The organism is Agrobacterium rosae (assembly GCF_002915175.1).
Classification (GTDB): Bacteria; Pseudomonadota; Alphaproteobacteria; order Rhizobiales; family Rhizobiaceae; genus Agrobacterium; species Agrobacterium rosae.
In genome coordinates this window covers 153969-211639 of record NZ_NXEJ01000009.1, presented here as the reverse complement: position 1 = coordinate 211639, position 57671 = coordinate 153969, and the positions used below count along the sequence as shown (strand labels likewise).

Below are 57671 nucleotides of genomic sequence, written 5' to 3'. Positions count from 1 at the left end.
GACGGACGAACGGCAGATTCCCACCGGCGAAATCCGACCGGTGGATGGCACCGTATTCGACCTGCGTAAATCCACCCCGATGCGGCGCGAAGAAAACGGCCAGCAGGTCGGTTACGATCATAATTTCTGCCTCTCGCCCCAGCGTGTGGCAAAGCGCAAAGTCGCGCGCGTCTATGCCCCTGCCTCAAACATCACAATGGATGTCCACACCACCGAGCCGGGCGTGCAATTCTACTCTGCCTTCAAGCTCAACGTCGCCGTACCGGGCCTTGATGGGCGCCACTACGGCCCAGTCGCAGGCTTTTGCCTGGAAACCCAGATCTGGCCGGATGCCGTCAATCACGAAGGCTTCCCCGACGCCATCCTGCGCCCCGGCGAAACCCTGCGACAGGAAACCGACTACATCTTCACCAAAGGCTGATCGTCAGTCCAGCACGCAACCGACATAAGCGCCTGAACCCCGGGCTCGTCTTTCGATGAGTCCGGCCAGACGCTGCATGCCACGACCAGGCTTGCCAGCCACGCGGTCGATCGGGTTTGGCAGGGCCACCGCCAAAAGCGCCGCCTGCCGAGAACTCAACTTCGAGGCAGATACCTTGAAATGATATTGCGAGGCCGCTTCGATGCCGTAGATTCCCGGCCCCCATTCGGCGACGTTCAGATAAATCTCCATCATTCGCTTTTTCGACCAGATGAAGTCGGACACGACGGCCAGCGGTAACTCCAGACCTTTGCGGATGAAAGATCGTCCATTCCATAGAAACAGGTTCTTGGCCGTCTGCATGGGAATGGTGCTGGCACCACGGGTGGATTCACCCTCCAGCGCGCTGCTCACGACCGTCTGCATCTGGTTCCAGTCCACGCCGCCATGGGAACAGAATTGACCGTCCTCCGACATCATCACCGATTGAATGAGGCGCGGTGAAATGTCTTCGAGCGGTACCCAGCGGCGATCATAACCCTGAAACGTCACCAGCTCGGCCAGCATCAGCGTCGAGACCGGACGCATGAAGGGCAGCGCATAAATCGGGATCAACAGGTAAGGCAAAACCAGCAGAGCCAGAATGATCAGGAGGGCACGTCTCACGAGGCTTCGAACATCCACTTTCGGTTTGCTCCCGCTCTCGGCAAGCGTTTCATAGTCCGTCTCGCTGTCCGGCGTGCTGCTCAAATCCTGTCCCCACTCGCTCCAGATCGGAGCCTTTCATATTCCGCGCGAACCATCAAGGCGAGTCCCGATAACGAAGTTCCCCAACCGCGTCACAAAAACCATTGCCAGCCCTTTTTCCCCATGCCAAACAGCGCTCATTACAAGGAACGGGCCCTATGACATTCGAAACGCAGCTCCGTGACAACGCCGCGCGGACGGAAGCCTTGCTTGCCAAGCTTCTGTCCAGCGAAACGCGTGCCGACGAGATCACCCGGCCCGAAAACCTGGCCGAGGCCATGCGCCATGGTGTCCTGAACGGTGGGAAACGTCTGCGTCCCTTTCTGGTCATCGAAACCGCAGCTCTTTTGAACGGCGATGCCGATGTCGCGCTTCGCGTCGGCGCGGCCCTGGAATGCCTACATTGTTACTCCTTGGTCCATGATGACCTGCCCGCCATGGACAATGACGACCTGCGCCGCGGCCAGCCCACGGTTCACAGGAAATTCGATGAGGCCACGGCCATTCTGGCTGGCGACAGCCTGCTAACGCTCGCCTTCGACATCATTGCCGCACCGGAAACACATCTGCCCGATGACCGCAAGGCAGCGCTCGTTCTGGCCTTGGCAAGGGCCGCAGGCATCGGCGGCATGGCCGGTGGCCAGGCGCTGGATCTGGCAGCAGAAAAGAATGCCCCGGACGAATCAGGTATCATCACCTTACAGGCCATGAAAACCGGCGCGTTGATCCGGTTCGCCTGCGAAGCCGGCGCAATCATTGCCGGAAGCGACGACGTGGAAAGGCAACGCCTGCGCAGCTTCGGCGAAAAGATCGGCCTCGCCTTCCAGCTCGCCGACGATCTTCTCGACCTCACCTCCGACGCCGCCACCATGGGCAAGGCAACCGGCAAGGATGCGGGACGCGGCAAAGGCACGCTGGTTGCCCTGCGCGGCGCGGATTGGGCAACCGCCCGCCTGCGTGAACTGGTGAAAGAAGCAACGGATTTGCTGGCACCCTATGGTGACCATGCGGATATTCTGATCGAGACGGCAAAGTTCGTTGCAGAACGGAAGAACTAAAGCCTGCTCCCAGCATCACGGTTCTTAATCCTGCGATTTCCGCTTGAGAAAACAATTGCGCCGGGTTATGCGTGTTTGTGCACGATTTCTCCGATTGATTCATTATGTCCAAAACCGATCACTTCGTCAGCGAGCGACAGGCTCTGATTTACGCGCAACTGCACCGGCATGGCCGTGTGCTGGCGCAGGAGCTTGCGCAGAGCTTCGACGTATCGGAAGACACGGTGCGGCGCGATTTGCGCGAAATGGCGGCCCGAGGCGAATGCGAACGCGTCTACGGCGGCGCGTTGCTGGCAGCAGGCACCACCGTTCCGCTGAAAACCCGCATGGGCGAAATGCCGGATCGCAAGGCGACACTCGGACAAGCTGCAGCGTCATTCGTGCAGAACGGCATGATCGTTTTTCTCGATGCCGGTTCCACCAATTTGGCCATCGCAAAAAATCTGGCTGTTGGCCTGAAACTCACCATCGTCACCAACACACCAGCGATTGCCGCAGAACTTGCCGGTAACGCCGACATCGAACTCATTCTGATTGGCGGCAGGGTCGATCCGGCCGTGGGCGCCGCCATCGATACGACCGCGATCCGTCAGCTGGAGCAAATTCGCCCCGATCTCTGCATCGTCGGCGTCTGCGGCCTGACACTGGATCGGGGTCTCTGCGCCGATATCTATGAGGATGCCGTATTCAAACGGCTGGCCTGCGAGACCAGCGCAAAAACACTCGCAGCCGTTACCTCAGAAAAGCTCGGTGCCATTGCCGCTTTTCAGGTCGCATCACTTTCCTCCACGCTCACACTCGTTCTGGAAGAGGATGCTAATAGCGATATGATCGACACTCTGGCGGACACCGGCATCAATATTCATCAGGCTGGATCGTCGTCCGGCATCTCATCTCACATGCAATTATCGAAGGACCAGTCCCGATGACCGGCACTGCCACGCCAACGCCCACAACCGCCCGTTTACCTTATATGACGCGAACACGCCTCGGCGTTTCCTTGCTGTTCCTGATGAACGGTTTCATGATGGGCTCCTGGGCACCGATGATCCCGGAATTCGCCAAGCGCTTTGCGCTCAGCGAAAGCACGTTGGGCCTCGTCATTCTCGTTTACGGCCTCGGTTCGCTGTCCTTCATGCCCATTGCCGGTTCGCAGATTGGTCGCCTCGGTTCGAGAACCGTCACATTGACGGTGGCTCTCATCATGGTGCCGACGCTGCTCTTGATCACACTGGCAAATTCCCTCTGGGCCGGCGTTATCGCCGTCTTCCTCTTCGGCGGACTGACCGGTGCCATGGATGTGGCCATGAACGCCAATGCCGTCGTGGTGGAACGCAGCATGCGCCGCGCCATCATGTCGTCTTGCCACGCATTCTGGAGCTTGGGCGGCTTGCTCGGCGCAGGTCTTGGCGGTCTGCTGATCACCAAAACCGGCATCTACGGACATGCCATTACGCTGACGATCATTGCCGCAGCCCTGCTTGCTGTCGCATGGCCACGGGTGCAGGTGGATCGCCCTCACCCGGAAGAAGAGCGCCCCAAGGGTGGCTTGCCCATGACACCGCTGCCGTGGATCATCGGCATCATGGCGCTGTTTTCGATGATTCCGGAGGGTGCCATTCTCGATTGGGGCGCGCTTTATCTGCGCAATGAACTTAGCGCATCCGTCACGCTGTCCGGTTTCGGTTTTGCCGCCTTTTCGATGACCATGGCCATCATGCGTTTTGCGGGAGATCTGGTGCGTGACCGTTTCGGAGCCGTCCGCACGCTGCAATTCTGTTCAGCCATATCGATCGTGGGTCTGCTGATTGCCGGTTTCGCCCCCAATGCCTTTATCGCCATTGCAGGCTTTGCGATTGCCGGCATCGGCATTTCCAACATGGTCCCAATTGCCTTTTCGGCCGCTGGCAACATGCCGGGCATGGCACCAGGCATTGCACTTTCAGTGGTTACGACGATGGGTTATTCCGGCATTCTCGTCGCGCCATCGGCCATCGGCTTCATTGCAGAGCATACGGGGCTTGCCGCCGTGTTCATCGGTCTGCCGCTTTTGCATGTGGTGGTTCTCATGCTGTCGAAACTTGCCCGTCATGCGGATGGCGCAAGCGGGCATTGATATCCCAATTTCGCAAAAGTGAGATGCCTGCCATCGACAAGTCTCGAATTTCGCCATGATTGCGGTAAAATAGGAGTTGATCGCTTCGATGTTGACAAGGCGCGCGCCTTGTTCCACCTGAATGATCAGATTTACCGCAATTGTTCGAGAACACCATGACGTCACACGCCGATTTTGATCCCAAGCCGCGCCGGTCCTCGGTTGCTGTCGATGTCGGTGGCGTTATCGTCGGTGGCGGGGCGCCGGTCGTGGTGCAATCCATGACCAATACGGATACGGCCGATATCGATGCCACCGTGCAGCAGGTGGCGGCCCTGTTCCGCGCCGGTTCCGAAATCGTGCGCATTACCGTAGACCGCGATGAAAGCGCCGCTGCCGTTCCGAAAATTCGTGACCGACTGCTGCGTCTGGGCATGGATGTACCGCTGGTCGGCGACTTCCATTATATCGGCCACAAGCTGCTGGCAGATCACCCTGCCTGCGCCGAAGCGCTGGCGAAGTATCGCATCAATCCCGGCAATGTCGGCTTCAAGGACAAGAAAGACAAACAGTTCGGCGATATCGTCGAAATGGCGATCCGCTATGACAAGCCGGTGCGAATCGGCGTCAACTGGGGCTCGCTGGATCAGGAATTGCTGACGACCCTGATGGACAAGAACAAGGACCAAGGCTTTCCCCTGTCTGCCCGTCAGGTCACGCGCGAAGCCATCGTCCAGTCCGCCTTGATTTCCGCTGAGCTTGCCGAAGAGATCGGCCTGCCGCGCAACCGCATCATTCTATCGGCCAAGGTCAGCCAGGTGCAGGATCTGATCGCCGTTTATTCCATGCTGTCAGAGCGTTCCGACCACGCGCTGCATCTTGGCCTCACCGAGGCGGGCATGGGATCGAAAGGCATCGTCGCCTCATCCGCTGCCATGGGCTACGTCCTGCAACACGGCATTGGCGATACGATCCGCGTGTCCTTGACGCCCGAGCCGAATGGCGACCGCACCCGCGAAGTGCAGGTGGCGCAGGAAATTCTTCAGGTCATGGGCTTTCGCCAGTTCGTTCCCGTCGTTGCGGCCTGTCCCGGCTGCGGACGCACGACATCCACCGTGTTTCAGGAACTGGCGCAGAACATCCAGAATGACCTTCGCAAGAACATGCCGATCTGGCGCGAAAAATATCCGGGTGTAGAAGCGCTCAACGTCGCGGTCATGGGCTGCATCGTCAACGGTCCCGGCGAAAGCAAACATGCCGATATCGGCATTTCACTGCCCGGCACCGGCGAAAACCCGGCTGCTCCCGTCTTCATCGATGGGGAAAAGGCGCTGACCCTGCGCGGCCCCGATATCGCCAAGGATTTCGAGGCACTGGTCATCGACTATATCGAGAAACGTTTCGGCCAAAAGGACGCGGCGGAGTAGGTTTCGACCGTGAAAATGCCAAAATTCATCTGTCTTACGTTACGTGAACTCACGGAGCACTGGAATTCATGATCAAGAAGTTTGTCGTTCTTGCGCTGGCCGCAACTTACCTTTCTGCCTGCACCACCACCGACCCCTACACGGGTGAGCAGAAGGTTTCCAACATGGCGGGCGGCGCTGGCATCGGTGCGCTTGCCGGTGCTGTCGGTGGTCTGGCCATCGGTGGCGGCAACAAGGGGCGCAATGCCTTGATCGGTGCCGGTATCGGCGCTCTGGCCGGTGGTGCTATCGGCGGCTACATGGACAATCAGGAAGCTGAACTTCGCCAGCAGCTCCAGGGCACCGGTGTTTCCGTGACGCGTCGCGGTGATAGCATCGTTCTCAACATGCCGTCCAACGTCACCTTCGCCACGGATCAGGATCAGGTCATTCCGCCGTTCTACCCAACGCTGAACTCGGTCGCCATCGTGCTGAACAAGTTCAACAAGACCTACATCGACATCAACGGCCATACCGATTCGACCGGCAGCCTTGCCCATAACCAGGGTCTGTCCGAACGTCGCGCCGCATCCGTTGCCAACTATCTCGGCGAACGTGGCGGTGTCGATCAGCGCCGTATTTCCACGATGGGCTTCGGTCCATCGCAGCCGATTGCATCCAACGCGACAGCCGATGGCCGCGCTCAGAACCGCCGCGTCGAAGTGCTGATTTCACCGCTGACGCAGAACGGATGAACTGACAGCGCATCCGCGCTACAGGCAAAATAATAGTCGCGTAAAAAAGCCCACCTTTCGGTGGGCTTTTCGTTTCTACTCTATCGCTTCACTCGCCATAGGCGATCAGCAAATCCTTGGCATCGATCTGGTCGCCGGGTTTGACCAGCACTTCGGCCACCTTGCCGTCGCGCTCCGCGTGAAGCGCCGTTTCCATCTTCATGGCTTCGATGGAAACCAGCACGTCGCCCGCCTTCACATCCTGCCCCTGATTGACGAAGACACGGGAGATGACGCCCGGCATCGGCGCGCCAACATGGGCGGCATTGCCGGGTTCGGACTTGCGGCGCACGGCAGAGCCGGACGCGCCATGAGCACGGTCCGGCACCTTGATGCGTCGTGGCTGGCCGTTGATCTCGAAGAAGACCGTCACCATACCCTTGTCGTCAATGCCGGATGAGGCCTGATTGACGATGACAAGCGTCTTGCCACGCTCGATATCGGCAAACAACTCCTCGCCATCTTCCATGCCATAGAAATAAGCATGCGTCGGCAGAACCGAGACCGGGCCATAGGTTTCTGATGTCAGCGCAAAATCGGTAAAGACCTTCGGATACATCAGATAAGACGCAAACTCGAAGTCATCGACCGGGCGCTCCAGCTTCGTTTCGATCTCCTTGCGCTCTGCATCCAGATCAGCATCGTCAAGCAGCGAGCCGGGACGGACCGTATAGGGCTTGTCACCCTTCAGTGCCTTCTTCTGCAAGGCTTCCGGCCATCCGCCCGGCGACTGGCCAAGATCGCCCTTGAGCATGGAGACGACCGAATCCGGGAAGGAGACTTCCTTATCCGGGTTTTCGACATCGGCCACCGTCAAGTCCTGGCTCACCATCATCAGCGCCATATCGCCGACAACCTTGGAAGACGGTGTCACCTTGACGATATCGCCAAACATCTGGTTGACGTCCGCATAGGTCTGCGCCACCTCGTGCCAGCGGCTTTCGAGGCCCAGCGAACGGGCCTGTTCCTTGAGGTTGGTGAACTGGCCGCCGGGCATTTCGTGGAGATAGACTTCCGAGGCCGGTCCCTTGAGATCGCTCTCAAACGCCGCATACTGGCCACGCACCGCTTCCCAATAAAACGAGATGCGGCGGATCCATTCCGTATCAAGGCCCGTATCGCGGTCCGTGCCCTTCAGCGCTTCGACGATGGAGCCAAGGCATGGCTGCGAGGTGTTGCCTGAAAGCGCATCCATAGCCGCATCTACGGCATCCACACCCGCCTCAACCGCCGCAAGCACGGTGGCGGCAGAAATACCGGAAGTATCATGCGTGTGGAAATGGATCGGCAGGCTGGTCGCTTCACGCAAAGCCTTGAACAAAACCCGCGCGGCAGCAGGCTTCAACAGGCCCGCCATGTCCTTGACGGCAATGATATGCGCGCCCGCCTTTTCAAGTTCAGCGGCCAGATTGGTGTAATATTTGAGGTCGTATTTCGGACGGGCGGAGTTCAGAAGATCGCCCGTATAGCAAATGGTTGCTTCGCAGAGCTTGTTCTCTTCCGCGATCGCATCCATCGATACGCGCATGTTTTCGACCCAGTTCAGGCAGTCGAACACGCGGAACAGATCGATCCCGCCCTTTGCCGCCTGACGGACGAAATATTTGACGACATTATCAGGATAGTTCTTGTAGCCGACGCCGTTTGCACCACGCAGCAGCATCTGCAGCAGCAGGTTCGGCGCGCCTTCACGCACCAGCGCCAGACGCTCCCACGGGTCTTCGGTCAGGAAGCGCATCGACACATCGAAGGTAGCACCGCCCCAGCACTCCAGCGACAGAAGCTGCGGCAGGGCCTTCGCATATACGCTGGAAACGCGGGCGATGTCATGGGTGCGGACGCGGGTGGCCAGCAGCGACTGGTGGCCGTCGCGCATGGTCGTATCGGTTACGAGAACGCGCTTCTCGTTGCGCATCCACTCGGCAAAACCCTTTGGACCGAGCTTGTCGAGAAGCTGTTTGGTGCCGTCAGGTGTCGGTTTGTCGATATAGGGCACAATCGGCACAGGTGCGGTGGCGGCAGGCTGAACGCGACCCTTCGTTTCGGGATGACCGTTGACGGTAACGTCGGCCAGATAGGTCAAAAGCTTGGTCGCGCGGTCCTGTCGCTTGACCTGCTCGAACAATTCAGGCGTCGAATCGATGAAGCGCGTCGTGTAGGTGTTTCCGACGAAGCTCGGATGGCTGATAATCGCTTCCAGAAAGGTCAGGTTTGTCGCCACGCCACGAATACGGAATTCGCGCAGCGCACGGTGCATGCGGGCGATGGCTTCATCGGCCTGCGGAGCCCAGGCAGTCACCTTGACCAGCAGCGGATCGTAATAGCGCGTGATGATCGCGCCCGAATAGGACGTTCCGCCATCCAGACGGATGCCGAAGCCCGATGCCGAGCGGTACGCGGTGATGCGGCCGTAATCGGGAATGAAGTTATGCTCGGGATCCTCAGTGGTGATGCGGCACTGAAGCGCGTGGCCGTTGAGGCGAATGTCCTTTTGCGCCGGCACACCCGATTCCGGAGTGCCGATGGTTTCGCCTTCGAGAATATGAATCTGCGCCTTGACGATATCGATGCCGGTGACGACTTCGGTCACCGTATGCTCCACCTGAATGCGCGGATTGACCTCGATGAAGTAGAATTTGCCGGTATCGGCATCCATCAGATACTCGACCGTGCCAGCGCCGACATAATTGGTGGCACCGGCAATTTTCAGCGAGTAATTGGCCAGTTCCTGACGGCGCTCATCAGACAGATACGGCGCTGGCGCGCGTTCGACCACCTTCTGGTTACGGCGTTGGATGGAGCAGTCGCGCTCGAACAGATGCACGACATTGCCGTGCGTATCGCCCAATATCTGGCTTTCGACGTGGCGGGCGCGCTCCAGAAGTTTTTCCAGATAGACTTCGTCCTTGCCAAAAGCAGCCTTCGCCTCACGCTTGGCTTCCGTCACCTCGCGGGCAAGGTCTTCCTTTTTACGGATGGCGCGCATGCCGCGGCCACCGCCACCCCAGGAAGCCTTAAGCATCACCGGGTAGCCGATCTCCTCGGCCATCCGCTCGACTTCCGCCATATCATCAGGCAGCGGTTCTGTAGCCGGAACGACGGGTACGCCGACGGAAATCGCCAGATTGCGTGCCGCGACCTTGTTGCCCAAGCGGCGCATAGTATCAGCGGTCGGTCCTATAAAGATCAGACCTGCCTCGTTGCAGGCTTCCACGAATTCCGGGCTTTCCGACAGAAGGCCGTAGCCGGGGTGGATGGCATCGGCCCCTGAGAGCTTGGCAACCCGGATCACTTCCTCAATCGACAGATAGCTCTCGATTGGCCCCATATCCTTGGCCAGATGCGGGCCACGGCCGACCTGATAACTCTCGTCCGCCTTGAACCGATGCAGCGAAAGCTTGTCCTCTTCTGCCCAGATCGCGACCGTTTTTATGCCAAGCTCATTGGCGGCACGGAACACACGGATCGCAATCTCAGAACGATTGGCGACAAGGATTTTCGATATTTTCAAGACGGCCTCCCAAACCTCGCAAGCAAACATATATGCTGCAGCGCGAAATTAAGCAGTAAACGCCCCTGTTGGAAAGGGCGTTTTTGTCGATGGCTGTCCTGTAGAACGCGGAATGTTTTACGAGATAATTCCGTGACGGAGCGCAAGCGCTACCACATGCTGGCGGTTTCTGGCGTCCAGCTTGCGTTGAATGCCGTTTATATACCAGTCGACCGTGTGACTGGAAATCGAAAGGCTCTTGCCGATTTCCGGCGACGTCCTGCCTTGGGCAAGCAGCGTCAACACATCCAGCTCGCGCCGGGTGAACTGCGTGACGGACATATCGGGGATGGAAAGAACGGTTTCCGATTGACCGGCGAAGTCCAGCAGACGCCAGAACGCCACACGCATAGCCGTATCGATGATGAACAGTTCCGACGTGGAAAGAAGCCGTCCGTCTCCGAAGATGTAAACACCGCCGAGCAAGCCGCTTCGACCGTGAATGGGAAACGCATACCCTTCGCGCAGGCCAAACCGCGCCGCATCCTGAAACATCTTTGCGGCACGTTTACGCTGCGTCGTTTGCGGCAACATGGCCACCACGTCGCGACATCGAAAAGGCTGATGCAAAAGGCCGAGCGTCCGCTTGACCGGATCGCTGTTGCCGTATTTCTTGGCGTGATAAACGTCCTTCCAGCCGCTGGGCAGATGTTCAGACAGCACCGTCCCCGTAAAGGTCAGATCCTCCGCGTCACGGCGCACGATGCGATAAAATTCAAATCCGAGGCGACGCGTCAGCTCATGAAATGCCGAGACAAACCGCTCCTCGGTTCTTGCCTCGTTGCACAGAGTCAAAAACTGGAAAACATTGTGCATTGAAGCGAATACCCTGGAAGAAATGAAACGATATCGATGTTTGGAAGACCCATACGTCCCCCGGAAGCGCCGTTGACGTCGATATCACCAATGGTAAGTTGTACCTCATAAGGTAATCAAATGATTAAAACTATACCGCGAAATTTTGCAACGTGTTTCGACGCGGACCAGCCAAAAACGCGTATCCAGTGCTCATGAATGCGGAAGTGTCTTCGTCTTGCTCTGATGCTTCGAAGCAAAAGAAAAATCGTTATTGCGCCAGAAAACTATGGGTGAAGACCGCTGGTTTATGCCATGATCCGATGGAGCAGTTGCTGCGAAGACCCGATAATTTTTTTAGCACTCAAAGGTTTAAGTCACCCCCGTTAAGCGGCCATTCATGTGAAAAAAGCGATAACACACTAACTTGCTGGCATATGCCGCCATTGCGTCGGCTTGCCGAGCTTGGAACGTTACAATCGCGCTACTAGACTGACAGAATACGGGATTTGGCAATTGACACTGTTTCAGGTTTACACTCGCGCTCTGCGCTATCTCGCCGACAACAAGTTGCGTGTCACCGTCGTCGTCGTCGCGAACGTCATTCTGGCCGCAATCACGATTGCGGAACCGGTGCTGTTCGGTCGCATCATCGATGGACTTTCATCTGGCACCATCCCGGTCAACATCCTCATCCTCTGGGGAGCTTTTGCCCTTTTCAATACGGTCGCCTATGTGGCAGTCGCGCGTGAGGCTGACCGGTTGGCACATGGGCGCCGCGCGTCCTTGCTCACGGAAGCCTTCGGCCGGATTATATCCATGCCGCTCTCATGGCACCACCAGCGTGGTACATCCAACGCGCTGCACACGCTTCTGCGCGCAAGTGAAACGCTGTTCGGCCTGTGGCTGGAGTTCATGCGCACCCATCTTGCGACATTCGTTGCGCTGATTCTTCTCATCCCCACTGCCATTTCCATGGACCTGCGCCTCAGCTTTGTCTTGATGGGACTGGGCATTGTCTATTGGTTCATCGGCAAGTGGGTGATGGAGCGCACCAAGGAAGGTCAGGCATCCGTCGAAGAACATTACCACACGGTTTTCGCCCATGTCAGCGATTCGATCAGCAACGTTTCTGTGTTGCACAGCTACAACCGCATCGAAGCTGAAACAAAAGCTCTGAAGTCATTTACGGAGCGACTTCTCAGCGCGCAATATCCGGTTCTGGACTGGTGGGCATTTGCCAGTGCATTGAACCGGACCGCCTCTTCTGTTTCGATGATGATCATCCTCGTCGTCGGTGCCATCCTGGTGAAGAACGGTGAGCTGCGGGTCGGTGACATCATCGCCTTCATCGGCTTTGCGAACCTGCTGATCGGCCGCCTGGACCAGGTGCGCGCTTTCGCTACCCAAATTTTCGAGGCTCGTGCCAAGCTCGTCGACTTCTTCAAGCTCGAAGATTCCGTACAGGAGCGCGAAGAGCCAACCGGTGCAGTCGAACTCGGCCAGGTCTCCGGCAAGGTGGAATTCCGGAACGTCAATTTCGGCTTTGCCAACACCAAGCAGGGCGTGCACGACGTTTCGTTTACGGCCAATGCGGGCGAAACCATCGCAATCGTCGGACCGACCGGTGCTGGCAAGACTACGCTGATCAATCTGTTGCAGCGGGTTTATGATCCCAATGGCGGCCAGATTCTTGTCGATGGTACAGACATCTCGACCGTTACCCGCCAGTCCCTGCGCCACTCCATTGCAACGGTTTTCCAGGATGCCGGGCTTCTCAACCGCTCGATCCGAGATAACATCCGCCTGGGTCGCGATAGTGCAACCGATGACGAAATCGCTCAGGCCGCTGCTGCGGCGGCTGCGACCGACTTTATCGATAGCAGAAACACCGGTTACATGACGCAGGTCGGCGAACGCGGTAACCGTCTGTCCGGCGGTGAGCGTCAGCGTATCGCCATCGCTCGCGCCGTGTTGAAAAACGCACCGATCCTCGTTCTCGACGAAGCAACCAGTGCGCTTGACGTGGAAACAGAAGCGCGCGTGAAGGACGCCGTCGATGCGCTGCGCAAGAACAGAACGACCTTCATCATCGCTCACCGCTTGTCGACAGTGCGCGATGCCGACCAAGTCCTGTTCATGGACAATGGCAGGATCGTGGAAAAAGGCACCTTCGATGAGCTGAGCATGCGCGGCGGTCGTTTCTCGTCACTGTTACGAGCCAGTGGCCTGCTAAACGACGATGAAAAGACCGGTGCGCCGGTCCTGTCGATGCCTGCAAAGTCGGCTCTGACCGCATAAGGAATTTCTGAGAAGAAATATTCCGCTCAACAAAAAGCCCCGGTCGATGCCGGGGCTTTTTCTATTCTGATCGATAGACGTGAAATCAGAAATTGTCGTCTTCGTCGTCATCCTTGCGGGTAGACTTGAGAGAGCTGAGCTTGGCAAAGACAGCGTTGGCGTCGATTTCTTTTTCTTCTTCGCGCTCGTATTTGTAGCCGAGGGTTTCTGTTGCTGCCGCTGGCTGCAATGTCGCGTCCAGCTCTTCCTGGGTTGGAAGGGGGCGACCGCGTGATGCGCGCTCGACTTCAAGGTCAAGGTCGATCTGGCTGCACAGGCCAAGCGTAACCGGATCCATCGGTGTCAGATTGGCCGAGTTCCAGTGGCTGCGGTCCCTGATCTGTTCGATCGTGGACTTGGTGGTGCCGACGAGACGTGAAATCTGCGCGTCCTTCAGTTCGGCATGGTTGCGCACCAGCCACAAAATGGCGTTCGGGCGATCCTGACGCTTGGAAACCGGCGTGTAACGCGGGCCACGACGCTTGGATTCAGGCACGCGAACCTTGGGCTCGGAAAGCTTGATCTTGTGGTTGGGATTGGCGACCGCACGTTCGATTTCATCGCGGGAAAGCTGTCCGGTGGAAATCGGGTCGAGTCCCTTGATCCCCTGCGCTGCTTCGCCATCGGCAATTGCCTTGACTTCAAGCGGGTGCAGTTTGCAAAAAGTGGCGATCTGCTCGAACGACAATGCGGTATTATCCACCAGCCAGACGGCCGTCGCTTTCGGCATGAGCAATGTTTGAGCCATAGATACAGTCCTTCTGTCCGTCCGCTCCGGTGGCGCGGGACGTGGATGTTAACCACTAATTTCCGGGATATCAGCGGTCTATAACTGGATTGCATCAGAATTGCAATTCTTTGCGCAACAAATGACCTTTGTCTAATTGCCTGAGGTCACTGAACTGCTATGAATCTGGCACATGACTGGAGAAAAGGAGTCTCCGGTAATTGCAAAAGACGCGATGCGATCTGAGGAGGAATTCATGTCTGCCAAAATCTATCCGGTTCTGAAATCTGCAAAAAAGACCACGTTGCTCGACAATGACAAATACCTGAAATGGTACGAGCAGAGCGTTGAGGACCCTGAGAAGTTCTGGGGCAAGCATGGCAAGCGGATAGACTGGTTCAAGCCCTATACCAAGGTGAAGAACACGTCGTTTACCGGCAAGGTGCCGATCAAGTGGTTCGAGGACGGGCTAACCAACGTCTCGTACAACTGCATCGACCGTCACCTGAAGACCCATGGCGAACGCACCGCGATCATCTGGGAAGGCGACAATCCCTATATCGACAAGAAGATCACCTATAACCAGCTGTACGATGCGGTGTGTCGCCTGGCCAATGTCATGAAGAAGCACGGCGTCAAGAAGGGCGACCGGGTGACGATCTACATGCCGATGGTACCGGAAGCGACCTATGCGATGCTCGCCTGCGCCCGAATCGGAGCCGTGCATTCGGTGGTGTTCGGCGGCTTTTCTCCGGATGCACTGGCAGGCCGCATCGTCGATTGCGAATCCACCTTCGTCATCACCTGCGATGAGGGCGTGCGTGGCGGCAAGCCGATCCCTTTGAAGGAGAACACCGACAAGGCGATCGACATCGCCGCCAGACAGCATGTGAAGGTGGACAAGGTGCTGGTCGTGCGCCGCACCGGCGGCAAGACCAACTGGGCACCGGGCCGCGATCTCTGGTACCATCAGGAAGTCGCATCCGTTAAACCCCACTGCGAACCGGTGAAGATGAAGGCGGAAGACCCGCTCTTCATTCTCTACACCTCAGGCTCCACCGGCAAACCCAAGGGCGTGCTGCACACGACGGGTGGCTATCTCGTCTATGTGTCGATGACACATGAATATGTGTTCGATTACCATGATGGCGATATCTACTGGTGCACCGCCGATGTCGGCTGGGTGACGGGCCATTCCTATATCGTCTACGGACCACTGGCCAATGGTGCGACGACGCTGATGTTCGAAGGCGTGCCGAACTTTCCCGATCAGGGTCGCTTCTGGGAGGTCATCGACAAGCATCAGGTCAATATCTTCTACACGGCCCCAACGGCCCTGCGCTCGCTGATGGGCGCGGGCGACGAGTTCGTCAAGCGCTCCTCGCGCTCCAGCCTGCGACTGCTCGGCACGGTCGGTGAACCGATCAACCCCGAGGCATGGGAATGGTATTACCATGTGGTGGGTGAGGATAAGAGCCCGATTGTCGATACATGGTGGCAGACGGAAACCGGCGGCATTCTGATCACGCCGCTACCGGGTGCGACCGATCTCAAGCCTGGCTCGGCCACGCGGCCTTTCTTCGGCGTCCAGCCGCAACTGGTCGATGCCGAGGGCAAGGTGCTGGAAGGTGCGGCAGACGGTAATCTCTGCATCGCTGACAGCTGGCCGGGGCAATCGCGCACGGTCTATGGCGATCACAAGCGGTTTATCGAAACCTACTTCTCGACCTACAAGGGCAAATACTTCACCGGCGACGGCTGCCGGCGCGATGAGGATGGCTATTACTGGATTACCGGTCGCGTCGATGACGTCCTCAATGTCTCCGGCCATCGTCTCGGAACAGCCGAGGTCGAATCGGCGCTCGTGTCGCACAATCTCGTCTCGGAAGCTGCTGTCGTCGGTTATCCGCATTCCATCAAGGGACAGGGCATTTATTGCTACGTCACGCTGATGGCCGGGCAAACGGGTGACGACGCGTTGCGCGCAGAACTCGTCAAACATGTCCGCAACGAGATCGGCCCTGTGGCCACGCCCGACAAGATCCAGTTCTCGCCGGGCCTACCGAAGACCCGCTCGGGCAAGATCATGCGCCGCATCCTGCGCAAGATCGCCGAGGATGATTTTGGCGCACTTGGCGATACGTCCACGTTGGCCGATCCGGCCGTGGTGGATGACCTCATCGAAAACAGGCAGAACAAGGCAAAGGCTGCTTAGCTGAACAGGGTAAAACGATCAAAAAACACCCGGTAGACCTCACGGTCACCGGGTGTTTTTGTGACCGCGAACGTTTTGTACCTCGATTGGCCTTTTTGACGTTGCATGAATGTGCACATTGAAGGGACGGGAGGAAACCGACATGGACAATTCAAAAGGCCGCGTAATCGCATTTATTGGCACTGGCCTGATGGGCGGGCCGATGGCGCACAATCTGCTGAAGGCAGGCTTTACCCTGCGCGTCTGGAACCGCAGCATTGAGAAAGCTCAGGCGCTGGTGGCCGATGGTGCGGTGCTGGCCTCGTCTCCAGCGAACGCTGCGAAGGGTGCCGATGTCGTCATCACGATGTTGAGCGATGGCAAGGCGGTAAGCGACTTGCTGTTCGATAGCGGCGTGGCGGAGGTGCTTGAAAAGGGCGCTGTCGTCATCGATAGCAGTTCCATTGCCCCGCCGATTGCACGCGAACATTCCAGCAGGCTGAACGCACTCGGCATCGGGCACATCGATGCGCCGGTATCGGGTGGCGTCGTCGGCGCAAATGCGGGTACGCTGGCTATCATGGCCGGTGGTGATGAGGCGCTGGTCGCAAGCCTTTCGGATGTTTTTGCCGCCATGGGCAGGCTGACCTATGTCGGCCCACCGGGCGCAGGACAATTGTGCAAACTGGCGAACCAACAAATCGTCGCCATCACCATCGGGGCCGTAGCCGAGGCTATGATGCTGGTCGAGGCGGGCGGTGCCTCGCGTGAAGGGTTCCGTAATGCCATTCGCGGTGGCTTTGCCGAAAGCCGAATATTGGAGCTGCACGGCGAACGCATGGTCAAACGCGATTTTGTGCCCGGTGGCCCCTCCAAATTCCAGCTCAAGGATCTGAACGCCGTGCTGGCGACGGCGACAGACCTGTCGCTGGATTTGCCGCTGACGCAGACCATCACAGAGGAATTTGCTGATTTCGTTGGCGATGGCGGTGCGGATATCGACCACAGCGGCATTCTGCTCTATTTGGAAAAGCTGAATAAGCGTGAGCACTAAATCTGCATTTTCAGACCCGCCGAAACACTCTTACCCACACCGTACCATGGAATTATTTGCCAGCACCGTCATATGGCGACTTTCGTCAAGAGATAATATGACATAAGATCCCCGCCAACTTCGTGGCAGCCGCAACCGGGTGCCATGTCATAAATCGATGGCCGAAAGGTCGTTTCATAACGAGCGAGGTGGTGCAGGATACAGGCCGCTTCAGCGTCAAAGGGAGTATGTTCATGACCATCCATCAGAACCTGATCAATGGCGAGTGGATCGGAGCCGACACGTCGGAAAACATCAATCCGTCCGATACCAACGAGGTCGTGGGGCTTTATGCGCAAGCGGGTGCCGAAGAAGCAAAGCAAGCTATTGCTGCCGCCAAGGCAGCCTTTCCGGCTTGGTCTCGGTCCGGCATTCTGGAACGCCACGCAATCCTGAAAAAGACCGCTGACGAAATTCTGGCCCGCAAGGAAGAACTCGGCGCACTTCTGGCCCGCGAAGAAGGCAAGGTTCTGGCTGAAGGCATTGGCGAAACCATCCGCGCCGCGCAAATCTTCGATTTCTTTGCCGGTGAAGCGCTGCGCCTTGCTGGCGAAGTCATTCCGTCGGCCCGCCCGAATATCGGCGTTGAAGTCACCCGCGAGCCGCTCGGCGTCATCGGTATCATCACCCCGTGGAACTTCCCGATTGCCATTCCAGCCTGGAAGATCGCACCCGCGCTCTGCTACGGCAACACCGTCGTCTTCAAGCCTGCCGATCTGGTTCCAGGCTGCTCCTGGGCGATTGTCGATATTCTCCACCGCGCCGGCCTGCCGAAGGGCGTTCTGAACCTTGTTATGGGTCGCGGCTCGGTCGTCGGTCAGGCCATGCTCGACAGCCCGCATCTGTCCGGCATCACCTTTACCGGCTCCACCGGCACCGGCCAGCGCGTGGCGGCGTCCTCGCTGCCATTCAACCGTAAATTCCAGCTGGAAATGGGCGGCAAGAACCCCTTCGTGGTTCTCGATGATGCCGACTTGGGCGTTGCAGTGGAAGCAGCTGCAAACTCCGGTTTCTACTCCACCGGACAGCGCTGCACGGCGTCTTCGCGCATCATCGTAACCGAAGGCATTCACGACAAGTTCGTTGCTGCCATGACCGAGCGTCTGGCCAAGATCAATGTCGGCCACGCCATGGACAAGGAAACCCATGTCGGCCCGGTTGTTGATGAAAAGCAGCTGAAGCAGGACACTGACTATATCGAGATCGGCAAAAAAGAAGGCGCAAAACTTGCCTTCGGCGGCGAACTCGTCAAACGCGAAACACCCGGCTTCTATCTTCAGCCGACGCTGTTTACCGAAGCCACCAACAGCATGCGCATTTCGCAAGAGGAAATCTTCGGACCTGTCGCAGCCGTCATCCGCGTGAAGGATTATGACGAGGCGCTGGCCGTTGCCAATGATACGCCATTCGGCCTGTCTTCCGGCATCGCCACCACCAGCCTCAAGCATGCGACCCACTTCAAGCGCAATGCGGAAGCGGGCATGGTCATGGTCAACCTGCCGACCGCCGGCGTGGACTTCCACGTTCCCTTCGGCGGCCGCAAGGCATCGTCCTTTGGCCCGCGTGAGCAGGGCAAATATGCGAGCGAATTCTTCACCACAGTGAAAACGGCCTATACGCTGGCCTGACATCGGTATCTGACAAAACGATCCCCGGCACTGTCCGGGGATTTTTTTTGCCTCTTTTCCATCAGCGATTTCTGCCTATGGTGTGAGCGCAAATCACGAAGCGAGACAGGGACAGCATGACAGATATTTCGATGATCGAGGCGGCACGCCAGCGTATTGGGTCCGAGGCGGTCCGCACGCCTTTGCTGTCATCCCCCTTTCTGGACGAGATTGCCGGACGCAGGATTCTGGTGAAAGCGGAATGCCTGCAACGCACCGGTTCTTTTAAATTTCGTGGCGGCTGGTCTGCCGTGTCAGGCATCGCACCGGATGTGCGCCAGCGCGGCGTCATCGCCTTTTCCTCGGGTAACCACGCGCAGGGCGTGGCGCTGGCCGCGGCATTGCACGGCGTGCCCGCCGTCATCATCATGCCGCTGGATGCGCCGAAGATAAAAATCGACAACACCAAGGCATACGGGGCCGAGGTCGTCCTGTTCGACCGCTCGAAAGACGACCGCGACGCCATCGGCGCGAAGCTTTCGCAGGAGCGCGGCCTGACGCTGATCAAGCCCTTCGATGAACCCCTGGTCATTGCCGGTCAGGGCACGGTCGGCCTCGAAATTGCAGAACAGGGTCAGGAACTGGGCATCGACCAGGCCGAGGTTCTGGTTCCCTGCGGCGGTGGCGGCCTGACATCGGGCATTGCGCTGGCGCTGGAAGCCAAGGCACCGAATTACACGGTGCGGACCTGCGAGCCGGAAAAATTCGATGACGTCGCTCGCTCTTTGGCATCGGGCAAGATCGAGCGCAATGATGCACTGTCCGGCTCGGTCTGCGATGCGATCATCACCCCGCAGCCCGGCAACATTACCTTTCCGATCATGGCCAGCCATTGCGGCACCGGTATCGCGGTGACCGAAGATGAGGCGCTGCGCGCCATGGTACTGGCATTTCTGCGATTGAAGGTGGTGGTCGAGCCCGGCGGTGCGGTGGCTCTGGCGGCGGCCTTGTTTCACGGCGCAGAGTTGCAAACGGAAACCGTCATCGCGGTCGCGTCGGGCGGTAATGTCGACCCTGACGTCATGGCATCGGCGTTGTCCCGCTTCACCAATTAGGCGCGGCGGAACGCGCTCTTCTACCCGTCGATACAATCATCGTATCGCCCCGAAAGGTCCTATCCGTTAATTTTGTGTTGAACCGGAAGGGTCGTTGCGCGTTGAACGTTAACAAATCGGAAGATCGGTGCCTGTTGGGAGGCAAGTGGCGATCAGTATTTTCTCCGATTGTGGCAACTTATGGAAAATCCTCTCTACAGAATTACTGGAAAATGGCGATACTCTAGAACTTACAGTCAAACAGCCGGTCAAACGGTGAAGGGTCAACAAGGGAGGGTTCGATGTCTTATTCCAAAGCCGGAAAAATCAGAGATTTTGCACCACAGGCCGCGACGCCAAAGAATTGGCAGGCAACGCTTCACACGGCAATGGTTGCTTTGTGCTTTGCCTTCGTCGGAGCGGTGATTTTCGGTCTGGTGCCCTGACATATACGAGATTCATAGTCTAAAAGGCCGGTCATCGATCGGCCTTTTTTCGTTGAAGAGTTATCCCAACTTCAAATAATCTTCCGCAAGTTCCACCCAGAACGCCGTACCGATGGGCAAAATCTCATCGTTGAAATCGAATTTCGGGTGATGCAGCGACGGGTCGTTTTCCGTGCGCTGGGTGCCGAGGAAGAAATAGGCTCCAGGGCGCTCTTCCAGCATATAGGCAAAATCTTCAGCACCCATCGTCGGTCGCGGCATTTCGATAACTTTGTCCGCCCCCGCAAAGCGCGTCGCCAGACCCACAATGTAGTCCGTTTCCGCCTTGTGATTGACGGTCGGGTTATAGCCGCGCTGGTAATCCAGCGTCACGTTCATCCCATAGCTCGCCGCCTGCCCCTGCGCGATCTGGCAAATACACTTTTCCAGCTCGTCTCTGGCGTCCGCATCGAACGAACGGATCGTCAGCAGCATTTCCGCCGTCTCAGGAATAACATTGCTCGCCACACCCGCATGAAACGCACCCACCGTCACCACAGTCGGCGTCAGGGGGTGTATGTTGCGTGACACGATGGTCTGCAGCGCCATGATGATGCTGGCACCTGCGACGATTGGGTCGAGCGTGGTTTGCGGCTCCGCGCCATGCCCGCCATGACCGTTGATGGTGATCTTGCACTCATCCACCGCCGCCATGATCGGCCCGTCGCGCAGCACGAAATGGCCGAAGGGTAGGTTGGGTTCGTTATGAAGCGCAAACACGGCATCGCAGGGAAATCGTTCGAACAGCCCGTCCTCAATCATGATGCGCGCGCCGCCGAAGTTTTCCTCCGCCGGCTGGAAAATCAGGTGAACCGTGCCGTCAAAATTGCGACGTTCAGCGATGATCTTAGCCGCTCCCAGCAACATTGCGGTATGCCCGTCATGGCCGCAGGCGTGCATGACGCCCGGGTTTTCGCTGGCATATTCCGCGCCGGTTTCCTCGTGAATGGGCAAGGCATCGATATCGGCGCGGATGCCAATGGATCGGTTGCTGTTGCCATTGCGCAAAGTCGCAACCACACCCGTGCCGGCCAGACCACGCGTGACCTCGTAACCCATCGCCTCCAGTTGAGCTGCGACGAAATCCGATGTCTTGAACTCTGAAAGTCCAATTTCCGGGTTGCGATGAAGATGATGCCTGATCGCCACGACATCCGGCATATGATTGGCAAATGCAGCGGTGTTTTTGGGCTCAATCGTCATTTTTAAAGTCCGGCATGTTTGCGTCTGTTAAGCGTTTTTACGTGGCTTTCGTTTAGCAGCATAACCGGACTTTGATAAGAGTAGGCGTGAGACACAAGTGCCAGCATCCACCACCTTCCATTCAGCGCTTGCGCGCGGGCAAAACAGGTGGCATGGAACTGAAAGCGCCTTTAATCATTCCCTCAGTCGGGTGACACTGCGCCTTCATGGAAGGCCTATGTTACCAACGGGTTCGATGAGAAAATGGGGGACGGGTGCAGCATGACGTGTTTTCGCTTTGGGGGAGCGTACAAGATGTTTCACGAACCGCATGGCGCGAGACCGCGCTTTACCTGCCTTTTCCCATCAAATAGTCGAAAGTCTTGAGGCGCGAAGCCATTTGCCCCGCATTGCAGGGCCGCGTACAACGGATTTCAGGGGGAGCCATCGTTCGCTGGTTTGCGATGGTTCAGCAAAGGTTCAGGATCAGCACGAAATAAAGCTGCCACAGTTGTTTCAATTTCCTAACGCAATCTGAAACAAGTTCCGGTTACACGAGACCAGACCCTTAGCAGAGTGCAGAATACGAGCCGATGTCATTTCATATTACGCCGACCGCCGCCGCCCGTGATTCAGAAACAAAGCAGATCGATCATAATGATTCGATCCGCTCCGTTTACTTCACCATCGAGGAATTGAGGGATTGTGGAGCCGAACTCTCCAAATCCGGAGCCGATGGCCTGCCGGGTTTTATGGAGTTCGATTTCTTCGCGAGACATCGTGAAAACGAAAAAGAAATTCTCCGCGTTTACCGCACGACGGCGGTGGATGCTGAAAACGGTCAGAACATCACGCCTGCCGCCGAATGGCTGCTCGACAATCACTATGTGATCGAAGAGGCCATCCAGGAAGTGCGTCGCGACTTCCCGCGCAAATTCTATCGTCAGTTGCCGACTGTGAAGATCGGCAACATCGAAATCCCCCGCGTCATGGCACTCGCATGGATTTACGTTGCGCACACGCACAGCACGATCTCCCGCGAAAGCATGACGGCTCTGGTCGAGGGCTATCAGACGTCGAAGACGTTGCAGATCGGCGAACTCTGGGCTCTGCCGTCGATCCTGCGTTTCGTCCTCATCGAAAATCTGCGCCGTATTTCCATCCGCGTCGAACGCTCCCGCCGCATGCGTCAGCGCGCAAACGAGGTGGTCGATGAAATCATCCGCCTCAACGATGCCGAGGCGTCCGCAGGTCTTCTCAAGCAGATTGACGATCTAGTCGCCGACCCAACCTTTTCCACGCAGTTCCTGTATCGCCTCAGAAACGGCTCGCAGACCTCCGGTTTCGCGCTGAACTGGCTGGAAGAGCGCCTTCACAAATCGGGAACCGACGCCGAAAACATCATGATGGCGGAACATAACCGCCTTGCCTCCGGCAATGTCACGATGGGTAACATCGTCAAGAGCCTGCGCGAAATCGATGACACCGAATGGTCGGTCTGGTTCGAGGAAGTCAGCCATATCGACAAGGTTCTGCGCGAGCAGACGGATTACGACACGCTCGATTTCGGATCGCGCAACACCTACCGCAACACGATCGAACTTCTAGCGCGCCGTTCGCCCAAGACGGAAATCGAAGTGGCCCAGGTTGCCGTGGATATGGTGACCGAAACCGCCAATTCCAGCGAAATCCATCCGCATGCGCCGAATGTCGGCAGCTTCCTGATCGGTGAACGTCGCCAGGAACTGGAAGACCGGATCGGCTATTCGCCGCTCTTCTCGCAGCGCGTCGTGCGCTTCATGCGCAAGTTCAACTGGCTTTCTATCGCAGTCCCGGTCATGGCGTTCACCGCGCTGGCTATGGCAGTTGTCGGCTGGTTCCTGGCCGAAGCTGGCATGCCGTGGTACGTCGTCACCGCATTCCTGCTGATGTTTGCTCTGCCCGCATCGGAAGGCGCGACGGGTCTCTTCAACACGCTCGTGACGTTCTTCGTCAAGCCGTTCCGTTTGGTCGGTTACGAGTTCAAGGAAGGTATTCCGCAGGACGCCTGCACGCTCCTGGCCGTCCCCTGCATGTTGACCAGCCGCGATAGCGTTGACGAAATGGTCCGCAACATAGAAGTGCATTATCTCGCCAATCCACACGGCGAGATTTATTTCGCGTTGATCAGTGACTGGCGCGACGCCGCCTTTGAGCAATCTGCGGAAGACATCGAAATCCTCGAATATGCCAAGCGTGAAGTCGCAGAACTCAGCGCCCGTTATGCCTTTGATGGCAAGACGCGGTTCTACCTGCTGCACCGCCGCCGCCTGTTCAACCCGGCTGAAGGAAGCTGGATGGGCTGGGAACGCAAGCGCGGCAAGCTGCATGAATTGAACATGCTGCTGCGCGGCGACAAGGACACGACCTTCCTCAACGGTGCCAATATGGTGCCTGCGAACGTCAAATATGTCATGACGCTGGACGCCGACACCCGCCTGATGCGCGATGCCGTCACCAAGCTCGTCGGCAAGATGCACCACCCGATGAACCGCCCGGTTCACGATCCCGTCACGGGCCGCGTCATCCATGGTTATGGCCTGCTTCAGCCACGCGTAACGCCGTCGCTGACCACGGGTAAGGACGCCTCGGTCTTCCAGCGCGTCTTCTCCATCAACCGCGGTATCGACCCTTACGTCTTCACCGTATCCGACGTTTATCAGGACCTGACCTCCGAAGGCACCTTCACCGGCAAGGGACTTTATGATGTCGACGCCTTCGAAACCGCACTCAAAGGCCGTATCGATGAAAACGCCGTTCTGTCCCACGACCTTCTCGAAGGCTCGTTCGCCCGCTGCGCATTGGTCACCGACGTAGAACTGGTGGAAGACTTCCCGACCCGTTACGAAGTCGAAGTCTCGCGTCAGCATCGCTGGGCGCGTGGCGACTGGCAGCTCCTGCCTTACATCATGGATGCCAAGCGCGGCGTGACTGCCATCGGTCGCTGGAAGATGGTCGATAACCTGCGCCGCTCGCTGACGCCGATTGCCTGGTTTGCCGCCTCGGTTCTCGGATGGTATTTCATGGGCCCGCTCGGCGCGCTGATCTGGCAGATTTTGCTGATCTTCTCGCTGTTCGTCGCACCCACCATTTCCCTGCTATCCGGCATCGTGCCGCGCTCCACCGATATCGTGCCACAGGCGCATTTCCACACGCTGTGGGCTGAAATCCGCGCAACGAATGCACAGGTTGCCCTGCGTATCGTTTTCATCGCCGATAGTGCCTGCATGATGGCCGATGCCATCGGCCGCTCGCTCTACCGCCTGTTCGTCAGCGGCAAGCTGATGCTCGAATGGCGCACGGCCGCCAGCATCCAGTCCAGCGCACAGGGAAGCATTTTCGACTATTACCGTCAGATGTGGCATGCCCCGGTTGCTGCATTGCTGGGCCTCGCGCTCGCCTCTCTTCCCGGCGACAACGCCTTCCTGGTCGGCCTCCCCTTCGCGCTTCTGTGGATTCTGTCCCCTGCCGTCGCATGGTTCGTCAGCCAGTCCGCCGAAACCGAAGATCGCCTGTTCGTCTCCGAACATGTGTCCAGCGAACTGCGCAAGATCGCACGCCGCACATGGCGCTACTACGAAGCTTTCGTGAACGCGAAAGAGAACTATCTGCCGCCTGATAACTATCAGGAAACGCCAGAGCCCGTCGTTGCCAGCCGCACCTCACCGACCAACATCGGTGTCTATCTTCTGTCGGTCATTTCGGCGCGCCAGTTCGGCTGGATCAGCTTCTCCGAAACCGTTGAGCGGATGGAAAAAACCATCGAGACGGTCGAGAAGATGGAGAAATACCGCGGCCATCTCTACAACTGGTATCATACCGATACCCTTCAGACGCTGGGTCCACGTTATGTTTCCGCTGTCGATAGCGGCAACCTCGCCGGTCACCTGATCGCCATCTCGTCTGCCTGCCGCCAATGGGCGGAAGCTCCGTCGGCTCACCTCCAGGGTAACCTCGATGGCATCGGCGATGTCGCGGGTATCCTGCGCGAAACCCTGAAAGAGCTGCCGGATGATCGCAAGAACCTGCGTCCCCTGCACCGCCGTCTGGAAGAACGCATCATCGGCTTCTCCAACGCTCTTGCTTCGGTCAAGCGCGAGCACGAATTCGCATCCATCCGCGTTATCAACCTCGCCGTTCTGGCGCGGGATATTCAGAAGCTCGCATCCAACCTCAACCTCGAGGTCAAATCCGAACAGAGCGCGGAAGTTACCCGTTGGGCTCAGTCGCTGGTCGATTGCTGCGAAGCGCATATTTCCGATAGCGCCTTTGATCTCTCCACCATCGATCCGCTGCGTGATCGTCTGAACTCGCTTCGCGATCGCAGCCGCAACCTCGCCTTCTCGATGGACTTCGCGTTCCTGTACCGCAAGGATCGTCGCCTTCTGTCCATCGGCTACCGCGTGGATAGCCAGGAACTGGACGAGGCCTGCTACGACCTTCTGGCGTCTGAATGCCGTCTGACCAGCCTGTTTGCCATCGCCAAGGGCGATCTGCCGACAGAACACTGGTATCGTCTCGGTCGTCAGGTCGTGCCGATCGGTGCACAGGGCGCACTGGTCTCCTGGTCCGGCTCGATGTTCGAATATCTGATGCCTCCGCTGGTCATGCAGGAGCGCCACGGCGGTATTCTCAACCAGACCAACAATCTGATCGTCAAGGAACAGATCAGCCATGGCCGTCGCCTCGGCACGCCTTGGGGTATTTCCGAAGCGGCCTTCAATGCCCGCGATCACAACATGAACTACCAGTACACCAACTTCGGCGTACCCACCTTGGGCTTGAAGCGTGGCCTTGGCCAGAACGCGGTTATCGCGCCTTATGCTTCGATCCTTGCGTCGCAATACGACCCGGACGCGGCTCTAGAGAACCTCGACAAGCTGCGTAAGCTGGGCGCTCTGGGCCAATACGGTTTCCACGATGCTGTTGACTTCACGCCGACCCGCGTGCCGGATGGCAAGGTCTGCGCCATCGTCTACAACTACTATGCCCACCACCATGGCATGTCGATTGCGGCTGTTGCCAACGTTGTCATGGACGGCGTATTGCGTGAACTCTTCCACGCCGATCCGGTGATCGAAGCAGCTGAACTGCTGCTTCAGGAAAAGGCACCACGCGAAGTGCCGGTCATGAGTGCCAAATACGAGCCGGAAACACCCGGCAAGGAACAGGCAGATCTTCTGCGTGCAGAAGTTCGCACCATCAACGATCCTGCCGTGCGCGACCGTGAAGTCGTGTTCCTGTCGAACGGTCACTATTCGACCATGCTGACGGCAACGGGTGCCGGTTATTCCAAGTGGAATGGTCAGGCAATCTCGCGCTGGAAGGCTGATCCGACCGAAGATCGCTGGGGTACCTTCCTGTTCCTGCGCGATACGACATCTGGACAGTGGTGGAGTGCAACGGCCGAACCACGGGTTGCCGAAGGCGAAAAGACCAAGACTGTCTTCTCGGACGACAAGGTCGAGTTCCACAAAACCGTGGGCGATCTGCAAAGCGTAGTCGAATGCATCGTTGCCACAGAGCATGATGCCGAAGGCCGTCGCGTGACGCTCCTCAATGTCGGCTCTGAAGACCGTTACATTGAAGTCACCTCCTACATGGAGCCCGTCATCGCCAATGAGGATGACGACAACGCCCACCCTCTCTTCTCGCGCATGTTCGTACAGACCGAGATCGGCAAACGTGGCGATGTTATCCGCGCATGGCGCAACAAGCGTAGCCCGAGCGAGCCCGGCACAGTCATCGCGCATCTCGCCGCCGACAATGCCGGCCCGACGCGCCCCACCGAATATGAAACGGACCGCGCCAAGTTCATCGGTCGTGGACGCTCGCTGGGCGAAGCTGCGGCTTTCGATGCCGCCGCCACGCTCTCCAACACCGATGGATTTACGCTCGATCCTATCCTGTCTTTGCGCCGTGTCGTGCGCGTACCGGCAGGCAAGAAGGTCAGCGTCATCTTCTGGACAATTGCCGCACCCAACCGCGAAGACGTGGACAAGGCGATTGATCGCTACCGCCACCCGGATGCCTTCGCGCATGAGCTGGTGCATGCGTGGACCCGCACACAGGTGCAGATGCGCCATGTGGGCGTGACCTCGCAGCAGGCGGCTGCGTTCCAGCATCTGGCCCGTTACCTCGTCTATCCCGACATGCATCTGCGCGCGGATGCCGATACGCTGAAGACCGGCCTTGGCTCCCAGCGCTCGCTATGGCCGCTGGCAATTTCCGGGGATTTCCCGATCTTCAGCCTGCGTATCAATGACGACATGGACATGGATATCGCCAAGGAAGCCCTGAGTGCGCATGAATATCTGCGCGCCCGTGGCGTCATCTTCGATCTCGTCATCGTCAATGAACGCGCTGCCTCCTACGCTCAGGATATGCAGCACGCTCTGGACTTCATCTCCGAGGCGCAGCGCCGCATCAACCCGGCAGATGGCGGCAGACAGCATGTGTTTTCTGTCCGTCGTGATTTGATCGATGAGGAAACATGGTCGGCGTTGCTGGCAGCGTCGCGTGTCGTTCTTCACGTCCGCAATGGCAAGATCGTGGATCAGGTCAACCGCGCCGTGTCTCTATTTGCCGCCCACCGTGGGCCTGATGGCAGCGACACAGCGCAGGCCCGCCTGCCCGCGCCAACGTTCCCGCATGCAGAGCCGGTCGAAGATGCTCATGATCTGGATTTCTGGAACGGCTTTGGCGGCTTCACCAAGGCTGGTGACGAATATGTCGTGCGCCTCCACGGTGGCCAGTCGACGCCGCATCCCTGGATCAACGTCATCTCCAACGAGAATTTCGGCTTCCACGTTTCCGCTGAAGGTGCTGCGTTCACATGGAGCCGCAACTCGCGTGACTATCAGCTGACCCCATGGAGCAACGACCCCGTCGTCAACCGTCCGGGCGAAGCCATCTATGTCGCAGACGTCGATAGCGGCAAGATACACTCCCCATTCGCTGCACTGTCTCGCAACCCGGAAGCGGTTTTCGAAACCCGTCATGGCCTCGGCTATTCCGTGTTCAGAAGCGTCGAAGACGGTCTCGATATCGAAGTCACGCAGACGGTCGATCGTGAAAAGCCGGTCAAGCTTGCGCGCCTCACGGTTCGCAACGTCGGCACACAAAACCGCCGTCTGAAGACCTATGGTTACGTCGAATGGGTTCTGGGCAACAACACCCAGAAGTCTGCACCGTTCATTCTCAGCTCTCATGATGAGGAAAGCGGCGCGCTGTTTGCGTCCAACCCATACAGCATCGACTATAATGCCCGCACCGCCTTCCTTGCTCTGGAAGGTCCAGCCAGCAGCTTTACCACCAGCAAGCGCGAATTTATCGGCCGCTATGGCTCGATCCATGCTCCGCAGGCCGTGTTGTCGGGTGTTGCGCTTTCCGGCAGCGTGGAACTGGACGGCGCGCCTTGCGCCGCCGTCATGCAGGAAATCCACCTGAAGCCGGGCGAAGAACGGCACCTGTTGTTCTATGTCGGTGATGCCGATACTGCCGAAGAAGCACGCGCATTGGTAAAGGATATTCGCCAGTCCGACTTTGATGCGGTGCTGGATGCCAACAAGCAATTCTGGAGCGGCTTCACCGGCCAGCTGCAGGTGTCCACGCCGGATGCAGGCTTCAACCACATGGTCAACAGCTGGTTGCCTTACCAGGCACTGGCCTGCCGCATCATGGCCCGCACGGCTTTCTACCAGTCCAGCGGTGCCTTCGGCTTCCGTGACCAGCTGCAGGATACGTTGGCATTCCTGCTCTATCAACCGGATCTCGCCCGCGAGCAGATCCTGCGCGCTGCCGGTCGACAGTTCCCCGAAGGTGACGTCCAACACTGGTGGTTGCCACTGACGGGTGCCGGTGTCCGCACGACCATCTCCGATGACGTCGTCTGGCTGGCCTATGCCACGCATCAGTACATCGTCGCCACCGGCGACAAAGCCATCCTAGAGGAAAGCATTCCGTTCCTCAAAGGCCAGGCATTGACGCCAGGCCAGCACGACGCCTTCTTCCAGCCGGAGACGACGGACAACGCCGTCAGCCTCTATGAACACGCAGCACTGGCGCTCGATCTGGCCATTCATCGCACCGGGGAAAACGGCTTGCCGCTGATCCTCGGCGGTGACTGGAACGACGGCATGAACCGGGTCGGCGTTGCTGGCAAAGGCACCAGCGTCTGGCTCGGCTGGTTCCTGTCCGGCACCCTTCGCGATTTCATCGAGATTGCCGAAGAGCGCCGCGATCTGGACCGTGTCGAAAAGTGGAAAACGCATCGCGATAAACTACGGGCAGCGCTGGAAACCGCTGGCTGGGACGGTGACTACTACCGTCGCGGTTACTTCGACGACGGCACCCCGCTCGGCTCCATCACCAGCGAGGAATGCCGCATTGATTCGCTCGGCCAGAGCTGGAGTGTTTTGTCAGGCGAAGGCGAAGAGCAGCGTTCGGGCCAAGCCATGGACGCGGTGATGAAGGAACTCGTTGATGAGGAAACGGGCATCATCCGTCTCTTCACGCCCCCCTTCAAGCGTTCTCCGCAGGATCCCGGTTACATCAAGGGCTATCCACCGGGTGTCCGTGAAAATGGTGGCCAGTACACACACGCCGCCACCTGGGTTGTTCTGGCACTGGCTAAATTGGGCCGCAACGAGGATGCATGGAAATGCTTCTCGATGCTCAACCCTGTCAACCACGCGCTCGACCGCTCGTCTTCGGAAACCTACCGTGTCGAACCCTATGTGGTGACGGCGGATGTCTATGGTGAAGGTGCCTATGCAGGCCGTGGTGGCTGGAGCTGGTATACAGGTTCTGCCGGCTGGCTCTACCGCGCCGCCGTCGAAGGCATTCTCGGCATAACCCGCGTCAACGGCACGCTGCACATTGCACCGTCCTTGCCGGAAGCATGGGATACCTTCTCTGCCAAGATCACGCTCGAAGGCAAGGTCCGCGAAGTCGCTGTCAAGCGTACCGCAGGCTCGCCGGATATCGAGGTCTCCGTGGATGGCAAGCCTGTCACGGGCAAGGACAGAGCAATCCCGTTCGATTAAGGATTTGGGGCTTCGGCCCCCGACTGCTCAGCAAAAAGCCACGGCCCCAAACGGTGCCGTGGCTTTTATGTTTGGTAAGCTTTGTCTGAATGCGACATAGATCGCCAGTGACGGTGGCTCGTGACCTGAAGCCACACACTCCACCTCATGCTGAGGTGGGAGCGAAGCGACCCTCGAAGCATCCGCCGCGCACTCTGTCCCAAGCCCGCACCCCTCGCCCTTCGAGGCCCCTGCGGGGCACCTCTCCTTCGACAAGCTCAGGATGATGGATGAGGTTGCTGCCGCCGTGCCTTTTACATCAGCTTTAAAACCTTGCTAGGAGTGGGGGCTATACTTCGTGGAGCGGCATACTCCACCCTCATGCTGAGGTGGCGCGCAGCGCCCTCGAAGCATCCTTTGGTTGGCGCAACACGTTACCCTCGGCCCGCAACCCTCGTCCTTCGAGGCCCCTGCGGGGCACCTCAGGATGAGGGTTGCTGCGTTGCGCGAAAAACCGAGCGGTCTACTACTGGTTAGTAAGATGTTCGCATTTGGTACCAAGAGTTGATGGCGCAGCGGTAGCAGCCCTCCTCCTGAGGTGCCCCGCAGGGGCCTCGAAGGACGAGGGCTGCTACCGCCGTACCCTCGACTTCCTACACTCAGCGCGTGCCGAAAATCGCCGACCCCACCCGCACGCTCGTCGCGCCGAATTCAATAGCCGTTTCGAAATCGCCCGACATGCCCATGGAGAGTTTCTCCAACCCGCATTCCTTGGCGAGCTTCCCCAAAAGCGCAAAATGCGGTCCCGGATATTCCTCGGCGGGGGGAATGCACATCAGCCCTTCCACATTCAACGCCAACTCGTCGCGGCACATCGCAACGAACGCTACGGTCTCGCGCGGATCGATACCCGCCTTTTGCGGCTCAAGCCCCGTATTGACCTGAACATAGAAACGCAGCGCCCGCCCTTGCTTCTTAGCCTCATCGGCAAGAGCTTTGGCAATCTTCTCACGATCGACGGTTTCGATCACGTCGAACAACGCCACCGCATCCGCAGCCTTGTTGGATTGTAGCGGTCCGATCAGATGCAGCTCGATACCAGCGGTCTTTTCCTTCAGCGCGGGCCACTTGCCCTGCGCTTCCTGCACGCGGTTTTCGCCGAAAATGCGCTGCCCGCAATCGATCACCGGCTGGATCGCATCACCCTCGAATGTCTTGGACACCGCAACGAGACTGACGCTGTCGACTTTCCGCCCTGCTTTTTCCGCAACCGCTTCAATGCGCTGCGTGACATCCAAAAGGCGCGCTTCGATTTCCATGATTAGACCTTCATTTAAACTCGAGGAGAGGGTTTCAGTAGCCGCCGCTGGACTTGATGCCAAGCACCATTGTCACCATTTGAACGCTGTCGCTTAAGATTGCACCCGCAGCAGCCCCACCAAACTTGACGCATACGCCGTTTCGTGGTGAAGGTCAGCGCGAATTTTCCCCTTGATACCCGGATTACAGAAGTATGGCCATCGAACGTTATAATCCTCGCGACGCCGAGCCGCGCTGGCAGCAAAAATGGAATGAAGACAATGTCTTCGTGACCGACAACAGCGATGCCCGCGAGAAATATTACGTTCTCGAGATGTTTCCATATCCATCCGGCCGCATCCACATGGGCCACGTTCGCAACTATGCGATGGGTGACGTCGTGGCTCGCTACAAGCGCGCGCGCGGTTTCAACGTGCTGCACCCCATGGGCTGGGACGCCTTCGGCATGCCTGCGGAAAATGCGGCCATGCAGAACAACGTCCATCCCAAGGATTGGACCTATCAGAACATCGCCAGCATGCGCGGCCAGTTGAAATCCATGGGCCTGTCTCTGGACTGGACCCGTGAATTTGCCACCTGCGACGTGGAATATTACAGCCAACAGCAAGCGCTGTTCATCGACTTCATGGAAAAGGGTCTGGTCTACCGCAAGCAGTCCAAGGTCAATTGGGACCCGGTCGATCACACGGTTCTGGCCAATGAGCAGGTCATAGATGGGCGCGGCTGGCGCTCTGGTGCGCTGGTTGAACAGCGCGAACTGACGCAATGGTTCTTCCGCATCACCGATTTCAGCCAGGATTTGCTGGATGAACTGGACCAGCTCGACCAATGGCCGGAAAAAGTCCGCCTGATGCAGAAGAACTGGATCGGCAAGTCGGAAGGCCTGTCTTTGCGCTGGCAGACCGTCGCCTCCACGGCTCCTGCGGGCTTCGATGACATTACCGTTTATACGACCCGCCCCGACACGCTGTTCGGCGCATCGTTCCTGGCCATCGCTGCCGATCACCCATTGGCCAAGACCCTGTCCGAATCCAATGCCGAAATCGCACAGTTCTGCGACGAATGCCGTCGTCAGGGCACCTCGCTGGCAGCCCTCGAAACGGCTGAAAAGCGCGGTTTCAACACCGGCGTCAAGGTCGTACATCCCTTGGACCCGAGCTGGGAACTGCCGGTCTATGTCGCCAACTTCGTGCTGATGGATTACGGCACCGGTGCCATCTTCGGTTGCCCGTCTGGCGATCAGCGCGATCTGGATTTCGCCCGCAAATACGATTTGCCGGTCGTGGCCGTCGTCATGCCGGAAGGCGAAAACGCTGAGACCTTCGGCGTTGCCGACACCGCTTATGTCGATGACGGCGTCATGATCAATTCGCAGTTCCTCGATGGTATGACGACGACGGAGGCTTTTGAAGCCGTCGTGGCTAAGCTGTCGGAGCAGACGCTGGGCAGCGAGCCGCAGGCAGAACGCAAGGTCAATTTCCGTCTGCGCGACTGGGGCATTTCCCGCCAGCGCTACTGGGGTTGCCCGATTCCGGTCATCCATTGCGAAGTCTGCGGCGTCGTGCCGGTGCCGAAGAAGGATCTGCCGGTCAAGCTGCCTGATGATGTGACCTTCGATGTGCCGGGCAATCCGCTGGATCGCCACCCCACATGGCGTCACGTCTCCTGCCCGCAATGCGGCCACGCGGCGCGCCGCGAAACCGACACGATGGACACGTTCGTTGATTCGAGCTGGTACTTCACCCGCTTTACGGCACCGTGGGAAAGCCAGCCAACCGACCCGAAGGTCGCCAGCCACTGGCTGCCCGTTGATCAGTACATCGGCGGCATCGAACACGCGATCCTGCATTTGCTCTATTCGCGCTTCTTTACCCGCGCGATGAAGGCGACCGGCCATGTGGACGTGAAGGAGCCCTTCAAGGGCCTGTTCACGCAGGGCATGGTCGTGCACGAAACCTACCGTCTTGGCGAAGGTCAGAACGGCCAATGGGTCGTGCCTGCCGATATCCGCATCGAAGAAGTCGATGGCACACGCCGTGCCTTCCTTCTGTCGGGCGGCGACGAGGTTCAGATCGGCTCTATCGAGAAGATGTCGAAGTCGAAGAAGAACGTTGTCGACCCGGACGATATCATCGCGTCCTATGGTGCCGATACCGCCCGGTTCTTCGTTCTGTCGGACAGCCCGCCGGACCGTGATGTTATCTGGTCGGAAGCCGGCGTCGAAGGCGCACACCGCTTCGTCCAGCGCGTTTGGCGCATCATTGGCGAGGCAGCGGAAGAGTTGAAGTCCGTCAAGCCTGCTCCGGCCACGCAGGGCGAAGGACTTGTCGTTTCCAAGGCAGCCCACAAGACGCTGAAGGCTGTCCAGGACGATCTCGACAAGCTGGCCTTTAACAAGGCGATTGCCCGCATCTATGAACTCGTCAACACGCTGGCCGGTCCGTTTGCGGATATCGCCAATGGCGGCAAGCCGGATGATGTGAAGGCTGCTGCCCGTGATGCTGCCGAAATCCTCATCCGCCTGATTGCGCCGATGACGCCGCATCTGGCTGAGGAATGCTGGACGACGCTGGGCAATGAAGGCCTCGTTGCGCAAAGCCCATGGCCTGTCTTCGTGCCTGCTTTGATCGAAGAAAATGACGTCGTCATGCCGGTGCAAATCAACGGCAAGAAGCGTGGCGAATTGACAATTGCGCGCGATGCGGATCAAGATGCCGTCAAAGCGGCGGTTATGGAACTGGATGCCGTGAAAACGGCGCTGGCCGGAGCCGAGCCCAAGAAAATCATTGTGGTACCACAAAGGATTGTGAACATTGTTGTCTGATGCCTATTCCAAATGGGGCCGCATAGCAGCCGCAATCTCTGTCGTTCTCTTGGCTGGAGCCCTCGCGGGTTGTCAGGTGCGCCCGCTGTATAGCCAGGCATCCGGCACGCGTGAGAAGTTCGAAACCGTAAACTTCACCGCAGCCAGCGATCGGGTCACCCAGGAAGTGCGCAACCAATTGGTATTCCTTGCTTACGGCGGCGCAGGCGCTCCGAAAACCAAGGAATACGAGGTCAAGCTGACCGTCAAATCCAGCGCGACCTCGACTGAGGTCACTGACGATACGAGCCTTTCTGTCAGCAAGAACAATTATGACGGTCCTTATCCCGGCCGTGTCAGCATGACCGGCAAATATGTGATTACCCGTATTTCGGACGGTCAGGTTTTGCGCGCAGCAACCCGCACCGTCACTGCCATGCTTGACCTGCCACAACAGGAATTCGCCAAAATTCGCGCTATCCGGGATGGTGAAAACCGTGCCGCGCGGGAACTGGCGGAAATCATCAGCACAGATATCGCCGCCACGCTTGGCCGCTAAGAAACCGGCTGATGACGGAAATCAAATCCCATGAATTCGAACGCTTCGCCGAAAAACCGGCGGAGCGTTTTCGCGTATTCGTTCTCTATGGTCCCGATCGTGGATTGGTCTCCGAGCGGGCCTCTCTCATCGCTTCCAAGACAGGCATAGACCCCAACGATGCCTTTGCGTCCTTGAAACTGACGGCATCCGATCTGCAAGGCGATCCGGGCCGTTTGCTGGATGAGGTCAACTCTATCGGCCTGTTCGGCGGTGAGAAGCTGGTTTGGGTCAAGGGTGCCGCCAACGAAAAGGCGCTGGTGGACGCGCTGCAAATTCTTTCGGAAACACCGCCCGAATCGAGTTTTCTGATTATCGAAGCGGGTGATCTGAAGAAAGGCACTGGCCTTCGCAAGATCGCCGAACCCTCGCGCACCATTGCCGCCATTCCCTGTTATGCAGACGATGCCCGCGCGCTGAACGCGTTGATCGACCACGAGCTTTCGACCGAACATCTGCGCATCGCTCCCGCCGCCCGCCAGCGCCTGACCGAATCGCTGGGCGGAGACCGCATCGCCTCGCGCAACGAGGTACGCAAGCTGGCGCTCTACTGTCGTGGCCGTGATGTGATCGAAGAAGATGACGTGTTGGCGATTATCGGAGATGCCAGCGCCGTGTCCGCCGATGATGCCGTAGACGCAATCCTGAAGGGCGACCGCAACGCCTTTTTCCACGCCACCCAGAAGATCATCGCTTCCAAGACGCCAATTTTCTTGGTGCTGCAAGGTTGCCTGCGACAGTTTCAGTTGCTGGATCAGATGCGCGCCGAAATGGACGACAAGAAGCTGCAGGCCGGTCAGGTCATGCTGACATTGGGGCGCGGTGTCCACTTCCGCCGCAAACCCGTTATCGAAAGAGCGCTGCGGACATGGCAGCCAGCGGCGATTGCCCGTGAGATGAACCGGTTACAGTCTGCCATCCTCCAAAGCCGTCAGCGGCAAAGCCTGGAGGAAAGCGTGGCATTGCTGACCTTGCTCTCCACCACACTGCAATCCGGGCGTGGCAGCTAAGCCAAAACAAAAAAGCCTCCACGGCGCAAACCGGGAGGCTTTTCAAATCATGCGACAAAAGATGGATCAGTCGCCCTTGCCAGGCTCAGCTGAAAAATACAGATCGAGCTTGCCGTTGACGCCGTCCATTTCCTTGGCTTCCGGCATCGGGTCGCGCTTGATCGTGATATTGGGCCAGATCGCCGCATATTCGGCATTCAGCGTCAGCCACTTGTCGAGACCTGGTTCCGTATCCGGCTTGATCGCCTCTGCGGGACACTCAGGTTCGCACACACCGCAATCGATGCATTCGTCGGGATTGATCGCCAGAAAATTTTCGCCCTCATAGAAGCAGTCGACAGGGCATACTTCGACACAGTCGGTATATTTACAGCGAATGCAATTATCAGTCACGACATACGTCATGATGGACTCCAGAATATGCAGGCCGGGTCATTGGGCTATCGAAACACAAGCCGTCGCCCGGAATTCAGACAGGGCATTTTTGCAAGTGAGGTAATGCCTTTGCTGAGAGATAGCAAGGATAAACGTTTCTGAAAGACCAGGCTATATGAGTGGATTATTCCGATCCGTTCAGATGTCTTCAATCGGCGGACTGCCGTAAAGCCACTATCATTCGAAGCCTTCGCCACTGTCTGAAATAAACCGGTCGAGCGCGCGGCGTTCTTTCTTCGTCGGGCGCCCGCTGCCCGGCTCGCGCATCGCCTGCTCCAGCGGTGTCATGCGGTCTCCCGGTGCTGGCGGCGGGGTCTGGTCGTCGTAGAGAAGCTTGGCTTCCTCGTAAGGCCCGCGCCGCTCGCCGGATGCCAGCACCACCAGAATTTTGCTTGAACGCTCGAAGGACAGTTCCAGCTTGTCACCCGGCTTCACCAAGTGACTGGACTGGCGAACGGCGTTGCCGTTGACCCTCACATTGCCGGATAGAATATAGCTCTGGGCAAGGGAGCGGGATTTGACCATACGGGCGAAGAACAGCCACTTGTCGAGGCGCTGACGGCCTGCATCATGTGGCTGTTGCTTCTCACCCATACCTTACTTCTTCAGCTGGTCCTTCAGAGCAGCGAGCTTGGCGAAAGGCGAATCCGGGTCCATCGGCTTCTCCTTGCGTGGTGGCTTGGCTTCGAAACGCTGCTGACCCTGCGGCTTGCCGCTACGGTCGTTACGATCGGGCCTGTCCTTGCGCTCGCCACGATCGGGACGATCATTGCGATTGTTGTTGCCGTTGCGGTCTGGACGACCACCATCGCGCTTACGGTCGCCGTCACGCTTGCGATCACCATCGCGAGGTGCACCATCACGCGAAGCATTGTCACGCGGCGCAGCCTTGCGGTCTTCGCCACCCTCTGCGCGGCGTTCACCCTGGCCACGGTTGGCTGGACGACGGTTATCACTGCGTTGGGTGTCGTTACGACCGCCCGGACGCCACAGCAGAACCGGCTTCGGTTCGCTGACCTCGGCAGGTGCAGCCTCAGCGGCTGGCTCCTGCGCCGTCTCAGTGGCTTCAGTCGGTGCTGCTGCTTCTTCCGTTGCCTTGACAGGCGCGTCTTCCGCCTTCACGTCGGCAGGCGCTTCCACAGCGGACGCGTCTTCCGAAGATGTCTCGGCATCAGCGTCGTCATGCGATGCGGTCTCTTCAGACGGTGCAGCGTCCGCAGGTGCTTCAGTCTTTACAGCGTCGGTCGTCTGGCCAAGGAAGGTCGCAGCGTCTTCGGCGCTTACCTGATCGGCGCGGTAGCCAAGACCTTTGAGAATTTCTTCCATATCGTCGAGCGTCGCACCCAGAATGGAAAGCATGGCAGTGGTCGTGGTGAAACGACGACCGTCATAGGCACCTTCAGGGCGCGGCTGCGTACCCGGCTTCCACTGCAACAGCGGACGGATAAGATCGGCCAGACGTTCTAGAATGTCGATACGCACGGCGCGCTTGCCAAGGAAGCGGAAGCCCGCAAGCTTGTAGAACATGCGCTCATAGCTGGCGTCGGTCACGACAGACGTGCGGCCAGCAGCGAGAACCGGAATGAGATCGCCGTAACCCGGTTTGCCCAGACCATCGTTCTTCAACGCCCAAAGCAGCGTCACCAGCTCTGCCGGAGCAGGCTTCAGAAGCGCAGGCAGGAAAACGTGGTATGCACCGAAACGAATGCCGTAGCGGCGCATGGAGGCGCGCGCATCCTGATCCAGCGTCTTGACCTCTTCGGTCACGTCGCGACGGAACAGAACGCCGAGATTTTCCACGAGCTGGAACGCCAGACCCTTCGCCAGACCCTGAAGGTCTTCGGCGCGGGAAATATCGTCCAACGGCTTCAGCACGGTTGCGATCTGGTGGTTCACGAAACGCTCGATGCGGGCAATGGCGTGGTCACGCGCATTGCCGCTCAACTGTTCGTCGGCCAGCATGATGACACGCGGCTTCATGATATTGTCGCCAGCCGTAAGACGAGCAACAGGCTCACCCAACCAGCGGACCAGCCCATCAGAGCTCAGCGCGAGATCGCCGTTGCCACTGGCATGCAGGCGCGCAGCACGCGCCTCATATTCCAACGCAAGCGCCTTCTGCGCTGCGCCTTGCACAGCCTTGGCATCTGGGCCTTCGGCTCCGGCCACCGGTGTAAACCGGAAACCCGCCAATTGGCCGACATGATGTCCTTCAACAAAGACATCACCATTCACACTGATTTCAGCTTCAAGCATCGCATTCTCTCTTAGGCGCCTCATGAGCACAGATGTCCTGCGATCAACAAAGCGTTTCGTCAACCTTTCATGTAAAGCATCGGACAATCGATCTTCGATTTCCCGAGTCTTTTCTTGCCAGTGTGTCGGATCGGCAAGCCATCCTGGGCGGTTTGATACATACGTCCATGTTCTGATCTGCGCAATCCTTGCAGAGAGCGTATCGATCTCACCGTCGGTGCGGTCTGCCCGACGCACCTGTTCGGCCATGAAATCCTCGTTGACGGCACCATGTTTCACGAGGTCGAAATAAAGCGTCGAAATCAAGTCGGCATGCTGTGCCGGCGCGATGCGACGAAAATCCGGTAAGGCACAGGCCTCCCACAGTTTTTCCACGCGCGCAGCATTGGTGGTTATGTCGACGATCTCGGGGTAACGCGCAAGATGTTCCAGCGCTTGCTGGTCGATTGCCGGCAGTGCGCGCGTCAATCCCTGAATGCTCGGAGCCGTATCGAGGCTTGCCCGCAAATTACCGATAGAAGAATAATCGAAGTTCTTCGTGCGCCATTGAAGCACTTTGACCGAATCGAACTGATGTGATTCGACGCGGTGCACCAACTCGTCATCGAATGGATCGACCTGGCCCGTCACACCAAATGTGCCATCGCGAAGGTGGCGACCGGCGCGACCGGCAATCTGCCCCATCTCACCCGCATTCAGGTTGCGGAACTGGTAGCCGTCGAATTTACGGTCCTGCGCGAAGGCAACGTGGTCGACATCGAGATTGAGACCCATGCCGATGGCATCCGTCGCAACAAGATATTCGACATCGCCGTTCTGATAGAGACCGACCTGCGCATTGCGGGTGCGCGGAGACAATGCACCCAGCACCACGGCCGCCCCGCCCCGCTGGCGCCGCACCAGTTCGGCGATGGCATAGACCTCGTCCGCGGAAAACGCGACGATGGCCGTGCGTTGCGGCAGGCGGGTGATTTTCTTCTGTCCGGCATAAAACAGTTGAGAAAGCCGGGGCCGCTCCACCATCACGATGCCGGGCAGCAGCTTTTCCAGAATGGGCCGCATGGTGGCGGCACCCAGCAGCAGCGTCTGTTCACGCCCGCGAAGATGCAGAATGCGATCGGTAAAGATATGGCCGCGCTCGAGATCTCCGGCCAGTTGCACCTCATCGATGGCCACGAAAGCCGCCGTGGTTTCACGCGGCATGGCTTCAACGGTACAGACGGAATAGGGCGCTTTGGGCGGGGTGATCTTCTCTTCGCCGGTAATCAGCGCCACATTGGGCGCGCCGACTTTTTCCACCAGCCGCGTATAGACTTCACGGGCAAGCAGCCGCAAAGGCAGGCCAATGACACCGCTTCCATAGGCAACCATGCGCTCGATGGCATAATGCGTCTTGCCGGTATTGGTGGGTCCAAGAACGGCCGTAACACCGCGGCCGCTCAAGATCATGGGGCGAGAATTCAACGTACTATCCGTAAGATCGACTGAACTGCTGTTTTAGAACCATTCGGAAACGTTCCGTCCGCCTCTTCCCACCACACATGGCAATCGTGACGGTCAAAGGCAAGGTGCCAGCACGCGAAAGGCGCTTTCAACGGGGCTTTTGCCGTGATTACATTGGCTGGAACATCTTGCGAACGAATCAGCGACGAATCGCTAAAGTTGCGGATTCAGCTTTTGTTCACGGCAACATGTGGCCTGTGTCGGTGTTATCGCCAACCAAATCCTGAATCATCCCATCTGGATTAAAGCGGCTGACCCGCCAACAATCGCGGCCCGCCCTTGTCATTGGTGCCTGCGGCCTGACCGATAAAATAGGACTTGAGGCCCGGAATCCGGTCCACTATCCCCAAACCAAAGTCGCGCGCCACACGAATGGGACCGACATCATTGGAAAACAGTCGGTTCAGCACATCGGTGGTAATGCCCATGCGCACCGTGTCGAAGCGCCTCCAGGACTGATAACGCTCCAGCACGTTCAGCGAACCGATATCGAGGCCAAGACGATCCGCCTCGACAATGGTTTCGGCAAGTGCTGCGACATCCTTGAAGCCGAGATTGAGGCCCTGACCCGAAATCGGGTGAATACCGTGTGCCGCATCACCCGCAAGTGCCAGGCGCGGTGCCACGAAGGCGCGGGCCAGCGTCAGACCCAGCGGAAATGCCCGCCGTGGACCGACCGGCCTGATCGTACCGAGCTTATGGCCGAAGCGGCGTTCCAGCTCTTCCTCGAAGACCAGATCATCGGCTGCCACCAGTTGATCGGCGTCAGCAGTGCGTTCCGTCCACACCAGCGACGAGCGATTGCCCTTGAGCGGCAGAATGGCAAAAGGCCCGGATGGCAGGAAGTGCTCTTCGGCGCAGCCATTATGCGGACGCTCGTGTTCCACTGTTGTGACGATGCCGGACTGATCATAGGCCCAATGCACCGTCTTGATGCCGGCCATATCGCGAAGCGCCGAGCGGACACCATCGCAGGCCACCAGCAGCCGGGTTTCAAATGTGGAGCCGTCAGACAGCGTAATAAGATTGCTGCGTGGCCCGGCCTCGAAGCCGGAAACGCTCAGGCCATGGCGGATGGTCACGCCCAGCCGTTCGCACAGCCCGCGCAACGCACCCACCATGGCGACATTGGGCACCATATGCGCAAAAGGCTGGCCGTCGGCCACGTCGCCATCGAAGGTCAGGAAAACCGGGCGGACCGGGTCGGAGGTCTTGGAATCCGTCACGATCATCCTGTTGATCGGCTGTGCTTCCGGCAACAATTCATCCCAGATGCCGAAAACATCCAGCATCCGCGATGCCGCCGCGATGATGGCGGACGCCCGCATGTCCTTCTTCCAGACATCTTCAGGAGCCGCCTCGATGACCTCGACATTCAGATGTGGCGCGCCCTGCTTGATGGCAACAGCAACGCCAAGTCCGACATATCCGCCGCCTGCAACAACCACATCCAACATCATGACTTCTCCCGCATTCTTGTGAATCTCACAGCCGCACTATAGACCATCACCAAAGGTCTTCCTACAGCCGGAGCATGTCGAAAATGTCGCGCCCTTTCGAAAATACAGCGCCACTGGAAAAACTGATTTCCACGCTCGATCTCGAAAAGCTCGAGGAAAATCTGTTTCGCGGCACCAGCCCGCAGGTTGGTTGGCAACGTGTTTTCGGCGGCCAGGTCATCGCCCAGGCGCTGATGGCGGCACAGCGCACCGTGGCTGACAACCGTTTCGTCCACTCCCTGCATGCCTATTTCATGCGCCCAGGCGACCCCCTGGTGCCGATCATCTATCAGGTCGACCGCATTCGTGATGGAGCCAGCTTCAACACACGGCGCATCGTCGCCATCCAGCATGGTCATGCGATCTTTTCCATGTCGGCTTCTTTCCAGATCGATGAGGGTGGCTTCGACCATCAGGCCACGATCCCCAACGTTCCACAGCCGGAACAGTTGATGAGCGAAGAACAGATGCGCGATGCTTTTCTCGCCAAGGCTCCGCCCGCCATCCGAAAATACTGGGAAAACAAGCGCCCGATCGAGATCAGGCCGGTGTCGTTGACGCATTACATCTCGAAGGAAAAGCTCGATCCGCATCAGAACATCTGGGTCAGAGCCGTGGGTGACGTCCCCGATGACAGGCACTATCAGGCGGCTGTTCTGGCCTATCTTTCCGACATGACGCTGCTCGATACATCGCTCTACGCCCATGGCACGACGATCTTCGACCCCGCCGTTCAGGCCGCAAGCCTCGACCACGCCATGTGGTTCCACCGTCCCTGCAAGCTGGACGACTGGCTGCTCTATAGTCAGGATAGCCCCAGTGCTTCAGGTGCACGTGGATTGACACGGGGCAGTCTTTTTACCCGCGACGGTGTTCTGGTTGCGTCCATGGCCCAGGAAGGCCTGATCCGCAAAATGGCAAATGATTAATTATTATGCAATTTTAGAATTTCGCATATTAATTTTGCATGAATGGCGCAAAACCGTGCCTATTTTACAGACTTATTTATTATAACCCATATTTTTCAGTAACTTATAAAATCACCTTCAAACTGGCACACGCCTTGAATGTACGAGACCAGTCGCGGTTGTTGATCGATCAGCGGCAGGAGGGTCGGCTCCATGCCGAGGACAAACAAAGGATGGGAAACCAGATGAAAATTGTGATGGCCATTATCAAGCCGTTCAAGCTGGACGAAGTGCGCGAAGCACTTACCGCTGTCGGCATTCAGGGCCTGACCGTGACCGAGGTCAAGGGTTACGGTCGCCAGAAGGGACACACCGAAATTTATCGCGGCACCGAATACGCGGTCAGCTTTCTTCCCAAGTTGAAGATTGAAATCGCTGTTGCCTCCGATCTCGTGGAGAAGGCTGTAGAGGCCATCGCGTCCTCCGCCAAGACGGGACAGATCGGCGACGGCAAGATTTTCGTCTACTCGATTGAACAGGCCGTGCGCATCCGTACCGGCGAAACCAACACAGAAGCGCTTTAAGCTCGGCTGACAGGGGAGTTTTCAAACCATGCAATTCAACAAAATTTCAACACTCGGCCGCCTCGGTGCCGGCGCGGCGGCTCTTCTCGCCCCCGCCTTTGCGTTTGCGCAAGACGCCGCAGCCCCGGTTGCGACTGCCGCCGCAGCCGTTCCTGATAAGGGCGACACCGCCTTTATGTTCCTTTCCACCATCCTCGTTCTGTTCATGGCCGTTCCAGGTCTTGGCCTGTTTTACGGCGGCCTCGTTCGCTCCAAGAACATGCTGTCCGTCCTGATGCAGTGCACGGTCATCGCCGCGTCGGTCATGATCATCTGGGTCGTCTACGGTTATTCCTTCGCCTTTGGCGGTTCTGAAAGCCCGTTCTTCGGCGGCTTTGCCAAGATGTTCCTCTCCGGCGTTACCAAGGACAGCACGGCTGCGACCTTCTCGCAGGGCGTCGTCATTCCGGAATACATCTTCGTGATGTTCCAGATGACCTTTGCTGCCATCACACCGGCGCTGATTATCGGTGCCTTTGCCGAGCGCATCAAGTTCTCCGCTTCCATCCTGTTCTGCATTCTGTGGGTCACCTTCGTCTACTTCCCGATTGCCCACATGGTCTGGGACGCAAAGGGCTATCTCTTCGGCCTCGGCGCGCTCGACTTCGCTGGCGGCACGGTCGTTCACATCAACGCCGGTGTTGCCGGTCTGATCGGCGCGATCATGGTCGGCAAGCGCACAGGCTTCGGCAAGGACATGATGGCGCCTCACTCCATGACGCTGACCTATGTCGGTGCAGCCATGCTCTGGGTCGGCTGGTTCGGCTTCAACGCCGGTTCCAACCTCGAAGCCTCCGGTGGCGCAATGCTTGCAACCGTCAACACATTCGTTGCAACGGCAGCGGCCATCCTGTCATGGTGCTTGGTTGAAAGCTTCACACGCGGAAAAGCATCCATGCTGGGTGCAGCATCCGGCATGATTGCCGGTCTGGTTGCCATCACACCGGCAGCCGGTATCGTCGGCCCGATGGGTGCGATCGTCATGGGCGCGATCGTCTCGCCTTTGTGCTACTTCTTCGTCTCCGTCGTGAAGAACAAGTTCGGCTATGACGACACGGCAGACGTCTTCGGCGTCCACGGCGTTGGCGGCATCTTCGGCGCTCTCGCAACCGGCATCTTCGCAAGCGCATCGCTTGGCGGCGTGGGTTATGCTGGCGAACAGACGATGAGCGGTCAGTTCCTGGTTCAGGTACAGGCTGTCGTCGTGACGCTGCTGTGGACCGGTATCGGCTCTGCGATCCTCTACAAGGTGGTCGATCTCATCGTCGGTCTGCGCGTTCCAGTCGAAGCCGAACGCGAAGGTCTCGACCTCGCATCACACGGCGAAGCGGCTTACCACTCCTAAGAAAAAGATGCGCAGGCCGGTCACGGCTCAAGCATCATCCAAATGGAAGCCCGGCTTTTGCCGGGCTTTTTCGTTTTAAAAGCCATTGGTTACGCCTGATTTTGCATGGTTAATGCCATATTAACCACCCACCCGCTATTTTGCCCTGTCATCCCGTCTGCGCCACCTGTGGCCGGACTTCGGAAGCAACGAAAAAACGACAGGTTCAGCATATGGACAGAGTGACGTCTCCGACTTTCAATGGTCGCGATAACCGCTTCGTACTGACGGCATTCGTGGTGCGCCAGATCATGGCCCTGTGTGGCTTTGCAGTGCTGGCGGTGCTGACGCTCGGCATCACCGCGCTGGCCACCTGGAACGTCGCCGACCCGAGCCTGTCCTACGCCACCGGCAACGAGCCCACGAACCTTCTCGGCCATAGCGGCGCGATCTTTGCCGATATCATGATGCAGTTTCTCGGCCTGTCCGCGCTGATCGCCATGCTACCTATCCTCGCATGGGCATTCGCGCTGATTTCTGGCCGAAATTTCAACCGCATTCCCGCCCGCCTCGTCGCGTGGATCAGCGGCGCTTTCATCGCGTCGGCCTCTCTCGGCTGTTTTCCAGCTCCTTTGACGTGGCCGCTCCCCAATGGCATCGGCGGCGTCATCGGCGATATGATCCTGCGCTTTCCGGCCCTGTTCATTGGCGCTTACCCCACCGGTACCTTCGCCACCGTTCTCGGCGTCATTTTCGCCCTTCCCGCAGCCTGGCTCATGCTGTTTGCTTCCGGCCTGCTTGGCGCGCCTGACGATGCCGACGAGGTTTTCGTTCCCAAGGCGTCCGCAACCAGCAAGGCCCGCAAGGTCGAGGAACTGGACGAGGAAGAAGAGGATGGCGACGGCTTTTTCGCCAACCTGCTCGCCTTCGGCGCAATCGCCCACTATTGGTACATCACCCAGGCCCGTTTCCGCCGTCTGTTCGGCGTGAAGCCGAAGTCGATGCGCAATGAATTCGAGCAGCCCTACGACTTCAACGACTACGAGTTCGGCACGTTGAATGAGCCATCGCGTCTGAAGACGGCCATCAACAGGCTCGACCGCGCCGATCCATCCTTTGAGGAACGCGCTGAAGCCCGCGCCCGCATCGACGTGTCCCCGCCACCAATTTCGATGGGTGACGAAGACGACGACGACAGCCTGCCCGCTGGTGTCCTCTCCGGTGACACCCAGTTTTCCGCCCGCCCACCCGCAGGCCAGACCCGCATCACCCCGCCATCGGCGCGTCCCAAGCCCAGTGAACGCCTTGCCCGCGATGCGCAGCCATCTTTCATCGCCAGAGACGGTTTCCAGCTTCCTTCCGTCCACCTTCTCGCCGAGCCCAAAAGCGTCGTGCGCGACAGCACGTTGAACGCAGATGTTCTCGAACAGAATGCCCGCAGGCTGGAAGGCGTGTTGGAAGATTTCGGCGTCAAGGGCGAGATCATTCATGTCCGCCCTGGCCCTGTCGTGACCATGTACGAGCTCGAACCGGCACCGGGCATCAAGTCGTCGCGAGTCATCGGCCTTGCCGACGATATCGCCCGCTCCATGAGCGCGATTGCAGCCCGCGTCGCCGTCGTGCCCGGCCGCAATGCCATCGGCATCGAACTGCCAAACAAGGTACGCGAAACCGTCTATCTGCGCGAACTCGTGGCGTCGCGGGATTTCGAAAACAACAAAGCCAAGCTTCCCATGGCACTCGGCAAGACCATTGGCGGCGAAGCCGTCATCGCCGATCTGGCCAAGATGCCGCATCTACTGGTCGCGGGTACGACGGGTTCGGGTAAATCGGTGGCGATCAACACCATGATCCTGTCGCTGCTCTATCGCATGACGCCGGAACAGTGCCGCCTGATCATGATCGACCCGAAAATGCTGGAACTCTCCGTCTATGACGGCATTCCGCACCTGCTCTCCCCTGTCGTCACCGATCCCAAGAAGGCCGTCGTCGCGCTGAAATGGACCGTGCGCGAGATGGAAGAGCGCTACAAGAAGATGTCGAAGATCGGTGTGCGCAACATCGATGGCTTCAACACTCGCGTACAACAGGCGCTCGACAAGGGCGAGGTACTGACCCGCACCGTGCAGACCGGTTTCGACCGCCAGACCGGCGAGGCGATGTATGAGACCGAAGAATTCGATCTGAAGCCCCTGCCCTACATTGTCGTCATCATCGATGAAATGGCCGACCTGATGATGGTCGCCGGGAAAGACATCGAAGGTGCCGTGCAGCGTCTGGCACAGATGGCACGTGCCGCCGGCATCCACGTCATCATGGCCACGCAGCGCCCGTCCGTGGACGTCATCACCGGCACCATCAAGGCCAACTTCCCGACGCGTATTTCCTTCCAGGTCACCTCCAAGATCGACAGCCGCACCATCTTGGGCGAGCAAGGTGGAGAGCAGCTGCTGGGCATGGGCGACATGCTCTATATGGCCGGTGGCGGTCGTATCCAGCGCGTTCACGGTCCCTTCGTTGCCGATAACGAGGTCGAAGAGATCGTGTCTTATCTGAAGACGCAAGGCTCGCCGGATTATCTCGAAGCCGTCACCGAAGACGATGACGAAGAAGAAGGCGCAGGTCCGGCAGGCACGAGCAATATGGCCGATTCGGAAGACCCTTATGATCAGGCTGTCGCCGTTGTGTTGCGGGATGGCAAGGCATCGACATCCTATGTCCAGCGCCGCCTCGGCATCGGTTACAACCGCGCCGCCTCGCTCATCGAGCGCATGGAGCAGGAAGGCATCATCGGTCCCGCCAACCATGCGGGCAAACGCGAGATTCTGGTTCCGACCGAACAGGACTGATCAAGAAACGGCGAACAGCGCTCAACAACGGAACGGTGGCTGAATACCGTGCCCCCTCACGGAAATATCAGCAACCAAGGCGTGGTTCCGGCGTTATAGCAAACTGTCTATGTCATGAAGCCGCCGCGTTTTTTCGGCATATGGAATGCGATGAAGGAGAAAAGAATGAAGAAGAATATTCCGGTCGTTTCCGCGCAGTCCCGTGGCCTGGACGGCAATATGACGCGCCGTGGTGTGATGACCCTGTTTTCTGCGACGGCAGCGCTGGCGGCTCTCCAGCCGTTGACAGCCTTTGCGCAAGCCGATGCGACCGCCCAGAAAATTGCCAACCACTTCTCTTCCGTCAAAACAATGATGGGCGAATTCGTGCAATTCGGGCCCCGCGGCGAACAGACGGGCGGCAAATTCTATATTGCCCGCCCCGGTAAACTTCGCTTCAATTACGAAGACCCATCGCCCATGCGGGTCATTTCCGATGGCAGAAATGTCGTCATCGGCAACAATAAGCTCAAGACGTGGGACCTCTATCCCCTGTCCAAGACCCCGCTCAGCCTGCTTCTCTCCGACAAGATCGATCTGGGAAACCAGAAGGTCCGCGACGTCAAACAGGAGTCGGATCTGACGACCATCGTTCTTGGCGACAAGAGCGTCTTTGGCGATTCGACCATCACGCTGATGTTCGATCCAAAAACCTTCGATCTGCGCCAGTGGACCACAACGGATGCCCAGAACAAGGACACGACGGTCATGATCTTTAACGTTCAGACCGGCGTCGCGCTGGACGATAAGGTCTTCGCCATCAATTACGAGGAAGTCCGTGGACGCGGCTGAGAAAAGGATTTCCGTTTTCGGCCTGATGTAATAAGCCTGCCTCCACCTTTACCCGAAGGACGAACGGAGCGCAGGCATGACTTTTTCAGTAACCACCTGGAACATCAACTCGGTGCGGCTGCGCATGCCGCTGGTCGAGCAGTTTCTCGTGCGTTACAAGCCTGATGTCCTCTGCCTTCAGGAAACGAAATGCCCCAATGGCGAGTTTCCGCTGAAGCCTTTGAAGGCACTGGGTTACGAACACATCATTATCCACGGTCAGAAGGGCTATCACGGCGTGGCCATCGCCTCGAAACTGCCTTTGACCGAAGACCACCGCCAGGATTACTGCGGAATTGGCGATGCACGCCACATCTCCGGCATCATCCAAGTCGGTTCGCGCAAAATTCGCCTGCACAATTTCTACGTTCCCGCAGGTGGTGACGAACCGGATCGCTCGATCAACCCGAAATTCGGCCATAAACTGGATTTTATCGAGGAAATGAAGGCACTGAGCGCCGATGGCGTTCCCGGCACGTCTTCCATCCTCGTCGGTGACCTCAACATCGCGCCGCTCGAAAACGACGTCTGGTCGCACAAGCAACTACTGAAAATCGTCAGCCACACACCCGTCGAGACGGACGGCATGCTGGAGATCATGAAAAAGGGTAACTGGCTGGACCTGATGCGCCTCAACGTGCCCGAGACCGAAAAAATCTACACTTGGTGGAGCTACCGCGCCAAGGACTGGGAAGCCGCCAATCGCGGCCGCCGCCTCGACCACATCTGGTCCTCGCAAGACCTCGGCCCCTCGCTCGACCGCATCGAAATCCTCCGCGAAGCCCGCGGCTGGAACCGCCCATCCGACCACGTTCCTGTTACCGCGCATTTCAAGTTTTGAGGTTTAGCTCTAAGGCGCAGCAGCAGAGATTTCATGCTTTGCCGCTCGCGCAAGAAAGCCTGAACGCGTTAGCCCGTGCGCTTGCGCATAAGCGTCGATGTCCTTGAGGACATCTTCCGGAAGGGTGATATTCAGACGAACGGCCTTCTTACTTTCGGTCCTGAGCGAAACAAGGATTGCAACAGCGTCCCTGTTTTCGGGATCCCCCATGATGGTATCGAGGCTGGATGGCTCAGGAATCACCTCCCCATCTTCCATCATGCCTTCGACATGAAGCGCGAGCGCTTCTTCAGCCATGCTCCGTGCGTCATCAAGATCACAGCCAGCGGTTATGACGCCAGCAAAGTCGGGAAAGGAAACACCGAAGTCGCTATCGGCATCCTTGTGGATCAGTCCAATATAGTTACGCATGATCATCACCGCAGTTTCAAACCAGATTGTTTTTCGATGCTTTTCAGTGTGCCTACCGGTAAATCTCGCTTAGGATGCGGAACCGTCACGCGACCAGGCAATACAGCATGTTTGAACTGAACGTGGCTCCCCTTAGTTGCCACATCAAACCAGCCAGCCTTTTTAAGCGCAGATATAACGTCACTGCTTTTCATGTGTATAAATACACATGAAAAGATAAGTTGGTCAATTCAAATTTTCAGGCGGTGACCCTAAGAAAACCGCCCCTGAAGCGCCGTCGCTCCTGCTGAAAGCGCTGCGATATTGTCTCTGATCCGCGTCATGACAACATCCGCGACATTGGGAAACTCTTCGATCATGCGATGGAAGAGGATGCGGGTGATGCGGATGGCCTCAGAATCCTCCGACGCCACTGCTGTATATTTGCGCTCGCACAGCGTAAAAAGCGCTAGTTCGGACAGCATCGTGCCTGCCGTCGGCGTTGCCTGAAGCTCGGCTTTGCCGCTGCGCCCGGTGCTATAGAGATGAAAGCCGCCACGTGCGATCACGAAAGCGCACTCAGACGGCGAATGCTCCCGAAACAGTGCCTGCCCCTGCGCAATCTTGCGGCGCTCGGCACCGAAGGCGATCAGGCGCAACTGGTCGTCGCTCAACCCCTGAAATAGAGGAACCTGCGCCAAGAGCTGGATATCGTCGTTCAGTGCCATCTGGTTCGAAGCCCCGGGAGCCTAAGGAATGATCGGTTTTCGAACAACGGCGCGGTCATGACAAGCCCGCGCCGCCAGAATTGTGCTTACGGCACAATCTTGTAGCCACCATTCTCCGTCACCAGAAGCTCGGCATTCGACGGGTCACGCTCGATTTTCTGGCGCAAACGGTAGACGTGAGTTTCGAGCGTGTGAGTCGTCACGCCGGAATTATAGCCCCAGACCTCTTCCAGCAGCACATCGCGCGTCACAACAGCGCTGCCAGCGCGGTAAAGATAGCGGATGATCGCTGCTTCCTTTTCCGTCAGGCGGATTTTCTTGCCGTCTTCGGTGGTCAGCAGCTTCTGGCTCGGTTTGAACTGGTACGGACCAACGGTAAACACCGCGTCTTCGCTCTGTTCATACTGGCGAAGCTGCGCACGGACGCGCGCCAGAAGCACGGCAAAGCGGAACGGCTTCGTTACATAATCGTTGGCACCGGCTTCCAGACCAAGAATCGTATCGGAATCCGTATCATGGCCGGTCAGCATGATGATGGGGGCTTTGAAGCCGTTTTTGCGCATCAGCTTCACGGCCTCGCGCCCATCCATATCAGGTAGACCGACATCCATGATCAGCAGATCGACCTGCGTGGATTTCGCTGTCTGTATCGCGTGATTGGCGTTGGCACCGGTGAGAAGATTAAACTCCTCATAGGGAGACAATTGCTCGGCAAGTGTCTCGCGAAGGTCGTCATCGTCATCCACAAGGAGAAGTGTACGGGCCGTCATGGGATATCTCAGCCTTTCATTATATAGTAAAACATGCCGCGCAAAACTGATTGCTCATTTTGCAGGAATGACATGCCTTTCGCTTTAGTGAGCCAATTCAGCGGTTTGCGGCCGCTACGTCAACCCTTCGTCATCAGAATAGGCGGAGCTATGAGGTCACGTTGGCTCACCTGCAAAGCAAAATCTCGTGAGAACGATGCTCAAGAACACACAAAATCAGCCAAAACCGCCTGCAAAACTCATCGTTCGCGCCGCACCGCGCCATAAAAGCCGTGCTATCGTCCAGCTTGGCCACCTGGCATTTCAGGCCGCGATTGGTCGCAATGGACGCACGGCCTTCAAGCGAGAGGGCGACGGAAAAACCCCGATCACCAGCATGCCGATCCTATATGGTTTTCAGCGCGGCGAAAGGACTGGTGCCTTGAAAACACCGCTGGCGATGTATCGCACACGCTTCAATATGCTGTGGTGCGACGCGCCCACGGACCCAAATTACAATCGCCTTACCAAAGCGCCCTTCAAGCCAAGCCACGAAGAACTGCAGCGGCAGGATGGTCTTTACGATGTCTGTCTCGTGCTGGACTGGAACATCACATCACGCCGCCGCAATCTGGGCTCTGCCATTTTCATGCACATGATTCGCCCCGGCTATGAGCCAACCGCCGGATGCGTAGCGCTGCACCCTCGGGATATGCGCCGCATCTTGCCGTTTCTGCGGAAGGGCAGAAAAATAGAGGTTTTGTAGCACAAGGCCGAGAACAGTCACTGTTCCCGGCCTCGGTCACAACCTCACTTCCACTCACGAATATCCACGAAGTGACCAGCCACCGCCGCCGCCGCCGCCATGGCGGGCGAAACGAGGTGCGTGCGGCTCTTGTAGCCCTGGCGTCCCTCGAAGTTGCGGTTGGAGGTGGACGCACAGCGCTCGCCGGGGGCAAGGCGGTCATCATTCATCGCAAGGCACATGGAGCAGCCCGGCTCGCGCCACTCGAAGCCCGCATCGAGGAAAATCTTGTCCAGACCTTCCTGTTCAGCCTGCTCTTTCACGAGGCCAGAACCCGGAACGATCATGGCGGATACGGTCGGCGCAACCTTGCGTCCCTCGACAACCTTCGCGGCAGCCCGCAAATCCTCGATACGGCCATTGGTGCAGGAACCGATGAAGACGCGGTCGATGGCGATATCCGTCATCTTCGTACCCGGCGTCAGGTCCATATATTCCAGAGCGCGCTGCTTGGAGTTGCGCTTGTTCTCATCCTCGATCGTTGCCGGATCAGGCACTTCGCCCTGCACGGATACGACGTCTTCCGGGGATGAGCCCCAGGAAACGATGGGCGGCAGGTTGGCGGCGTTCAGCACGACCACCTTGTCGTAATGCGCGCCCTCGTCGGACTTCAGGGTCTTCCAATAGGTAATGGCCTGCTCCAGCACTTCACCCTTGGGCGAACGTGGCTTGTCCTTGATGTAATCGAATGTCGTCTCGTCTGGTGCGACCAGACCGGCACGCGCGCCACCTTCGATAGTCATGTTGCAGACCGTCATGCGGCCTTCCATGGATAGCGACCGGATCGCCTCGCCAGCGAACTCGATGACGTGGCCGGTACCACCCGCCGTGCCGATTTCGCCGATGATGGCAAGGATGATGTCCTTGGCCGTCACGCCGTCCGGCACCTTGCCATCCACACGCACCAGCATGTTCTTGGCCTTTTTCTGGATCAGCGTCTGCGTCGCCAGAACGTGCTCGACCTCTGACGTGCCGATACCATGCGCCAAAGCGCCGAAGGCACCGTGCGTCGACGTATGGCTGTCACCACATACGATCGTCATGCCCGGCAGCGTAAATCCCTGCTCCGGGCCGACGATGTGGACGATGCCCTGGCGCTTGTCGCGCTCGGAATAATATTCGACACCGAATTCCGCAGCGTTCTGGGCCAGCGCCTCAACCTGAATGCGGCTTTCCTCGTTCTTGATACCCTCAAGACGATCCGCCGTGGTGGGAACATTGTGGTCGACCACCGCCAGCGTTCGGGTCGGGGAATGAACGGGACGACCGGCCAGGCGCAGACCCTCGAAAGCCTGCGGGCTCGTCACCTCATGCACGAGGTGCCGGTCGATGTAGAGAAGACAGGTTCCATCCGGGTCGCGATTAACGACGTGATCATCCCAGATTTTATCATAGAGGGTGCGAGGTGCGCTCATGGCTTTATCCATTGTATCTTGAATAAGGAAATTGGGTTCGCAGCAAAACTGACAGTCTCTTTAAAAGAGCTATCAGGCGAACGTAAGTCGGCCGCTGAACGCACCGGAAATGCGCGCAAAAAACCGTGCCGGCAGACGCTTGTGGTCCTGCAGCACGAAAATGTTTTGCGCGAGACATCCGAATTTCGATCCCATGCCTCTCTCATAGCAGATCGGCTTTTCCACGGCAATATTGCCTTTTGGAGCGAAACGAACCTGCCGAACATCGCTATAAGTTTTCAGCCGAGGGATATAATGGCCGTTTCATGCGTTACGCTCTGCCACAACCACATCACGACGCAATAACGCCGCCGTGAAGGGGAGTGCAATGATCAGGGCATAACTGCATTTTCTGCAGGAGAGGGAGGATACGTTTTGGTATCTGAAAAGGCACTTATTTCAAAAATCACATGGCGGCTCATGCCATTTCTGGGGCTTCTATACCTCATCGCTTATATCGACCGGCAGAATGTCAGCTATGCCAAGCTGCAAATGGTCGGCGATCTCGGTTTGAGCGAATATGCCTACGGCCTGGGCGCATCGCTGTTCTTCATTGGCTATTTCATCTTCGAAGTGCCCAGCAACCTGCTGCTGACCCGCTTCGGTGCCAGCCGCTGGTTTGCCCGCATCATCATCTCCTGGGGTCTGGTGACGATCGCGCTGGCCTTCACCAGCAGCCAGACGATGTTCTATATTCTGCGCTTTCTGCTGGGTGCCTGTGAAGCCGGCTTCTTCCCCGGCGTTCTCTATCTCCTGACCATCTGGTTCCCGCGTGATTATCGCGGTCGCATGGTCGGCCTGTTCATGATCTTCAGCGCACTCGCCAACGCCATAGGCGCACCGCTGGGCGGCATGTTGCTGGATCTCGATGGCCTCATGGGTCTGGCGGGCTGGGAGTGGGTGTTCCTCGCCACTGGCGTTCCCGCCGTCATCGCCGGTATTTTCACCATCTTCTATCTGGACGATACGCCTGAGAAGGCAAAGTTCCTGACCCAAGATGAGAAGGACTGGCTGAACAAGAAGATCGCCTCGGAAAACTCCAACATGGAAGAACATGCCGAAAATGGCTTCCGGGCACTGATCAACAAGCAGGTGCTGTTCATGTCGCTGTGCTTCGTCGGCTTCCCGCTGGCGGCTTATGGCCTCAGCTACTGGCTGCCGACCATCGTCAAGAGCTTTGGCGTGTCCAACACCACCAATGGCTTCATCAACATCATCCCATGGATCGGCGTTGCCATTGCGCTGTACGTCGTTCCGGCAGCAGCGGACCGGTCGGAAAGCAAAATCCCCTATATCGTTGGCCCCGCTTTCGTCGGCGCGTTCTGCCTGTTGATGTCGGCACTTGTGACCACGCCGGTCCTGCAATTCGCTTTCCTCTGCGTTGCAGCCGCAGGCATCTTCGCGGGCCAGCCCGTGTTCTGGAGCCTGCCGGGCCGCTTCCTGAGGGGTGCCGGTGCAGCAGCCGGTCTTGCCGCCATCAACTCGGTCGGCAATCTCGGTGGTTTCGTCGCCCAGAACGTCGTGCCGTGGATCAAGGACGAAACGGGCAGCACCATCGCCCCGATGTTCTTCCTCTCCGCCTGCCTGGCGGTGGCCGGTGTCCTCGTCATCATCGCCGGTCGCATGATTGCGGCGCAGGCAAACAAGCAGGCCGACGTCCGCGCCTGACCCATCTTTCCGCCGCTGGTTCCCTGCACGTTACCAGCGGCGGAAAAACTGCCTCCTTTCGGCACCGTTCTGCACGTCCTATGGTCCGCGCATCCACCGCCGCGCCCTCTAAGAGAACATCATGATCCACCTCATCAGAAACATCGCACTTGGCTGCGCCCTTGCTCTGCTAGCATTCTCGCTTGCTACCCTGCCAGCCCACGCCCAGGAAGCCGTTGTCAAGGCACCCGATGCCGAAGCCTTGTTCACCAGCCCCGACCCGAAGCTCAACGCCAACAAGCAGGTGACCTACAAGATCATCCGCGATCTTCTGGAAGCGGGCCACTGGGACAAAGCGGATCAATATCTGACCGAGCGTTATATCCAGCACAATCCCAATGCCGCATCGGGCCGCGATGGCGTCATCAAATTCTTTACCGAAGTGCTGAAAGTCCCGAAAAAGCCGATCCCTGATAAAATCAGCTCCCCCGTCGCCTTCGTCACGGCAGAAGGCGATCTCGTCACCGTCGGTTTCGTGCATGAGGTCAAGGACCCGAAAGACCCTGCCAAGACCTACACGACGACATGGTTCGACACATGGCGCTTCGTGGATGGCAAAGCGGACGAACATTGGGACTCAGCGCTCAAGGGCGAGTAAAAACCTACCCGCGCGGACTGCGGCGCAGGGATTTTTCCACGCGCCGCAACACCAGCGAAAGCCCCAGCGTCAGGATGAGGTAGATATAGGCGACGATGGAATAGGTTTCGAAAAACCGGAACGACCCCGCCGCGTAGACCTTGCCCAATTGGGTAATATCCATCACCCCCAGCACTGACACCAGCGAACTGTCCTTGACCATCGAGACGAAATCGTTCGACAGCGGCGGAAAGATCGTGCGGATCGCCTGCGGAAAAATTACCAGTCGGAAGCGCTGGTAACGGTTGAGCCCCAACGCCTTGGCCGCCTCGATCTGCCCTTCATCCACCGCCTCGATACCTGCGCGGAAAATTTCCGCGATAAAGGCAGCGTAGCAGATGGTCAGCGCCAGAATGGCCCGCCATGTCAGCGAAAAATCCCGCACCAGCATCGCCTCCACCCATCCGGCCTGAATGAGTGGTGTGATCATCCAGTTGAATAGGCTGACGACGGCGGGCGCGCCGACGAAGGCGATGTAGAACAGCACGACGAGAACGGGAATGCCGCGCACCGTTTCGATATAGAAGCGAGACATCTGTCGCAGGACGAGCGTATCCGACATACCGATGATGGCAATCACCAGCCCCCACAGCGAGGCCAGCGCAAACGCCACCAGCGTCACTGATACCGTCATGCCGATGCCCGTGATGACGGTGGAAAACACCTGCGCATAGATGCCGTTGACCGCAATCACGACGGCCAGCACCAGCCCTATGCCCACAAGCGCCACCAGCCACCACGGAAAATCATCAGCCGTGGTGGATTTGCGCCGAGGGCTCAAGCCGCTGTCTTTCGGTTATTGCTTTGCAAAGGCTTACTGGCCAAGTTTGTAGTCCAGAAACCACTTCTTATCGAGCGCGGCAAAGGTGCCATCTGCTTTCAGCGCCGCAATCGCCGCATTTACAGGTGCCACCAGATCGGACCCCTTCTTGAAGATAAAACCGAAATCATCGCCACCCAGAGGACCACCGATCAACTTCAGCGCACCGCCGGACGCATCGACATAACCCTTGCCCGCAACGCCATCGGTCAGCACCAGATCTACATCGCCGGTCTTCAGCGCCTGCACGGTCGCTCCAAAGGTTTCCATCAGCTTGACCCGCGGGTTCTGCTCGTTTCCATCAAGCACGTCGTAGACAACGGTATAAAACGGCGTCGTGCCCGCCTGCGCACCCACCAGCCCCTTGTCGAAGGCGGCAAAGCTCTTGGCGTCGGTAAAGCGCGTCTCGTCGGCCCGCACCAGCATGAACATTTCCGAGCGCATATAGGGATTGGAGAAATCCACCTTCTCCTTGCGCTCCTCCTTGATGCTGATGCCGGTCATGCCGATGTCGTACTGCCCGTCCGACACCGCCTGGATCATCGCATCCCAGGATATGTTCTGATACTCGACCCTGAAATTCAACCGCTTGGCAATCTCGCCCATCGCATCATATTCCCAGCCGATGGCGCTGCCGGATTTCGGATCAACGAATTGCAGCGGCGGATAGGCATTTTCAGTAACGACGACAACCGTCTTGCCCTTGAGGTCCGGCAGGTCGGCGGTAAATGAAATGACAGGCGAAATAAGCGTCGCGGCAATGGCGATGAAAAAAGAGCGTCTGAGCAATGTGATGTCTCCTGCTGGTATTGCGGGAAAATGACATGGTTTGAAGTATGAGGGCAAGAGCGCATTGGACGGTGGTGGGTGTGGCTTCCCCCCCCCCCCT

42 protein-coding genes (1 of these 42 only partly in view) are annotated in these 57671 nt (G+C 58.1%); 25 read left to right on the top strand and 17 right to left on the bottom strand.

The features are described 5' to 3' along the window. Positions 1 to 421, top strand: partial view of an aldose epimerase family protein gene (locus CPJ18_RS20770; RefSeq protein ID WP_103659852.1) — the final stretch only. It extends 602 nt beyond the left edge of the window; the window shows 421 of its 1023 coding nt (coding positions 603-1023); its start codon lies beyond the left edge, outside the window; the stop codon is at positions 419 to 421. Between the two features lie 3 nt (positions 422 to 424). Here CPJ18_RS20770 and mtgA read toward each other — a convergent pair whose 3' ends face one another. After that, a complete protein-coding gene (mtgA, locus tag CPJ18_RS20765) occupies positions 425 to 1171 on the bottom strand; it encodes a monofunctional biosynthetic peptidoglycan transglycosylase (RefSeq protein WP_103659851.1) in 747 nt (248 codons plus the stop codon). A 155-nt stretch (positions 1172 to 1326) separates the two neighbouring features. Between mtgA and CPJ18_RS20760 the strand changes: the two genes are divergently transcribed. The 5 genes from CPJ18_RS20760 (at position 1327) to CPJ18_RS20740 (ending at position 6482) form a co-directional block, all read left to right on the top strand. Beyond that, positions 1327 to 2226, top strand: coding sequence for a polyprenyl synthetase family protein (locus tag CPJ18_RS20760; RefSeq protein WP_103659850.1), 900 nt, complete (start codon positions 1327 to 1329; stop codon positions 2224 to 2226). Positions 2227 to 2330: 104 nt separating this feature from the next. After that, positions 2331 to 3155 (top strand): DeoR/GlpR family DNA-binding transcription regulator, encoded by an 825-nt coding sequence (locus CPJ18_RS20755; RefSeq protein ID WP_103659849.1) that lies wholly within the window; start codon positions 2331 to 2333, stop codon positions 3153 to 3155. Then, on the top strand, positions 3152 to 4342 hold the full coding sequence (locus CPJ18_RS20750) for an MFS transporter (protein WP_103659848.1): 1191 nt from the start codon (positions 3152 to 3154) through the stop codon (positions 4340 to 4342). Before CPJ18_RS20755 ends, CPJ18_RS20750 begins: the two co-directional genes overlap by 4 nt. Before the next feature lie 155 nt (positions 4343 to 4497). Continuing rightward, positions 4498 to 5748, top strand: coding sequence for a flavodoxin-dependent (E)-4-hydroxy-3-methylbut-2-enyl-diphosphate synthase (gene ispG / locus CPJ18_RS20745; protein WP_103659847.1), 1251 nt, complete (start codon positions 4498 to 4500; stop codon positions 5746 to 5748). A gap of 68 nt (positions 5749 to 5816) precedes the next feature. Then, positions 5817 to 6482 (top strand): YiaD family glycine zipper/OmpA-like lipoprotein, encoded by a 666-nt coding sequence (locus CPJ18_RS20740; protein WP_062452969.1) that lies wholly within the window; start codon positions 5817 to 5819, stop codon positions 6480 to 6482. A gap of 88 nt (positions 6483 to 6570) precedes the next feature. Here the strand turns inward: CPJ18_RS20740 and pyc are convergent, their stop codons facing one another. Next, a complete protein-coding gene (pyc, locus tag CPJ18_RS20735) occupies positions 6571 to 10032 on the bottom strand; it encodes a pyruvate carboxylase (protein WP_103659953.1) in 3462 nt (1153 codons plus the stop codon). Positions 10033 to 10149: 117 nt separating this feature from the next. Next, complete coding sequence (locus CPJ18_RS20730) at positions 10150 to 10887, bottom strand: helix-turn-helix transcriptional regulator (RefSeq protein ID WP_077103152.1); 738 nt, start codon at positions 10885 to 10887, stop codon at positions 10150 to 10152. 495 nt (positions 10888 to 11382) lie between these two features. On the opposite strand from CPJ18_RS20730, the gene CPJ18_RS20725 reads away from it, so the two are divergent. After that, on the top strand, positions 11383 to 13167 hold the full coding sequence (locus tag CPJ18_RS20725) for a glucan ABC transporter ATP-binding protein/ permease (protein ID WP_103659846.1): 1785 nt from the start codon (positions 11383 to 11385) through the stop codon (positions 13165 to 13167). A gap of 85 nt (positions 13168 to 13252) precedes the next feature. Here CPJ18_RS20725 and CPJ18_RS20720 read toward each other — a convergent pair whose 3' ends face one another. Further along, entirely contained in the window at positions 13253 to 13954 is a 702-nt protein-coding gene (locus tag CPJ18_RS20720) for a DUF1013 domain-containing protein (protein ID WP_103659845.1), read from the bottom strand. Positions 13955 to 14189: 235 nt separating this feature from the next. Here CPJ18_RS20720 and acs point away from each other — a divergent pair, with 235 nt between their 5' ends. The 5 genes from acs (at position 14190) to CPJ18_RS26870 (ending at position 20367) form a co-directional block, all read left to right on the top strand. Then, complete coding sequence (acs, locus tag CPJ18_RS20715; RefSeq protein ID WP_077121597.1) at positions 14190 to 16148, top strand: acetate--CoA ligase; 1959 nt, start codon at positions 14190 to 14192, stop codon at positions 16146 to 16148. A 142-nt stretch (positions 16149 to 16290) separates the two neighbouring features. Continuing rightward, positions 16291 to 17181, top strand: coding sequence for an NAD(P)-dependent oxidoreductase (locus CPJ18_RS20710; RefSeq protein ID WP_103659952.1), 891 nt, complete (start codon positions 16291 to 16293; stop codon positions 17179 to 17181). Between the two features lie 233 nt (positions 17182 to 17414). Beyond that, on the top strand, positions 17415 to 18848 hold the full coding sequence (locus CPJ18_RS20705; RefSeq protein ID WP_103659951.1) for an aldehyde dehydrogenase family protein: 1434 nt from the start codon (positions 17415 to 17417) through the stop codon (positions 18846 to 18848). Between the two features lie 116 nt (positions 18849 to 18964). Then, positions 18965 to 19942, top strand: coding sequence for a threonine ammonia-lyase (locus CPJ18_RS20700; RefSeq protein ID WP_103659844.1), 978 nt, complete (start codon positions 18965 to 18967; stop codon positions 19940 to 19942). A gap of 281 nt (positions 19943 to 20223) precedes the next feature. Continuing rightward, positions 20224 to 20367 (top strand): hypothetical protein, encoded by a 144-nt coding sequence (locus CPJ18_RS26870; RefSeq protein ID WP_167397947.1) that lies wholly within the window; start codon positions 20224 to 20226, stop codon positions 20365 to 20367. A 60-nt stretch (positions 20368 to 20427) separates the two neighbouring features. Here the strand turns inward: CPJ18_RS26870 and CPJ18_RS20695 are convergent, their stop codons facing one another. Then, complete coding sequence (locus tag CPJ18_RS20695) at positions 20428 to 21609, bottom strand: M20 aminoacylase family protein (RefSeq protein ID WP_167397946.1); 1182 nt, start codon at positions 21607 to 21609, stop codon at positions 20428 to 20430. A 572-nt stretch (positions 21610 to 22181) separates the two neighbouring features. On the opposite strand from CPJ18_RS20695, the gene CPJ18_RS20690 reads away from it, so the two are divergent. Beyond that, positions 22182 to 30674 carry a glycoside hydrolase family 94 protein gene (locus tag CPJ18_RS20690; RefSeq protein WP_103659843.1) on the top strand — a complete coding sequence of 2831 codons (8493 nt, stop codon included), beginning with the start codon at positions 22182 to 22184 and terminating at the stop codon, positions 30672 to 30674. A 638-nt stretch (positions 30675 to 31312) separates the two neighbouring features. Here CPJ18_RS20690 and CPJ18_RS20685 read toward each other — a convergent pair. Continuing rightward, positions 31313 to 31972: a YggS family pyridoxal phosphate-dependent enzyme gene (locus CPJ18_RS20685; RefSeq protein ID WP_153366891.1), complete on the bottom strand. Its 660-nt coding sequence runs from the start codon at positions 31970 to 31972 to the stop codon at positions 31313 to 31315. A gap of 194 nt (positions 31973 to 32166) precedes the next feature. Between CPJ18_RS20685 and leuS the strand changes: the two genes are divergently transcribed. Genes leuS through holA form a run of 3 tightly spaced genes read left to right on the top strand, consistent with a single transcriptional unit; the run spans position 32167 to position 36384 of the window. After that, a complete protein-coding gene (gene leuS / locus CPJ18_RS20680) occupies positions 32167 to 34797 on the top strand; it encodes a leucine--tRNA ligase (protein WP_103659842.1) in 2631 nt (876 codons plus the stop codon). Then, entirely contained in the window at positions 34790 to 35335 is a 546-nt protein-coding gene (locus CPJ18_RS20675) for a hypothetical protein (protein WP_167397945.1), read from the top strand. The genes leuS and CPJ18_RS20675 overlap by 8 nt, the downstream gene beginning before the upstream one ends. 11 nt (positions 35336 to 35346) lie before the next feature. Continuing rightward, positions 35347 to 36384 (top strand): DNA polymerase III subunit delta, encoded by a 1038-nt coding sequence (gene holA, locus CPJ18_RS20670; protein WP_103659840.1) that lies wholly within the window; start codon positions 35347 to 35349, stop codon positions 36382 to 36384. 66 nt (positions 36385 to 36450) lie between these two features. Here holA and fdxA read toward each other — a convergent pair whose 3' ends face one another. From fdxA to CPJ18_RS20645, 4 genes are all read right to left on the bottom strand, one after another. Then, positions 36451 to 36789 (bottom strand): ferredoxin FdxA, encoded by a 339-nt coding sequence (gene fdxA, locus CPJ18_RS20665; protein ID WP_077103158.1) that lies wholly within the window; start codon positions 36787 to 36789, stop codon positions 36451 to 36453. 207 nt (positions 36790 to 36996) lie between these two features. Further along, the gene (locus CPJ18_RS20660) at positions 36997 to 37413 is read right to left on the bottom strand and encodes an RNA-binding S4 domain-containing protein (protein WP_103659839.1); all 417 of its coding nucleotides are present in this window, start codon (positions 37411 to 37413) and stop codon (positions 36997 to 36999) included. A 3-nt stretch (positions 37414 to 37416) separates the two neighbouring features. Next, positions 37417 to 40524, bottom strand: coding sequence for a helicase-related protein (locus CPJ18_RS20655; RefSeq protein WP_103659838.1), 3108 nt, complete (start codon positions 40522 to 40524; stop codon positions 37417 to 37419). A 296-nt stretch (positions 40525 to 40820) separates the two neighbouring features. Then, positions 40821 to 42062, bottom strand: a complete 1242-nt coding sequence (locus CPJ18_RS20645) for a ubiquinone biosynthesis hydroxylase (protein ID WP_281063046.1) — start codon at positions 42060 to 42062, stop codon at positions 40821 to 40823. A gap of 59 nt (positions 42063 to 42121) precedes the next feature. On the opposite strand from CPJ18_RS20645, the gene tesB reads away from it, so the two are divergent. The 6 genes from tesB (at position 42122) to CPJ18_RS20615 (ending at position 49492) form a co-directional block, all read left to right on the top strand. After that, positions 42122 to 43006 carry an acyl-CoA thioesterase II gene (gene tesB / locus CPJ18_RS20640; protein ID WP_103659948.1) on the top strand — a complete coding sequence of 295 codons (885 nt, stop codon included), beginning with the start codon at positions 42122 to 42124 and terminating at the stop codon, positions 43004 to 43006. Between the two features lie 212 nt (positions 43007 to 43218). Then, positions 43219 to 43569 (top strand): P-II family nitrogen regulator, encoded by a 351-nt coding sequence (locus tag CPJ18_RS20635; RefSeq protein ID WP_045230924.1) that lies wholly within the window; start codon positions 43219 to 43221, stop codon positions 43567 to 43569. A 28-nt stretch (positions 43570 to 43597) separates the two neighbouring features. Further along, the gene (locus CPJ18_RS20630; RefSeq protein ID WP_103659835.1) at positions 43598 to 44953 is read left to right on the top strand and encodes an ammonium transporter; all 1356 of its coding nucleotides are present in this window, start codon (positions 43598 to 43600) and stop codon (positions 44951 to 44953) included. Between the two features lie 212 nt (positions 44954 to 45165). Next, positions 45166 to 47781, top strand: a complete 2616-nt coding sequence (locus tag CPJ18_RS20625; RefSeq protein ID WP_103659834.1) for an FtsK/SpoIIIE family DNA translocase — start codon at positions 45166 to 45168, stop codon at positions 47779 to 47781. 165 nt (positions 47782 to 47946) lie between these two features. Further along, on the top strand, positions 47947 to 48612 hold the full coding sequence (locus tag CPJ18_RS20620) for an outer membrane lipoprotein carrier protein LolA (RefSeq protein WP_103659947.1): 666 nt from the start codon (positions 47947 to 47949) through the stop codon (positions 48610 to 48612). Positions 48613 to 48688: 76 nt separating this feature from the next. Further along, positions 48689 to 49492: an exodeoxyribonuclease III gene (locus CPJ18_RS20615; protein WP_077103104.1), complete on the top strand. Its 804-nt coding sequence runs from the start codon at positions 48689 to 48691 to the stop codon at positions 49490 to 49492. A 9-nt stretch (positions 49493 to 49501) separates the two neighbouring features. On the opposite strand, the gene CPJ18_RS20610 is transcribed toward CPJ18_RS20615, so the two are convergent. The 4 genes from CPJ18_RS20610 to CPJ18_RS20595 all read right to left on the bottom strand — a co-directional run bounded on the left by CPJ18_RS20610 (position 49502) and on the right by CPJ18_RS20595 (position 51380). After that, positions 49502 to 49903, bottom strand: coding sequence for a type II toxin-antitoxin system HicB family antitoxin (locus CPJ18_RS20610; RefSeq protein WP_103587336.1), 402 nt, complete (start codon positions 49901 to 49903; stop codon positions 49502 to 49504). A gap of 5 nt (positions 49904 to 49908) precedes the next feature. Next, positions 49909 to 50097 carry a type II toxin-antitoxin system HicA family toxin gene (locus CPJ18_RS20605; RefSeq protein WP_077121395.1) on the bottom strand — a complete coding sequence of 63 codons (189 nt, stop codon included), beginning with the start codon at positions 50095 to 50097 and terminating at the stop codon, positions 49909 to 49911. Between the two features lie 57 nt (positions 50098 to 50154). Further along, positions 50155 to 50610 (bottom strand): cyclic nucleotide-binding domain-containing protein, encoded by a 456-nt coding sequence (locus tag CPJ18_RS20600; protein WP_103659833.1) that lies wholly within the window; start codon positions 50608 to 50610, stop codon positions 50155 to 50157. Positions 50611 to 50696: 86 nt separating this feature from the next. After that, the gene (locus CPJ18_RS20595) at positions 50697 to 51380 is read right to left on the bottom strand and encodes a response regulator transcription factor (RefSeq protein WP_067645918.1); all 684 of its coding nucleotides are present in this window, start codon (positions 51378 to 51380) and stop codon (positions 50697 to 50699) included. A gap of 196 nt (positions 51381 to 51576) precedes the next feature. Here CPJ18_RS20595 and CPJ18_RS20590 point away from each other — a divergent pair, with 196 nt between their 5' ends. Beyond that, the gene (locus tag CPJ18_RS20590) at positions 51577 to 52125 is read left to right on the top strand and encodes a L,D-transpeptidase family protein (RefSeq protein ID WP_146258701.1); all 549 of its coding nucleotides are present in this window, start codon (positions 51577 to 51579) and stop codon (positions 52123 to 52125) included. Between the two features lie 44 nt (positions 52126 to 52169). Here the strand turns inward: CPJ18_RS20590 and leuC are convergent, their stop codons facing one another. Further along, the gene (gene leuC, locus CPJ18_RS20585) at positions 52170 to 53579 is read right to left on the bottom strand and encodes a 3-isopropylmalate dehydratase large subunit (RefSeq protein WP_103659945.1); all 1410 of its coding nucleotides are present in this window, start codon (positions 53577 to 53579) and stop codon (positions 52170 to 52172) included. Positions 53580 to 53993: 414 nt separating this feature from the next. Here leuC and CPJ18_RS20575 point away from each other — a divergent pair, with 414 nt between their 5' ends. Beyond that, complete coding sequence (locus CPJ18_RS20575) at positions 53994 to 55286, top strand: MFS transporter (protein WP_103659832.1); 1293 nt, start codon at positions 53994 to 53996, stop codon at positions 55284 to 55286. A gap of 121 nt (positions 55287 to 55407) precedes the next feature. Then, positions 55408 to 55923 carry a nuclear transport factor 2 family protein gene (locus CPJ18_RS20570; protein WP_103659831.1) on the top strand — a complete coding sequence of 172 codons (516 nt, stop codon included), beginning with the start codon at positions 55408 to 55410 and terminating at the stop codon, positions 55921 to 55923. 4 nt (positions 55924 to 55927) lie between these two features. On the opposite strand, the gene CPJ18_RS20565 is transcribed toward CPJ18_RS20570, so the two are convergent. Both CPJ18_RS20565 and CPJ18_RS20560 read right to left on the bottom strand, forming a co-directional pair. Next, on the bottom strand, positions 55928 to 56743 hold the full coding sequence (locus CPJ18_RS20565; RefSeq protein WP_103659830.1) for an amino acid ABC transporter permease: 816 nt from the start codon (positions 56741 to 56743) through the stop codon (positions 55928 to 55930). Positions 56744 to 56776: 33 nt separating this feature from the next. Further along, positions 56777 to 57550, bottom strand: coding sequence for a transporter substrate-binding domain-containing protein (locus CPJ18_RS20560; protein WP_407026458.1), 774 nt, complete (start codon positions 57548 to 57550; stop codon positions 56777 to 56779). Positions 57551 to 57671: the final 121 nt, after the last annotated feature.

Bases quoted from the DNA above. Each gene is read 5' to 3' on its own strand.
- CPJ18_RS20605 (WP_077121395.1), bottom strand. From the start codon at position 50,097: ATGAAAAGCAGTGACGTTATATCTGCGCTTAAAAAGGCTGGCTGGTTT.
- fdxA (WP_077103158.1), bottom strand. From the start codon at position 36,789: ATGACGTATGTCGTGACTGATAATTGCATTCGCTGTAAATATACCGAC.
- CPJ18_RS20685 (WP_153366891.1), bottom strand. From the start codon at position 31,972: ATGGAAATCGAAGCGCGCCTTTTGGATGTCACGCAGCGCATTGAAGCG.
- CPJ18_RS20755 (WP_103659849.1), top strand. From the start codon at position 2,331: ATGTCCAAAACCGATCACTTCGTCAGCGAGCGACAGGCTCTGATTTAC.
- CPJ18_RS20590 (WP_146258701.1), top strand. From the start codon at position 51,577: ATGCTCAAGAACACACAAAATCAGCCAAAACCGCCTGCAAAACTCATC.
- CPJ18_RS20700 (WP_103659844.1), top strand. From the start codon at position 18,965: ATGACAGATATTTCGATGATCGAGGCGGCACGCCAGCGTATTGGGTCC.
- CPJ18_RS20610 (WP_103587336.1), bottom strand. From the start codon at position 49,903: ATGCGTAACTATATTGGACTGATCCACAAGGATGCCGATAGCGACTTC.
- CPJ18_RS20620 (WP_103659947.1), top strand. From the start codon at position 47,947: ATGAAGAAGAATATTCCGGTCGTTTCCGCGCAGTCCCGTGGCCTGGAC.
- CPJ18_RS20750 (WP_103659848.1), top strand. From the start codon at position 3,152: ATGACCGGCACTGCCACGCCAACGCCCACAACCGCCCGTTTACCTTAT.
- CPJ18_RS20710 (WP_103659952.1), top strand. From the start codon at position 16,291: ATGGACAATTCAAAAGGCCGCGTAATCGCATTTATTGGCACTGGCCTG.
- CPJ18_RS20720 (WP_103659845.1), bottom strand. From the start codon at position 13,954: ATGGCTCAAACATTGCTCATGCCGAAAGCGACGGCCGTCTGGCTGGTG.
- CPJ18_RS20695 (WP_167397946.1), bottom strand. From the start codon at position 21,609: ATGACGATTGAGCCCAAAAACACCGCTGCATTTGCCAATCATATGCCG.
- CPJ18_RS20625 (WP_103659834.1), top strand. From the start codon at position 45,166: ATGGACAGAGTGACGTCTCCGACTTTCAATGGTCGCGATAACCGCTTC.
- CPJ18_RS20760 (WP_103659850.1), top strand. From the start codon at position 1,327: ATGACATTCGAAACGCAGCTCCGTGACAACGCCGCGCGGACGGAAGCC.
- CPJ18_RS20740 (WP_062452969.1), top strand. From the start codon at position 5,817: ATGATCAAGAAGTTTGTCGTTCTTGCGCTGGCCGCAACTTACCTTTCT.
- leuS (WP_103659842.1), top strand. From the start codon at position 32,167: ATGGCCATCGAACGTTATAATCCTCGCGACGCCGAGCCGCGCTGGCAG.
- CPJ18_RS20595 (WP_067645918.1), bottom strand. From the start codon at position 51,380: ATGACGGCCCGTACACTTCTCCTTGTGGATGACGATGACGACCTTCGC.
- CPJ18_RS20635 (WP_045230924.1), top strand. From the start codon at position 43,219: ATGGGAAACCAGATGAAAATTGTGATGGCCATTATCAAGCCGTTCAAG.
- CPJ18_RS20660 (WP_103659839.1), bottom strand. From the start codon at position 37,413: ATGGGTGAGAAGCAACAGCCACATGATGCAGGCCGTCAGCGCCTCGAC.
- acs (WP_077121597.1), top strand. From the start codon at position 14,190: ATGTCTGCCAAAATCTATCCGGTTCTGAAATCTGCAAAAAAGACCACG.
- CPJ18_RS20705 (WP_103659951.1), top strand. From the start codon at position 17,415: ATGACCATCCATCAGAACCTGATCAATGGCGAGTGGATCGGAGCCGAC.
- tesB (WP_103659948.1), top strand. From the start codon at position 42,122: ATGTCGCGCCCTTTCGAAAATACAGCGCCACTGGAAAAACTGATTTCC.
- leuC (WP_103659945.1), bottom strand. From the start codon at position 53,579: ATGAGCGCACCTCGCACCCTCTATGATAAAATCTGGGATGATCACGTC.
- CPJ18_RS20655 (WP_103659838.1), bottom strand. From the start codon at position 40,524: ATGATCTTGAGCGGCCGCGGTGTTACGGCCGTTCTTGGACCCACCAAT.
- ispG (WP_103659847.1), top strand. From the start codon at position 4,498: ATGACGTCACACGCCGATTTTGATCCCAAGCCGCGCCGGTCCTCGGTT.
- CPJ18_RS20600 (WP_103659833.1), bottom strand. From the start codon at position 50,610: ATGGCACTGAACGACGATATCCAGCTCTTGGCGCAGGTTCCTCTATTT.
- holA (WP_103659840.1), top strand. From the start codon at position 35,347: ATGACGGAAATCAAATCCCATGAATTCGAACGCTTCGCCGAAAAACCG.
- CPJ18_RS20630 (WP_103659835.1), top strand. From the start codon at position 43,598: ATGCAATTCAACAAAATTTCAACACTCGGCCGCCTCGGTGCCGGCGCG.
- CPJ18_RS20730 (WP_077103152.1), bottom strand. From the start codon at position 10,887: ATGCACAATGTTTTCCAGTTTTTGACTCTGTGCAACGAGGCAAGAACC.
- CPJ18_RS20570 (WP_103659831.1), top strand. From the start codon at position 55,408: ATGATCCACCTCATCAGAAACATCGCACTTGGCTGCGCCCTTGCTCTG.
- CPJ18_RS20615 (WP_077103104.1), top strand. From the start codon at position 48,689: ATGACTTTTTCAGTAACCACCTGGAACATCAACTCGGTGCGGCTGCGC.
- CPJ18_RS26870 (WP_167397947.1), top strand. From the start codon at position 20,224: ATGTCTTATTCCAAAGCCGGAAAAATCAGAGATTTTGCACCACAGGCC.
- CPJ18_RS20690 (WP_103659843.1), top strand. From the start codon at position 22,182: ATGTCATTTCATATTACGCCGACCGCCGCCGCCCGTGATTCAGAAACA.